This is a genomic window from Pseudomonas sp. LBUM1678 (assembly GCF_059695575.1).
Genome location: NZ_CP166775.1, coordinates 6627689 through 6684743, shown reverse-complemented (window position 1 = coordinate 6684743; position 57055 = coordinate 6627689). Strand labels below are relative to the sequence as shown.

Here is a 57055-nt window from a genome sequence, read left to right as displayed (position 1 = left end):
GGATGACCGGTGGATATATTGATGATCAGATTAAATCACTACGTATGGCGGGTATCAGTGGTGCAGTAGTAGGGCGTAACACGGAAGGCCAATATGCTGATGCCGTTGCTGGCGTCAATAAACACCGTTACAGGCTTAAGAAGATTAACGGCATGTCGGACACCGGGCCGTATAGTGTTGAGGCGGACTGGAGTTTGAAGTCGTTAGGCGTAAGTCGATCTATTCCAGTCGGTGGACATTTCAACCTTATTGGTTATTCCTTTGGATCGTTAGTGGCCGCCCAATCTGCTCTTTATTACGCCGATAAAGGGCAGGAAGTTGATTATCTTGTACTGATAGGTTCGCCAATTTCTGAAGAAATGCTTGGGGAAGTCAGGCAACAATCTCTTATCAAGCATGTAGTCGTGCTTGATTTGAAGGAGCATGGCGACCCAATCCACGCAGGCATGTCATTTTTTGACTTGGCTGAGCACGCTCCTCTGCTTGGCTCGCAGATGACGGAGTCCAGCGAACGTAAGGAAGGTGTCGGACACTTTTACTACGGTATTGACGGCCCTTCAGGCGAGCAGCGCCGCCTAGAGTTGGCAAAGTCCCTCTATGCACAGGGATTGCGTTGATGAGTAGCGCAAAAACAGTCAGAGCAATCATCATCATCGCAATCGCTTTGATCGCACCGTTTGCCTTGTCCGGAATTTATGCAGTTGTCCGGTCTGGATTTGCTGAGCCTTATAGCTATTTGCTATCCGTTCCGTTGGGGATTATCTCGTTCTTACTGTTGCAGTTCGCTATTGGTTATGGGGTGGTCAAAGGTTGGGCAGACTGCAGAATGCCTAGTAACTACTATTTATTTGTTCTTTGGATAATCAGCTTGTTGGTGCTCTTTGTGCTTCCTTTGTTTTTTTCAGGTGGGCCAATGTCGTGATTAGCTATTTATATTTTTTTGTCTCTGCGATTTTGCTGCTCATGTCATTCACTGACCCAAAAACTGCATGGTCAGTGAAGGGTGTCGATGTTTACGGCAGTTTGTTTATTTTTTGTATTGTGCTTTATATTCTGATGATGGCGTTTGCTTTTTATTATTTTGTAAAGTTCGTGGTGGTTGTTGTTAGGTCGAAACGCTTGCAAGGTGGATTTAATTCCTTGGTTGTCACTGCTGTAGGTGTTGTTGCTCTTTATAGTTTCAATCAATGGGTGTTCAGTGAAATTTACTGATGATTCGGCGCAGAGCATTCAAAAAAGCGAATGCTGCCCTAATCAAAATTTTTTCAGAGTAGCGCTCTGGTCTCCGCTCCTGGTGATGTTGGCTTTGGCACTGGTCGAGCAGGGTACCGGATACGCGGCGGTTCTGGACTGGCAGCAAATGATGTTGATCTACGTTCTCTCATTCGGAATCCCGGCCTATATCGCCTTTGCCCTGTGGGCAACGCGAGTACTGAATGGAAAAACCGAACAGCAAATTTTAAGAAGTGTGTGGCGCGCACCGCTGACGTTCATCCCTTTTTACGCCGCTCCTTGGATGATTTGTGGGTTGGCCTTTGTTCTTCTGGGGAGCGTTGCCGGGCTCCCGATGATGTTTGGCTGGCTGGCTTTTCTACCGTACCTGCTCATCGCCGGTTACGTAGTTGCCGGTCTTACAGTCGCGCTCTACAGGACGTTTTTTTCATGAGTTCCACCACCAGGAAGGTACCCCGTGTCCTTTAACCACTACTACCAAAGCGAACTCACCGCACTTCGCCAGTTAGGTCGTCGATTCGCCGAGCGTAGCCCGGCGTTGGCGCCTTTCCTCGGTCAGGCCGGGCGGGATCCGGACGTGGAGCGGTTGCTGGAAGGTTTTGCATTCCTGACTGGTCGCCTGCGTCAGAAGCTCGATGACGAACTGCCGGAGCTCAGCCATTCCCTGATGCACCTGCTGTGGCCCAACTACATGCGGCCGCTGCCGGCGTTCAGCATTTTGCAGTTCGATCCGTTGAAGCGTTCGGGGCCTGCGTTGATGGTCGAACGCGACACGCCGATTGAAAGTGTGCCGATCGATGACGTGCGTTGCCGCTTCCGCACCTGCTACCCGACCGAAGTCTTGCCGCTGGATCTGGCCGCGCTGAATTATTCGGTGAAGGGCGACGGTTCGCTGTTGAGCCTGCGTCTGGAGATGAGCGCAGACGGTCACTTGGGCGAGCTGGAGTTGAGCCGTCTGCGTCTGCATTTCGCTGGCGAGCGCTACATCAGCCAGATGCTGTACCTCAGCCTGCTACGCAATCTGGAAGGCATTGAGCTGATTCCACTGGACGGCGCGGGCAAGCCCATCAACGGTGTCAACGGCATGCCGATGGCGTTCAAGATGCCCGGCGACCGTGTGCAGCCGGTGGGTTTTGCTGAAGAAGAAGCGTTGATCCCGTATCCGCTGAACACCTTCCGTGGCTATCGCTACCTTCAGGAATATTTCGCCTTCCAGGACAAATTCTTGTTCGTCGACGTCAACGGCCTGGACATGCTCAAGGCATTGCCGGAAGACACGCTCAAGCAAATGCGCGGTCTCGAATTGCGTTTCGACATTCGCAAGAGCGGCATCATGCGGATGCGTCCGACGCTGGACAACGTGAAGCTCTACTGCACGCCGATTGTGAACCTGTTCAAGCACGACGCACTGCCGATCCGCCTCGACGGCAAGCAAGACGAATACCTGCTGCTGCCCGCCGAATTCGATCTGCAAAACTGCGGCGTGTTCTCGGTGGAAACCGTGACGGGATGGAAACCCGGCGGCCTCGGTTATCAGGAATACGTGCCGTTCGAATCCTTCGAGCACGACCCGAGTTTCGACGTGCCCAACAGCCGTCCGCATTACAGCATCCGCCAGCGTTCGTCGCTGTTGCACGACGGCCTCGACACCTACCTGAGCTTCGGCATCCGCCACACCGAAGCCCACGAAACCCTGTCGATCGAGCTGATGTGCACCAACCAGAACCTGCCCAAAAAGCTCAAGCTCGGCGACATCAGCCAGGCCTGTGAAGAGACGCCGGAGTTCCTGAGTTTCCGCAACATCACCCCGGCCACGCCGAGTTACGCACCGCCGCTGAACCGCGACTTCCTCTGGAAGCTGATCAGCAACATGTCGCTTAACTATTTGTCGCTGGCCGACGTCAATGCGTTGAAGGTGATTCTGGAAACCTACGACCTGCCGCGCTACTACGACCAACACGCTGAAAAAGTCAGCAAACGCCTGCTGGGCGGGCTCAAGTCGATCAAGCACCAACACGTCGACCGGTTGCACCGAGGGTTGCCGGTACGCGGGTTGCGCACCGAGCTGACCATCGACCCGGAAGGGTATATCGGCGAGGGCGACCTGTTCGTTTTCGCCTCGGTTCTTAACGAGTTTTTCGCGCTTTACGCCAGTCTCAATTCGTACCACGAGCTGCGGGTAAAAAGCACACAGGGAGAGGTGTACCAATGGACACCACGTATGGGCCTTCAGCCGCTGCTTTAAGTGGACTGACCCGAGGAATACGCGAGTACTCGCTGTTTCAGGCCGTGCTGCTGGTGGTTGACCGGCTGCGCGAGGCCCACCCGCACCTGAGCCAGGACGATCTGTACGACCAGCTGGAATTCCAGGCCAACCCGAGCCTGGGTTTCCCGGGCAGTGACGTCGATCGTGTGGAGTTTTTCCACGAGCACGGACAAATGCGCGCGCGCCTGCGTTTCAACCTGATCGGCCTGGTCGGTTCCGGTTCGCCGCTGCCGGCGTTCTACGGTGAGCAGGCCCTGGGCGACAGCGAAGACGGCAACCCGACCCGCAACTTCCTCGACCTGTTTCACCATCGCCTGCAACGGCTGATGCTGCCGATCTGGCGCAAGTACCGCTACCGCGCCAGTTTTGAGAGCGGTGCCCTCGACCCATTCTCGGCGCAGCTGTTTGCCTTGATCGGCCTGGGCGGCGAAGAGATCCGCAAGGCCCAGGAACTGAACTGGAAACGCCTGCTGCCGTACCTCGGTTTGCTCAGCTTGCGGGCGCACTCGGCGGCGCTGATCGAAGCTGTGCTGCGTTACTACTTCAAGCACGCCGAACTGACCATCGAGCAGTGCATCGAACGCCGCGTGGAAATTCTCGACGAGCAGCGCAATCGTTTGGGTCGCGCCAACAGCCTGCTGGGTGAAGACCTGGTGCTGGGCGAACACGTGCGCGACCGCAGCGGCAAATTCCGCATCCACATTCGCGAGCTCGACTGGCAACGCTTTCACGAATTCCTGCCGATCGGTTTCGGCTACCAGCCGCTGTGCGCGCTGGTGCGGTTCACCCTGCGTGACCCGCTCGATTACGACATTCGCCTGGTGTTGCGCCAGGAAGAAATCCGCGAACTGCGCATCGGTGAGCAAAACGCCTGTCGCCTGGGATGGACCAGTTGGCTGGGCCGCGAGAAAGCGGACGGCGTGGTGACCCTGGGCAGCAAAATTCATTAAGGACAGATGACCAATGATCAACGTAGACCTGCAACAACTTATCCAGGCGCTGGACGCCGAAACCCGTCGTGATCTGGAAAGTTCGGCCGAGCGTTGCGTCGCCCGTGGCGGCAGCAAAATCCTCGTCGAAGACTTGCTGCTCGGCCTGCTGGAGCGCCCGCAAGGCTTGCTCGCACGCGCGCTGCAAGACGCCGAAGTGGATGCCGGTGAGCTGAGCGCCGCGTTGCAATCGCGGGTCGAGCACAGCGCGTCGCGCAACCCGGTGTTCGCCCCGGAACTGGTGCAGTGGCTGCAAGACGCGTTGCTGGTGGCCAACCTTGAACTGGGCCAGAGTCAGGTCGAGCAAGCCGCGTTGATCCTCGCGCTGCTGCGCAACCCGATGCGCTACGCCGGAAGCCGCTACCAGTCGTTGCTGGCCAAGCTGAACATCGAGCGCCTGAAAGAATTTGCCCTGTCGCAGAAAGAGCAACCGGCCACTGGCAAACCGGCTGTACCGGGTGAATCGCTGCTGGAGCGCTTCACGCATAACCTCACTCAACAGGCCCGCGACGGCAAACTCGACCCGGTGCTGTGCCGTGATGGCGCGATCCGTCAAATGGTCGACATCCTCGCCCGTCGCCGCAAAAACAACCCGATCGTGGTCGGTGAAGCCGGCGTCGGTAAAACCGCGATCGTCGAAGGTCTGGCTTCGCGCATTGCCGCCGGTGAAGTGCCGCAAGTCTTGAAAGGCGTCGAGCTGCTGTCGCTGGACATGGGCCTGTTGCAGGCCGGCGCCAGCGTCAAAGGTGAATTCGAACGTCGCCTGAAAGGCGTGATCGACGAAGTCAAAGCCTCGCCGAAACCGATCATCCTGTTCATCGACGAAGCCCATACGCTGATCGGCGCAGGAGGCAATGCCGGCGGTTCCGACGCGGCCAACCTGCTCAAGCCAGCCCTGGCCCGTGGCGAGTTGCGCACCATCGCCGCCACCACGTGGGCGGAGTACAAAAAATACTTCGAAAAAGACCCGGCCCTGGCCCGTCGCTTCCAGCCGGTGCAACTGCACGAACCGACCGTCAGCGAAGCGGTGACCATCCTCCGTGGTCTGGCTCAGGTGTACGAGAAGAGTCACGGCATCTATCTGCGCGATGACGCAGTGGTCGCGGCGGCCGAGTTGTCCGCACGCTACCTCGCGGGCCGTCAGCTGCCGGACAAAGCTGTCGACGTACTCGACACCGCCTGCGCCCGCGTTCGCATCAGCCTCGCCGCCGCCCCGGAAAGCCTTGAGCGCCTGCGTGGCGAATTGGCTGAAGGTGGCCGTCAGCGTCAGGCCCTGCGCCGTGATGCTGAAGCAGGCTTGCTGATCGATCACGAAGCGCTGAATGCTTTGGAAGATCGCCTGGCGACCGCCGAAGAGGAAAGGGTCGCACTGGAAACCCTGTGGACCGAACAGAAAGAACTGGCTGAACGTCTGCTGGACTTGCGTCAGCAACTGGCCAAGGCTCGCGAAGCGGCTGCCGTCGAGCCGACCGTCATGGTTGAGGAAGACGCCGAAGGCACCGTGATCGAAACGCTGCCGGTGGACGAAGCGCAAAGCGTCGAAACCCTGGAAGCCGCGCTCAACGAAACGCACAAAGCGCTGACCGAACTTCAGGTCAAAGAACGTCTGGTGAGCTTCGAAGTGTGCCCGCGTCTGGTCGCCGAAGTGATCAGCGCCTGGACCGGCGTGCCATTGGCGCAACTGGCCCGCGAACACAATGCCAAGGTCGCCAGCTTCGCCACCGACCTGCGTACGCGCATTCGTGGTCAGGAGCAAGCTGTCCACGCCCTGGACCGCTCGATGCGCGCCACCGCTGCCGGCCTGAACAAACCTGACGCACCGGTCGGCGTGTTCCTGCTGGTCGGCCCGAGCGGCGTCGGCAAGACCGAAACCGCGCTGGCCCTGGCGGACTTGCTGTATGGCGGTGACCGTTTCATCACCACCATCAACATGTCCGAGTTCCAGGAGAAGCACACCGTCTCGCGCCTGATCGGTGCGCCGCCGGGCTACGTGGGTTACGGCGAGGGCGGCATGCTCACCGAAGCCGTGCGCCAGAAGCCGTACTCGGTTGTGTTGCTCGATGAAGTCGAGAAAGCCGACCCGGACGTGCTGAACCTGTTCTACCAAATCTTCGACAAAGGCGTGGCCAATGACGGCGAAGGGCGCGAGATCGACTTCCGCAATACGTTGATCCTGATGACCTCGAACCTGGGCAGCGACCGCATCAGCGAACTCTGCGAAAACGGCGCGCGCCCATCAGCCGAAGTGCTTGAAGAAACCATTCGCCCGGTCCTCAGCAAGCACTTCAAACCGGCGCTGCTGGCACGGATGCGCGTGGTGCCTTACTACCCGGTGGGCGGCCCGGTGCTGCGCGAGCTGATCGAGATCAAACTCGGTCGTCTGGGCGAGCGCCTGAACCGTCGTCAGCTGGATTTCACTTATTCGCAAGACCTCGTCGATCACCTGGCCGAACGCTGCACCCAAAGCGACAGCGGCGCGCGTTTGATCGACCACTTGCTTGACCTGCACGTGCTGCCACTGGTGGCCGACCGCTTGCTCGACGCGATGGCCACCGGTGAAAACCTCAAGCGTGTCCACGCGACGCTCGACGGCGGCGCCAGTGTGACTTGCGAGTTCGCCTGAGGTGGGTGTGATGTTCACTCAAGTGCCGCAACCGCTGGTCTATGCCGAAGCCTTGCTGGCGCAGTTCGCCAGCCTGTCGCGCGCGGCGGACGGTGCTGCGCTGCTGGGTGACTTCGTGCGCGGGTTGTCCGAGCTCAGTGGTTGCGAATTGACGCAGCTGTACCTGCTGGACGCGACTCACACGTGCCTGGGGATGAACGCCGAGTGCCTCAACGGCATCCTGCAACCCCGGGAAGCGGCGAGCCTGCCGGCGGATTACAACGGCGAACAGCTGCTGCAATTCGCCCTGTGCCAGAACCGCGTAGTGAGCCTCAGCGAGTTGAGCGGCAGCCTTCACGAAACCAGCTTCTTGCCGCCGCAGGCCACGCCTTGGCAGTCGCTGTTGTGCGTGCCGCTGGTCAATCAGCAGAAGGCGGTTGAAGGCTTGCTGCTGTGCGCCAGTCGCCGGCACATCGACCTGCAAGGCTTCGCCGATTCCCTCGGGCAACTGGGTTCGTTCGTGCTCGGCCAACTGCATTTGCTACAACGTCTGCGTCAGCCAACCGGTGACGTACGCCCCGTGAAGGTCAGTGTCCCAAGCGCCAGCGGTTACGGCCTGATCGGCAAGAGCAAGGCCATGCGCCAGACCTACTCCCTGATCAGCAAAGTCCTGCACAGCCCGTACACCGTGCTGCTGCGCGGCGAAACCGGCACAGGCAAGGAAGTGGTCGCACGCGCCATTCACGACTGCGGCCCGCGCCGTTCCCAGGCGTTCATCGTGCAGAACTGCGCGGCGTTCCCCGAGAACCTGCTGGAAAGCGAACTGTTCGGCTACCGCAAAGGCGCGTTCACCGGTGCTGATCGCGACCGTGCCGGGCTGTTCGACGCGGCCAATGGCGGCACCCTGCTGCTGGATGAAATCGGCGACATGCCGTTGTCCCTGCAAGCCAAGCTGTTGCGCGTGTTGCAGGAAGGCGAGATCCGTCCGCTGGGGTCCAACGACACCCACAAGATCGACGTGCGCATCATCGCCGCGACCCACCGGGATTTGTCGGTGCTGGTCAGCGAAGGCAAATTTCGCGAGGACTTGTACTACCGCCTCGCGCAATTCCCGATCGAGTTGCCGGCCCTGCGTCAGCGCGAAGGCGACATCCTCGACCTGGCCCGGCACTTCGCCGACAAGGCTTGCTCGTTCTTGCAGCGTGACGCGGTGCGTTGGTCCGATGCGGCGCTGGATCACCTGTCCGGTTATGCCTTCCCCGGCAACGTGCGCGAACTCAAAGGCCTGGTCGAACGTGCGGTGCTGCTGTGCGAGGGCGGCGAGTTGCTGGCCGAGCATTTTTCCCTGCGCATGGAAGCCATGCCGGAAGACAACAGCCTGAACCTGCGCGAACGCCTGGAGCAGGTCGAACGCAGTCTGCTGCTCGATTGCCTGCGCAAAAACGACGGCAACCAGACCCTCGCCGCCCGCGAACTCGGCCTGCCACGCCGCACGCTGCTTTATCGCCTTGGGCGCCTGAATATCAATTTGGGTGACTTTGATGGTTAACGTTTTTCTCGGCCAACCACTACCTGTGGCGAGGGAGCTTGCTCCCGCTGGGCTGCGCAGCAGCCCCAAACTCATGCGCCGCGGTGCATCAGTTAAGCCGCATCTGCTGATCTACGACTGCTGCGCAGTCGAGCGGGAGCAAGCTCCCTCGCCACAAAGGCGACGTGCCAGGCCTCAGGCTAGAGCCCTCGGCCTAACCAAATTTGCTTCTAACAGCGCCGCCCAACCGGGTCGGCGCTTTGTGCTTTGTCTACCCATGGAGACCCTCTGATGCCTGTTCGTCACTGGCAAGCCGTCCTGCTGACCCTCGTCGTTCTATGCGGCCTCGGCGGCTGCAGCGGCAATTACAAATTCAACGACAACACCTATCGCCCATTGGGTGATCCGCAGGCGGTCAATCGCGGCAAGTGACCGCAAGGAGTATCACCATGGAACTGGTTTTCGAAATGCTGAACACCAAGCAGTTCGTGCCCACGGATTTGTGCCAGAAGACCTTCAAACAGGCCGGTGGCGTGATTGGCCGGGGCGAGGACTGCGACTGGATCATTCCCGACCGCAAGCGTCATCTGTCCAACCACCACGCGGTGATCAGCTACCGCGAAGGCACGTTTTTCCTGACCGATACCAGCAGCAATGGTATCCAGGACAGCGAAAGCGGCGCGCGCCTGCGCAAGGGCGAAGCGATGCGCATCGAGCACGGCAGCGTGTACGTGCTGGGTGATTTCGAGATCCGTGCACGGCTGGTGCGCGACCCGGCGACCTTCGACGTGGAAGTCGGCCGTCCGCAAGCGGCGGGCAGCATCATTCCGGACGATGCGTTCCTCGACCTAGATCCGCTGAACGCCCTCGATCAGCAAGAGCGCGTTTACTCGGAAATCGACGAACTGATCTCGCCAAACAACGCTCCACAGGACACCCGTCAGCGCGCCGACTACGCCCGCATCGACATGGAAAGCCTGATGGTCCCGGAGCTGATCAACGCTCCGGCAGAACCCGAGCCAGCTCCGGCGCCGAAAGCCGTCGAGCGTCAGAGCGAGGGTTTCTGGGAGCACTTCGGCGCGGCGCTGGGCGTGGACCTCAAAGGTCTCGACCACGACGCTCGCGAAGCGCTGGCGCTGAACGCGGCACGCCTGCTCAAGCAGAGCGTCGGCGGTTTGCAGCAGAGCCTGCGCACCCGCAGCGAACTGAAAAACGAATTGCGCCTGGCCCAGACCCTTGTTCAAGGCACCCACAAAAACCCGCTGAAATTCGCCGTCGATGCCGGTGAAGCGTTGGGCATTCTGTTGCAGCCGAACAAGCCGGGCCAGTTGCCGGCTGAGCAAGCAATCTCTCGCTCGTTCCGTGATTTGCAGGCGCATCAAGTGGCCTTGCTGACCGCCAGCCGCGCCGCCGTTCGCGGCACGCTGGATCACTTCTCGCCAGAGCAATTGATCCTGCGCTTCGAGCGCGACAACAAGCCGATTCTGGCCACGTCCGGCAGCCGCTGGAGAGCGTACGGTCGTTATCACCAGGCCTTGCGACAGGACGATGACTGGAGCGAGCGCCTGTTGGCCCGGGACTTTGCCCAGGCCTACGAAGAACAGATCCGCCTGATTTCCACCCTTCACACCGACCACCAAGGATGATGCGCATGTCTCGCTGCTCGACCGCTTTTTTCAAGACGCTGACGGCGTTCGCGGCCCTGGTGCTGCTGGCCGGCTGCTCGTCGCTTTCACCGTATTCCCACGTCACCAAGCTCAACCTGAAGCTCACCGCCAGCGATCAGCTGAACCCGGACCTCAACGGTCGTCCGTCGCCGATCGTCGTGCGCCTGTTCGAGCTCAAGCACCCGGTGACCTTCGAGAACGCTGACTTCTTCAGCCTGTACGAGCGCGCCAAGGAATCCCTGGCACCGGACCTGGTGGCCAGCGAAGAACTCGAGCTGCGCCCGGGTGAAACCGTCGAACTCAAGCTCAGCGTGGAGGAGGGCAGCCGCTACGTCGGCATCCTCGCCGCCTACCGCGACCTGCCGGAAACCAAATGGCGCTACACGGTGCAAGTCACCCCGGTGGAAGTCACCGACGCAGACCTGACCCTCGATCAGGCCGGTATTCGCAACAGCAACGAAACGCTCGCCAAGGCGGATGACTGAACATGAATTCCCATAAAGTCATTTGGCAGGAAGGCATGCTGCTGCGTCCGCAGCACTTCCAGCATAACGACCGTTATTACGACCACCAGATGAAGACCCGCACCCAGTTGCTGGGCAGCTACACCTGGGGCTTCCTGAACCTGGACATCGACTTGCAGTTCCTTAACATGGGCAAACTGGTGATCAGCCAGGCCTCGGGGATTCTGCCGGACGGCAGCCTGTTCGAACTCGGCGGCAATACCGAGCCGCTGGCCCTCGACGTGCCGCCGAACACCGGCAACACGCCGATTTACCTGGCGCTGCCGCTGGTGACCGGCAACCACATCGAGGCCCGCCGCCCTGAACAATCCGACGTGCTGGCGCGCTACACCGCGTACGAAGCGGAAGTGGCCGACTCCAACGCCGGCGACGATTCCGCCAGCCAGGTCAGCTGCGGTCGCCCGGACTTCAAACTGTTGCTCGGCGAGCAGCAGAGTGACCAGGCCTACGTGAAGCTGAAAATCTGCGACGTGCTCGACACCACGCCCGATGGCGTGATCAGCCTCGATCCGGATTTCGTGCCGACCTACATTCAGGCGCACGCCTCCAGCTACCTGCTGTCGTGCCTGAAAGAAGTGATCAGCATGCTCGGCCACCGTGGCGACACCATCGCTGAGCGCATCCGCTCCAATGGCAAGGTCGGCGGCGCGGAAGTCGGCGACTTCATGATGCTGCAACTGATCAACCGCACCGAACTGCTGCTGCGTCACTACCTCGGCCTGGAGCAGGTTCACCCGGAGGAGTTGTACCGCACGCTGCTGACCATGCTCGGCGACTTGGCGACCTTTTCCAGCGACAGCAAACGCCCGCGTCTGGACAGCCGTTACCAGCACAGCGACCAGGGCGCGAGCTTCCGCAAACTGATGGAAGCGATTCGTCAGGTGCTGTCGATGGTGCTCGAGCAGCACGCCATCGAACTGGTGCTGCAAGCGCGTCAGTACGGGATCATCGTCTCGCCGTTGCACGACCACAAACTGCTGGGCTCGGCGTCGTTCGTGCTCGCGGCCAGTGCCAACTGCGACTCCGAAGAACTGCGCCACCGCTTGCCGGCGCACCTCAAGGTCGGCCCGGTGGAGCGCATCCGCCAACTGGTCAACCTGCATCTGCCGGGCATCAAGGTCAAACCGTTGCCGGTGGCCCCACGGCAGATCGCGTTCCACTCCAACAAAACCTATTTCATTCTCGAACTCAGTTCCGAAGACCTGGCACAACTCGAGCGCTCCGGCGGCTTCGCGTTCCACGTGTCCGGCGAATTCGCCGAGCTTGAACTGAAATTCTGGGCCATCAGGAACTGACCGACATGATCAAGGACATGGAACATAACCAGGACGATAAAACCGTCCTGCTCGACCGCCAGGGCCACGGCCCCGCGCAGAGTCCGCTAACCGATTTCGCTGCACCGCCGCGTTTTGAGCAGCTCGAAGAACGGATGATTTACGCCGCGCGTTTGCGCCCGGCGGAATCCTTCAACATCAGCCTCAATTCGCTGGTGGCCGCCGCGTCCGATCTGTTATCGGAAGTGGTGCGCCTCAAGCACAGCGACACCCGCGAAGACATGTATGCGCTCAACGAGCGACTGACCGCCGGGCTGAAACTGTTTGAAGTGCGTGCGCTGCACAACGGCGCCGAAAGCAGCCAGGTGATGGCCGCGCGGTACGTGCTCTGCACCGTGGTCGATGAAGCTGTCGTCACCACGCCGTGGGGCAACGAAAGCGAGTGGTCGCAGATGAGCCTGCTCAGCAGCTTCCACAACGAAACCTTCGGCGGCGAGAAGTTCTTCCAGCTGCTGGATCGCCTGTCGAAAAACCCGGTCAAGCACCTGCCGATGCTGGAGCTGATGTACCTGTGCCTGTCCCTCGGTTTTGAAGGCAAGTACCGCGTGCAAGCGCGTGGCATGCTCGAACTCGAAGGCATCCGCGACGCCTTGTATCGCCAGATTCGTCAGTTGCGCGGCGACGTGCCACGCGAGCTTTCGCCGCACTGGGAAGGCTTGAACGATCAGCGCCGCAGCCTGGTGCGCATCGTGCCGGCGTGGATGGTGGTGCTGTTCACCGTGGTCTGCCTGGTGGTGATGTATTCGGGTTTCGCCTGGGTCTTGGGCGAGCAACGCGAAACCGTTCTGCAACCTTTTCAGCAGCTAGATCCGGCCGCGGTCCAGCCGCAGTCGCAGCCGTAAACAGGGACGTGTGATGAAAAAGTTTTTCAAGAAAGTCGGCGCATTCTTGCGCAAGACCTGGGTCTGGACCTTGCTGGTGGTGCTGTTTGTCGCGCTGCTGGTGTGGTTCGCCGGGCCGCTGCTGGCCGTTGATGACTACAAGTTCTGGGAAGGTTCGACCTCCCGCTTGCTGACCATCAGTGTGCTGTTCCTGATCTGGGGCCTGACCATGGTCTTCGTCAGCTGGCGCGCCGGTGTGCGTAAAAAAGCTGTCGAAGACACCGAAGACGGCCAGGACCGCATCCGCCGTGACGAGCTGATCGACGAGGAACAAAAAGAACTTCGCGTACGCTTCAAGGATGCGTTGAAAACCCTGAAGACCTCGAGCCTCTATCGCGGTCGCAGCGAACGCTGGCGCAGTGACTTGCCGTGGTATTTGCTGATCGGCCCGCAGGGCAGCGGCAAGACCAGCCTGCTGGACTTCTCGGGCCTTGAGTTTCCGATCAACAAGATCGACCGCAAGCTGACCCGCGACACCCTCGGCACCCGGCATTGCGACTGGTATTTCGCCGACCACGGTGTGTTGATCGACACCGCCGGGCGTTACCTGACCCAGCCGGATGCCGAAGTCGATGGCAGCGCCTGGAGCACCTTGCTCGACCTGCTGCGCAAGCGTCGTCGCAACCGTCCGTTGAACGGCGTGCTGGTGACTATCCCGGTTGAATTGCTGCTGGGCAACACCGAGCAAGACCTCGACACTTTGGCTCGCCAAGTGCGTGCGCGTCTGCAAGACGTGCATCAGAAGCTGCATGTCGATGTGCCGGTTTATCTGGTGCTGAGCAAGGCTGACAAACTGCTCGGTTTCGACGAGTTCTTCGATCAACTGACCCGCGAAGAAAGCGATCAGGTGCTCGGCACCAGCTTCCGCAAAGACCAGAGCGGCACCGACGTTGCCGTGCTGCGCGCCGAGTTTGAAGAGCTGCTGCGTCGCCTGAACAGCCAAGTGATCATGCGCATGCACCAGGAGCGCGACACCCAGCGCCGTGGCCGCATCCTCGATTTCCCGCATCAACTGGGGCAGATCGGCGAGCGCTTGTGCCTGTTCGTCGACATGGCGTTCACTGGCAACCGTTACCAGCGCGTCAGCCAGTTGCGCGGTTTCTACCTGACCAGCGCTCCGCACCTGACTCAGGAAATGGACCAGACCACCGCCGGCATCGGCGCCAGTCTGGGCATGAGCGCCGGCATGCTGCCGACCTTGCGCAGTGGCCGCTCGCGGTTCATTCACCACTTGCTCAGCCGGGTGATTTTTCCCGAGGCCGACCTGGCCGGTCTGGACAAGCGCGAGCGCAGCCGCATCCATTGGGGCCAACGTGCGCTGTACGTGGGCGCATTGGCGGCACTGGCGCTGTTCGGCATGCTCTGGGCCGGCGGTTTCTCCGCCAACTACGAGCGTCTGGAAAACCTGCGCAACCTGGCCACCAACTGGACTCAACAACGCTCGGCCCTGACCGCGCGTGATGATTCCATGGCGGTGCTCAAGACCCTCGACACCAGCTACGCAGCGACCCAGGTCTTCCCGAAAAAAGGTGACGTGTCGTACCACGAGCGTGGCGGCCTGTACCAAGGTGAAGAGGTCAACCCGGTGGTCAAGGACGCGTACGAGCGTGAGCTCGAAGCGCAATTGCTGCCGAAAGTCGCGACCCTGCTGGAAGGGCAGATCCGCGCCAACATGAAGGACCGCGAACGCCTGCTCAACAGCCTGCGTGCGTACCTGATGTTGAACATGAAGGATCGTCGCGATGCGGCATGGCTCAAGGATTGGGTCGCCACTGACTGGTCCCAGCGTTACGCCGGCAACACCGCGGTGCAGAACGGTTTGAACACGCACTTCGAGCGTTTGCTCAAGCAGCCGTTTATCTACCCGCTGAACGATCAACTGGTGGCGCAAGCGCGTCAGGTGCTGCGCAGCGAGTCGCTGGCCAACGTGGTTTACCGGATGCTGCGCGAGCAGGCCCGCAACCTGCCGGAATACCGCTTGAGCCAACACATGGGCCCGCAAGCTTCACTGTTTGTCGGCACCGATTACGTGATCCCGGGCTTCTACACCCAACAGGGTTATCAGCAGTATTTCTCGGTCCAGGGCAGTGCGCTGGTGACCGACATCCTGCGTGACAACTGGGTGCTGGGCGAAGGCGCGGGCATCAGCGGCATGGACTTGCGTCGCTTGATGGTCGAGTTGGAGCAACTGTACTTCCGCGACTACGCCAACTTCTGGAGTGAAGCGGTCGGCCAGGTTGCCTTGCCACCGATCAACGATGCTGGCGAGGGCGCCGAGCAACTGGCGGGCCTGACTTCCGCCAATTCCCCGGTGCTGCAACTGCTGGTGGAAGTGCGCGAGAACACCCGGTTCCCGGCAGAAGCCGAACCGGTTGATCAAGCCGCTGATGCCGCTGCAGCGCTGGGCGAGCAGAAAGGCAAGTTGGGCAAGCTGGGCAAACTGGCGTCTGCCGCAGCGGACCAGGCCGCGGACATGGCGGCGATGAAAAACCTGCCGGACACCGCGAAGAAATCCCTGCAACGTCGCTTCGAACCGCTGCACCGTCTGCTGGATGACAACAACGGCCCGGCCGCTGATTTGACCCCGGCACTCGCGGCGCTCAACGACCTGCAACTGCAACTGGCGAGCCTGGCGCGTGCCAGTTCCCCGGATCAGGCCGCGTTCGAAATGGCCAAGACCCGCATGAGCGGCCAGCGTGATGCGCTGAGCGCCCTGCGCAATGCCTCCAACCGTCTGCCGCGTCCGGTCAGCGTGTGGTTCAACGTGTTGGCCGAAGACACCTGGCGTCTGGTGCTGAACGATTCCTACCAGTACCTGAACCAGCGTTATCAGAGCGAGCTGTACAGCTTCTACGGCAAGGCGATCAACAAGCGTTATCCGTTCAGCGCCCACAGCACCAGCGACGTCGCGATCAGCGACTTCCGCGAGTTCTTCAAGGCGCAGGGCATCAATGACCGCTTCTTCGAGACCTACATGCGTCCGTTCGTCAGTGGCGACCCAGGCAACTACCGCCTGCGCACCATCGACGGTCACAGCATGCCGATCTCCAAGGTCTACCTTGACCAGATGGCCGCGGCCCAAGTGATCCGCCAGAGCTTCTTCTCGGTCAACCCGGCCGAGCCGCAAGTGCAGTTCAAACTGGAGCCGTACACCCTCGACCCGGCCGTCAGCCGTTCCGAGTTCAAGTTTGGCGACAAGACCATCGAATACCGTCACGGCCCAATCGTGCCGGTGTCGTTTAAATGGCCGACCGACGCTGAAGACGGTCGCACCAGCCTGGTCCTCGACAAAATGGCCGGCCGCCCGATCGGCATCGAAAAGAACACCGGCCCATGGTCGCTGTTCCGTCTGTTCGACCTGATGCAGACCGAGTACCTGAGCGGTCGCGACGTGATGGTGCTCAAGGCTGACGTAGGCGGCCTGCGCGCCAATTACCTGCTCAGCAGCCAGCGCACGCCGAACCCGTTCGACATGGGCGTGCTGCGCACCTTCCGTATGCCGGTGCAGCTCTGATGCTGGTTGCCAGTCCCTGGCGCAGCGCTGCGCGTACCGATCCGGGCAAGGTTCGGGCGCGCAACGAAGATGCTTTTCTCGACTGTCCACAGCAGGGGCTGTGGGTGGTCGCGGACGGCATGGGCGGTCATCAGGGTGGCGACATCGCCAGCCAGTTGATCGTCGCCAGCCTGGCGGAATTGCCGGTGCAGGACGACTTCGACGAACGACTCAAAGGCATTCGCCAGTGCCTGCACTGGTTGAATCGCCGCTTGGGTCAGGAGTTGACCGTCACCGCCGGGCGCCATGACAGCATCATGGGCAGCACCGTGGTGGCGCTGCTGGTGGAAGGTAATCGCGCGGCCTGCATCTGGGCCGGCGACAGCCGTTGCTACCTGTGGCGCGGCCAGCGTTTGTATCAGCTGTCCAAGGACCATTCGCTGCAACAGCAACTGATCGACGAGCAAAACATGAGCGTCGAAGACGCCCGTGCGCATCCGTCGGCCCATGCCCTGACCCGAGCGGTCGGGGCCGCCGATGTGCTGACGCTGGACGTGCTCGAACTCGAGGTTTACCCCGGCGATACGTTTCTGTTGTGCAGCGACGGTTTGTACCAAGGGCTCAGCAGCGATGCCTTGGGCAATGCCCTGAGCCTGACCGCGCCGCACGTTGCGCTGGAGCGTCTGTTCGATGGCGCCCTGCGTGGCTCGGCCCGGGACAACCTGACTGCCGTGGTGATCCGACAATGACCCAACTCATGCCGCCGCTCGACGACCTGCTGGTGAACGACGAAGAGGCCAGTAACCTGACTTACTTTGCGTTTTCCAAGTCGCATAAGGCAGAACCCGCGCTGGCGCCAACCAAGGCCAGCGTCGGCGAAATGCCCGACGTGCTCGCAGGCCGTTACCGCATCGAGCGTCTGCTCGGTGCCGGCGGCATGGGCGCGGTTTACCGCGCACGGGACTTGCTGAGCGAACAGTTCGGCGATCCCGACCCTTACATCGCGCTGAAAATCCTCAGCGAAGAATTTGCCGAATCGCCGGACGCCAGCGCCTTGCTCTACAGCGAGTTCGCCCTGACCCGACGCCTGCGCCACGACAACGTGCTGCGTTTGCACACCTTTGAAGTGGACACCGACTGCCAGCGCGCCTTCATCACCATGGAACTCATGCGTGGGCTGACCCTGGACAAACTGCTCTGCGAGCGGCCCCTGGGCCTGCCGTGGAAAGAATTGCGCGACATCGCGCTGCCGCTGCTCGACGCGCTGGCCTACGCCCACGCTCGCGGCGTGCTGCACGGTGACATGAAGCCGAGCAACGTGATGCTCAGCGAAGAAGGGGTGCGCCTGTTCGACTTCGGCCTCGGCCAGGCCGAAGAGGGCATCTTGCCCGGCCTGCCACACCTGAGCCGCGATCGCTTCAACGCCTGGACCCCGGGCTACGCCGCCCCGGAACTGCTCGAAGGCCAGCCGTTGTCGGCCAGCGCCGATGTGTACGGTGTGGCCTGCGTGCTCTACGAACTGGCGGGCGGCAAACATCCGTTCCGCCGCTTATCGTCGATCGAGGCCCGCGACGCGCACCTCGACCGCGAGCTCCACGCTCCACGGAACCTACCAAAACACTGCTGGCCAGCCCTGCGAACGGCGCTGGCTTTCGATGCGGCCAAGCGCACCATCACCGCCGCCCAATTGCGTGACGCCCTGGGCGCCACTTCGTCTTTGCTGCAACGCCTGCGACTGCGGGCGTAACGGATGACTACCGAACAGGGAGCAAGCAATGTTCAACCCGTCTAACGAAACGCATTTCAGCCTGACCGTCGAAGACTACGTAGGCGACCTGCAAGTGCTGTCGTTCACCGGCACCGAAGGCATCAGCCAGCCGTATCGCTTCGACCTCGAACTGGTCAGCGAAAACCCCGATCTGGACCTGGAAAAACTCCTGCACAAACAGGCGTTCCTGGCATTCGATCCGCAAGGCTCCGGCATTCACGGCCAGATCTACCGCGTCGCCCAAGGCGATGCCGGCAAGCGCCTGACCCGCTACAAAGTCTCCTTGGTGCCGCAACTGCAATACCTGCATCACCGCACCAACCAGCGCATCTACCAGCAGATGTCCGCGCCGAAAATCATCGCGCTGATCCTCGACGAGCACGGCATCAAGGGCAACGCCTACCGCTTCCAGCTCAGCCAGCCCTGCCCGGACCGCGACTACTGCGTGCAGTACGACGAAACCGACCTGCACTTCGTCCAGCGCCTGTGCGAAGAGGAAGGCATTCACTACCACTTCCAGCACAGCGAGAAAGGTCATCTGCTGGTGTTCGGCGACGACCAGACCGTGTTCCCGAAACTCGGCCAGCCAACGGCCTACGTGCAAGGCAGCGGCATGGTCGCCGACGAACCGGTGATCAAAGGCTTCAAACTGCGCCTCGAAACCCGCACCGGCCGCGTCACCCGCCGCGACTACGACTTCGAAAAACCACGCCTGCAACTCGAAGCCGCTTACAAACCCGACGGCGAAAGCACCGAACCGGATCTGGAAGATTACGACTACCCAGGCCGCTTCCTCGACCGCGCGCGCGGCAAATTCCTCAGCCAACGCGCCCTCGAACGCCACCGCGCCGACTACCAGCAAGCCGAAGGCCACGGCGACCAGACCAAACTCATCAGCGGCCACTTCCTGGAAATGTCCGACCACCCGCGCACCGAGTGGAACGACCTCTGGCTGCTCACCGAAATCGTCCACGAAGGCAAACAACCGCAAGTCCTCGAAGAGTCCGTGACCAGCGACACCACCGACAACAAAGACGACTTCCACCAGGGCTACCGCAACCGCTTCCTCGCCACCCCGTGGACCGTGTTCTACCGCCCCGCGCTGCAACACCCCAAACCCCGCGTCCTCGGCAGCCAGACCGCCATGGTCACCGGGCCCAAAGGCGAAGAAATCCACTGCGACCAATACGGCCGCATCAAAGTGCAATTCCACTGGGACCGCGAAGGCTTGGCGGATGACAAAACCAGCTGCTGGATGCGCGTTTCTTCGAGTTGGGCAGGGGATCGGTATGGCGCCATCGTCATTCCGCGCATTGGCATGGAAGTGCTGGTGACGTTCCTTGAAGGCGATCCCGATCAGCCGTTGGTGACGGGGTGCCTGTATCACAAGGAAAACCAGGTTCCCTACGAGTTGCCGGCTAACAAGACTCGCACCGTGTTCAAAACCCTCAGCTCACCGGGGGGCGGTGGGTTTAATGAATTGCGGATTGAAGACAAGAAGGGTGCGGAGCAGATCTTTATTCATGCCCAGCGGGATTGGGATGAAAACATTGAGCATGATCAGAAGATTCGCGTGGGTAACGAACGCCACGATACGGTGGTCAAGAACACCTACACCGAGCTTAAGGCTGAAGAGCATCGCACGACGATTGCCGACCGCAAGGTTGAAACGCGGCTGGATGATCACCTGACGATTGGGCAGAACCAACATGTGAAGCTGGGGACTGCGCAGCTGACGAGTGTCGGGAAAGAGATTCATCTGAAGGCTGGGGCGAAGATTGTTATTGAGGCTGGCAGCGAGCTGACCATTTTGGGTGGTGGGAGTTTCATCAAGCTGGATGCGGGTGGGATTACGGTGGTTGGGCCGGTGGTGAAGATTAATGCCGGTGGGTCTGCTGGGAGTGGGACCGGGATTGGCATTTTGGCACCAGGTTTGCCGTTGATTGCGGATCAGGCTCGGGCGGGGAACACGCTTAAATCAGGCACAGCAAACAGTGAGAAATTTGACGAGCAAATTCGTTTTGTGACCGGGACCGGTAAACCAATCAGGTCTGTGAAAGCAGCAATTATTGTGCCTTCCTCGGCCGCACCAAAAATTTCCAGAAGTAATGCAGACGGCCTTCACCCGCGGATCGAAACCGACGTTGAAGAAACGGCTGAAGTCCACCTTATGTGGGACGAACTGATTGTTCCGCCAGGCTCTGACGATTACGAAGCGAGTAGAAATAAATGAGCGCACCCGTAGCTACTTTTCAGACCAATAACCAGAGCTGCTCAGTAAAAGAGATTCCCCTTAAGTGCGGAACGTTGTGGGCGATGGGGCAGCAAGAAGCTATTCAGCGATTGAGTGTCTCTAAGACACGTTTATTTTCTAAAACGGCAAAAATGGAGTTGGTTTCAGATTTTAGTGCTCGCGCCGCGCGCATCGCGGCGGCGTATGCCGAATTCTATTTGGAACTGGGTGAGGGCGGGCAGCCTGATAAGAAAGGGCGCTTTTATTGGATGGGTTTGGCTGCATTTGCAAGTAAGCAGGTTAAGTGCGGTCTGGACTATATTCCTTCAGAGCCCTACCTGACCGCTCTAGTACCATTGCCGTTTCAGGTTCCCTACAAAATAGGAAAGAACGGCCTGGGGATGGGTAACTTCTGGTTGTTTCAAGATATATTTGTTTGGCACTGGTTCTATAAAAAATACCCTTGTCAGTTCATCGAGTGCTCTCCAACGCGGAATGCGCAAAGCGCAGAAGCACAAGTGTTAATAAACATAAATAGTTTGCCTTGGGCAGATGAGGCGTTGCCTGTATTAAAGAATTTGGCTCTGACGCCCTATGTGGAGAAAGGGTTCAATCGAATTAAGGAGTGTGAGGATGCGACGGATCCCGTTATAAAAAGGGACCTTCAAATGTCCTCGCTTCTTGCAATCGCTGACCACGAGCAACGAAAAATACTACAGCCTTTAATTTATGAAGGTTATCTGTTTAAAAAGGTGCTAACAACTCAAGCGGCACTTGAGGGTGCTCCCTTGGTGCCGTTGCGTGTGGCTTCATTTAGCTCCGCTTGCGACGTAAAGGATGAGGCATTAAGGGTTCAAATGACCAAGGGTGATCTATTCAGTGAATCAGATCGAATGGAATTTATTAAAAAAATTGCCGACCAATACCATAAGTTAATGGGCGATAAAAAGGATTATATGGAGCAGGAAATCGAAACCATCTCTACATGGAAAAACACCCAATGAAGTATTGTTTTTTTGTGTTGTTTTTTCTGTTGGCTGCTTGCGGTGATCCAGACAATATAGGGAGTAAAACGATGGCTGATAATCAACCATTGATTCAGATTCAGCTACGTCAAAATATCAAGGATCTGATTTCAAATAGTCCCTTGAAGTTTGAAGAAGAGTGTATGGCACAAGTGAATATGTGCTGGTACAAGATTGGCGCGTCTTTTAATAGCGAAAATCTGCCTTCAGTAGTTGTAGACAAAGATCTGAAACTTGATCACGTGGCCAGTGTCTCTATTGCAATTGATAAAGATGTTGGGCATGACATAGAAAACCTTGAATTGTCGATTAGGAGCTTGCCCGATAACAGCAAGCATGAAGCCTATCAGGGTTTTTTGTATGACTTGATAAAGGAAATTAAATCGGCAGGTTGGAAGCATTATTATTCCCCCTCAGATCCCAGGATTTCAGGCTCGCAAATAGATAAAGTTGCTACACCCAATAAAGTTTTGGGTGAGTATGTATTAAGTCATCCATGGCTGGATCCGGACTATAAGATTGATCTTGAACAGTGGTTGAAGGTAGACGATTTTTATAATTGGCATTTTTATAAAGATGGTAACCACCTAAAATTGCAGGCATGGAGACATGATTCTGACGATCAGCCAAAAGAACGCGGGACGTATCTAGTCAGTTTGAGCTTTACGACAGAACGTGAGTATTGGGTTGCTTCGTTTAGTGAGACTAAAGATAAGGCTCGATGGAAGGAACTATTGCCTGGACGTCTCGAGGAATTTAAGGAAATCAGAAATGTACGTGAAAAAAAGGCAATCGATGCTGGCATCGAGATAGATACGAGCTATCAAGATCCACCGATAAAGGAATTGGATTAAAAGGTAACCAAATTCATAAGTAAGAGGTGTTTTGTTGTAGGGCCGTCGGTGTTCATGCCGCGTCGGCCTTGCACGCTCTCTATATCAAATTTAAATAATAAAGCAGAGCAAAAGTGGCAAAAGCGGACGGATTTATTTAATTGACCGTGTTGTGTTGTGGTGCTCATCAGTAAATAAATCCGTCTACTTTTTAGTCGGGGTGGAGAAATAGAACTTGAAGTGGTACTGGATATTGCCGGTCTTATATCTCGTTGGATGCGATAGCGCCAAAAATGAAGGTGTGGGTAAAACTAATACTGAAACAGTAAGGATGAATGTTGAACTAGGCACTCCGGTTGAGGTTTTGTTGGCGAAAAGCCCTTTGAAGTTTTCTACTGATTGTTTAAGTGTCGTCAATATGTGCTGGTACGAAATCACGCACGGAGGTAAGGATCAGGCATTAATGAATGTGACTGTAGTTCAGCCTGAGAGTATGTTTAAAATAGACAAAGTTGTAGGTCTTGCTGTTGTTGTGGATAGCGAGGTTACTACGAATGTCGAAGAACTTGTCGTGACTCTTCGTGGATTGCCAGACAACAGCTCCCATGAGGATAACAAAAAGCTTATCTATAAACTGATTGCTGATCTTAAAGCGTCGGGCTGGAAAAAATACTATTTCCTTCTGATCCGAGGATTTCCGGTTCGGAGCTGGATAATTTTGACTGGAAGAGCAGCGTATTTGGAGAAACGCCACTCAGTCATCCGCGGTTTGATCCTGATCACGTAATGAGTTTGCCTGACTGGTTGGCAGGTGATGGGTTTTATGACTGGTATATGTATAGCGGTCAATACGTTACTCATGTGAAAGTGCAGAGAAGAAACTCAGCTGATGATCCGTCTCGGACGGGTGTCTATCTTATTAAGATAGAGTTCAAATCTCTGGATAACTTTTGGAGGACGGACTTCGAAGAGGATGTTAGAGCAAGATGGAAAGAATTATTTCCTGCTCATTTACAGCAGCTTCTCAAGCGTCGTTCGGAAACAGAGATTCGAGCTGAAGCCGCTGGGGTGAAAATTGATGAAAGCTACAAAGCTCCGGATATGGAGCGGATTCACTAAACGATGAACATGAGGGCGGATTTATTTCTATGCTACAGATATAAATTCATCCGTCTACTTTTTCCTTCTTAAGAGCAAAAATAGTGATTAAGGTCGGGACAAAAAGGGGGCGGATTTATTTGTAAAGTAGGTTTAGCTTTCGATAAATAAATCTGTCCCCATTTTTTTCCAGATTAGGTTGCTTAGATTTCATCTGAATAGATCAAGGATAGAAGACAGTGAAACGCTTTTTTTTAGGAGCTCTTTGTGCACTGACATGCCAGGCCGTTCTACCGGTTTCAGTCGCACTTGCTCAGGATGAGTGCACCGGCAACACCACAAGCCAACAAGTTGATAAGTGCTCTGACGTATCGAAGGTTGCTGCTGATTCACAGTTGAATACGAGTTATCACCAGCTGATGGCTCGACTCGAAACACAGTATCGAGCCGATCCGGACACGGGGAAGGGGTATACAGCGAAGGTCAAAGAAGCACAGCGCGCGTGGATAAAGTTGCGTGATGCGAACTGCCCACTCGAAGCGTTTGAGATTAAGCCGGGTACTTCTGCTTACGTGACGACCGTGAACAACTGCATCGCAAGAATGAGCCGCGAGCGTTCAGTTTTTCTAGACGACATTGCGCCCGACATCGTGAGTGGTTCGGCTGTTGGGCGCGAGTCAGATGTCTCGTGTCCATCTGAGAATTTTGTTCAATTTCTACCTGCGTTCTCCGCTAATGCTGAGTCGCAGAGGCGCCTCACTGCGGCGGCAGTGAAGATGCTGGTGTTAAAACGTACAGAAGACCCGGGCCGATTCGAACCGTCCATTACTGCGGTAACAGGCTCCAGTTTGGCGTTTCCGTTGATGGCCGCGATGGAAGGAAAAACTGAAGGGGTTGAGATCGAAACAGTCGATGATGCTCACGTGAACGTTGTGGATAAACGGGCCGGTAACAGCAACATCAAGATTTTTAACTTTGCTAAAAAGTCGTGCTGGTCGCTGGTGGGGATTGAGGATTGGTCGATCAGTGAGAAGGAGCTTGTCGCATCCGGTAGACCTGGAATGAACCGTGCTGAGAACCTTTGTTTTCAGCGTGCTGAGGGTTTGGGTGGGTTAGGGCTTCTTGAGCAATATCGTCTGACTAAGGAGTTGATTGAAGCGTCCTTGGAAAACTATGTCTGTGCTGCGGAGTCGGGTGATCCACAGGCGAGTTTGTCGGCGGCAAGATTGAGTCTTTCGCAGATGGCTCCTCAGCTAGATACCAGCAAGGTTGAGGCGTTGTTTAAAGCGGCAGCGACGACGCTGCCGGACGGGGCGCTGGGTTATGCCACTTATTACTGTAATGGTAACTCCACCGACTATGACGGCCCTTGCTTGCATCCCGAGCAGGCGGAAAGGGAAGTTTTTCGTGCGGTTTCCATGGGTTCCACAGATGCGATGAACTATATGGGTTTTTCTTTTGAGAGTGGCCAGTTGGGAACGAAGGATATGTCCCGGGCGTTGGCCTGTTATCAGCTGTCAGCTGACAAAGGTAGCCCGCAGGGTAGCGAAGGTGTGAAGCGTTTGGTTTCGCAAGGCTCAGACATAAAGGCCAGCCACTGCCTGTGAATTTCGCTGTGCAGATATAAACGTTGAAGAAGGGGGGCGCGAAGCCCCCGTTCTCTATTTGCGAAGTTGCTACACCTTCCCCCGATGCTCCACCGGATTCGGCGAATCAATGTGATCCAGCGCTCGCTCCACCAACAACCGAACCCCATCCGCCAATCTGCTTAGCGCCAAGGCTAAGGAGCGTCGTGCACCGTCCACGTCGTCGGCCAGGTTGGCGGCGATGGCGCTGATGGACAGCAGGTCTTCCGAGGCGTTGGCCAGGAGAGCTTCGGTGTCGATGTCGGGGGAGACGGCGAAGAGGTTGCCTTTGCGAGGCTTGGGTTTATCGCCGGGTGGTGGGGCGAAATGGTGGTCGAGCGCGCGTTCGGCGGCTTCGTGGAGTTTCTTCGAATCGAGGGATTCGTAGGGGGATGTGGCTTCGTTTTGTGGTGGATTGGGTGTTGGCTTGATCATAGATGTATCTCCTGGAATTAAGAGACCGACACCGTTTCGCTTTGCACTTCGAAAGTGGCGGCAGCTGTGCGTTGGTGTGCAAGACCGATCCAGGAACCGGCAGACCCGAAGGTCTCCGACGCACAGCTGCCATAACGATCCGCGAGCATAGGAAAACGCTCGACGAATAGCCATAAGCAATTGCGCACCTGGATTCGGACTTGCACGTCCGTGTCACCGATTTTGCGGCGACGAACAAAGCGTATCGATGAAGCCGAGGGCTGCCTAGTTCACGAACAGCACCACGTGTTGAAGGAAATATCCGAGGGAGTCGAGCGTAGAAAGCTTAAAATTTCCACGCTTTTAAACACCCTCGTTTCGTCAATGACTTGGTAGTCATCAGCGTCAAAAAGCACGGCATCTTCTTCTATCGCTGCACAACAGTAGCGTTCTCGCTTGAAGCCGCTACACTGCGCCGGCCGTTCACTTTTCTCTTGAGGCTGTGCGCATGAAATTTCGTTTTCTTCTGTGGATGCTGGGTTTGTTGATGGGTAAGGCCAGTCGGACTAATCCTGCGTTTCAGCAGCAGTTGGGTGACAAGGAATTGGTGTTCCAGCTACAGACCCTGGACGGGAAAGTGGCGCGGCATTTCTTTGTGAAGGATCAGCGCATTACCAGTAAGTCGGGCATGTATGCCGAGCCGGCGTTTGCGATTGCGTTCAAGGATGCGGCTTATGGCTTTGCCACGATGCAGGCGAAGAACAAGCAGTTGGCGTTTATGACGGGGATTCAGGACAAGTCGATTCAGATCAAGGGGAATCCGGCTTTGGTGATCTGGTTTCAGGGGTTGACCAAGTATTTGAAGCCGCGGAAGGCGAAGGCTAAAGCCAAGGCTTGAGGTTGATGATCAATCCTGTGGCGAGGGGACTTGTCCCCGTTGGGCTGCGAAGCGGCCCTAAAGCTTGAGACCTCGGTTGCATCTGATACATCGCGTTGGCTGGATTGCGACTGCTGCGCAGTCGAGCGGGAGCAAGCTCCCTCGCCACAGAGGTGTGGTGATTCAGAGATACCGCGTTGGATTCATCGCGAGCAGGCTCGCTCCCACAAGGGGTTGTGGTGATTCTGGTGGATCGGCGGGGGATTCTTCGCGGGCAAGCCTCGCTCCTACAGGGTTTTGGTGATCCCTTGTAGGAGCGAGGCTTGCCCGCGAAGCTTTTAGGCCTGGCTGAATTGTGAGGCGAGTTCGCGCAGCAGCACTTCAGCCTCAAGCACTTTGCTGACGACGTCGTTGGCTTTGTCGCGAGTCAGGCCTACGCGTTCCAGCAGCGCATCCGGGATGTCTTCATCCGGCCCTGAGCCGATGCCGCGGCTGCGCAGCAGGCGTACGGCCAGGCAGACGAGGTTCGGGTATTCGGCGTAGTCGCCGTCGTAGCTTGGGTCGTGCTGGAAGCGTAGCGCGGTGGCGAGTTCGTCGGGCATGTCCCAGTAGCGCATCAGCCAGGAGCCGATCTGTTCTCGACTGATGCCGAGCAGGTGTTGCTCGACGTAGCTGTGGCACAGGTGCGGGTTGACTTCGAGGTGACGGCAGATCAGCGAGAAGTGCGGCGGGAAGACGTGGGCCAGCAGCAGGTAGCCGAAGTTGTGCAGCAGGCCGGCGAGGTAGGTCAGGCCGGCTTCCGGGCGCTGGGCGCGGGGCATGGCGCGGGTCAGGCCTTCGATGACGGCGGCGGTGTAGATCGATTGCTGCCAGTACGGCGTGGTGTGTTGCGGGTGGTCTTTGGGCAGGCTCAGGGTTTTGCCCAGGGCCAGGCCCAGCGCGAGGTTGATCACCAGGTCGAAACCCAGCACGCGCACGATCGCATCTTCCACTGAGCGAATTTTGCCCGGCGACGCGTAGTACGGCGACGCGGCCCAGCTGACGACTTGGGCGGCCAGCGCCGGGTCGGTTTCAACCACGCCGGTGATGTCGTCGATGGTGGCGTTGGGGTCCACGCGCAACTTGATGATTTTCTGCGCGGTCTCGGCCAGCGGCGGAATTTCGATGGTGGCTTCCAGGCGTTGCTGGATGCGTCGCGCGGTGAACGCCTGGACGGCCTGGGTGATTTCCTCGCGGTCATCGTCGGGGCGGTCGAGGTTCGGGCGGATGCTGGTCAGGTTCTCGCCGAAGTTGGCGGCGCTGGCCTTGGTCAGCATGGTCTTGAAGTCTTCGCTGGTGATTTCCAGCAGCAGGCCCGGCTCGCCCGAGTTGATCAGCAACTTCGGTACGCGCAGCAGGCTTTCCTCATACAGGCACGGCGAACTGGTCAGCGCAGGCAGGCCGGGCAGCAGGCTCAGGTTGTGCTTGCCGAGCATTTTGACCAGGCGTTCGGTGGGCACCGCGGTGAGGCGGCGGCCGGTCAGTTCGGCGAGGCGATTGAGGTCCAGCAACTGGCTTTGCGGGAACAGCACCATCAAGGCGCCGACCGCGTCGTCCACCAGCACAGCCTGCACTTTGCGCGAGGCGTTGAGGCCGTGGTGGTCGAGCACTTCTTCGTAGGCAATGCCCAATTTGCCCAGCAGCAGCCGAATAACAGACGGAGCGTGCAGGGTGTCGGGGGCGAGGGCAGCTTCTGTCATGGTCTGTATCCGTATTCAAACAATTGCAGGAGTATAACCAGCTTGTTTAAAAGCATCGTCTACAAACTGCGACGGTGCTCACACTTGGCCGTATTGCTGCCCATGGCGCAGCCAGCGGTCTAGCAATGGGCTGACGTGGTCCGGCCAGCGCTCAAGCAAAGCCTGGGCGGCGTCGCGCACGGCGGGTAACAAATCGGCATCACGCATCAGGTCGGCAACCTTGAATTGCAGCAGGCCGGTCTGGCGGGTGCCGAGCATTTCGCCGGGGCCGCGCAGTTCGAGGTCTTTTTCGGCGATGACAAAACCGTCGTTGGTTTCACGCATGATGCCCAGGCGCTGACGGCCGATCTGTGACAGCGGCGGATGGTAAAGCAGCACGCAATGGCTGGCGGCGCTGCCTCGACCCACACGGCCACGCAGCTGGTGCAGCTGCGCGAGGCCGAGGCGCTCGGGGTTTTCGATGATCATCAGGCTGGCGTTCGGGACGTCGACGCCGACTTCGATCACGGTGGTGGCGACCAGCAGTTGCAGGTTGCCCGCTTTGAATTCGGCCATCACGGCGGCTTTCTCAGCGGGCTTCATGCGACCGTGGATCAAGCCGACCTTCAACTCGCCGAGGGCTGCGGTGAGGTCTTCGTAAGTGGTTTCGGCGGCCTGACAGGTCAGCTCTTCCGATTCTTCAATCAGCGTGCACACCCAATAGGCCTGCCGCCCTTCGGCACAGGCGCCGCGTACGCGCTCGATGACTTCGACACGCCGTGTATCGGTGACCAATACAGTGTTCACCGGGGTTCGGCCGGGTGGCAATTCGTCGAGGATCGAGGTGTCGAGGTCGGCGTAGGCGCTCATGGCCAGCGTCCGCGGAATCGGCGTGGCGGTCATGATCAGCTGATGCGGACACATTCGCCCGCCAACACCTTTCTGGCGCAAGGCCAGGCGTTGCTGCACGCCGAAACGGTGCTGTTCGTCGATGATCGCCAGCGCGAGGTTCTTGAACTGCACTTCGTCCTGGAACAGCGCGTGCGTGCCGACCACCATCGGTGCGCCGTTGGCGATCTGTTCCAGCGCGGCCACGCGGTTCTTGCCCTTGAGCTTGCCGGCCAGCCACGCGACTTCAATGCCCAGCGGCTCGAGCCAGCGCTTGAAAGTGATGAAGTGCTGTTCGGCGAGGATTTCGGTGGGCGCCATCAGCGCAACCTGGTAACCGGCCTCCAACGCCTGAAGCGCGGCGAGGGCGGCGACCACAGTTTTACCCGCGCCGACGTCGCCCTGAATCAGCCGCAGCATCGGTTCGTGCTGGCTCAGGTCGTAGGCGATTTCGTTGCCGACCCGTTGCTGTGCGCCGGTTGGCGTAAAGCCCAGGTTGGCCAGGTATTGCGCTGGCAACTTGGTGGCTTTCGGCATGGCGGGTGCGCGCAGGGAGCGCATGCTTTCGCGCAGGCGTTGCTGGGACAGCTGATGGGTCAGCAGTTCTTCGAAGGCCAAACGGTGCTGCGCCCAGTGATGGCCGAGGGCGAGTTCGTCGACGTCGGCGTCGGCGGGCGGGTGATGCAGGTAGCGGATCGCATCGGCCAGCGGCGCCAGTTGATAGTCCCGGGCCAGTTCGGTCGGCAGCCAATCGGGCAGGCTGGTGGGGCCGAGCATGGTCAGGGTTTGCATGCACAGTTGGCGCAAACGCTGCTGGGTCAGGCCTTCGGTGAGCGGGTAGACCGGGGTCAGGGTTTCATCCACTGGCGGCGGCTCGTCACCGGTAATTGCGCGATATTCCGGGTGATAGATTTCCAGCCCCGACGCACCGGGCCGCGCTTCGCCGTAGCAGCGAATCCGCGTGCCGCGTTTGAGGCCTTCTTTCTGGGCGTTGCTGAAGTGATAGAAGCGCAGACTGAGGCCGCCGGTGCCGTCTTGCAGACGCACGACGAGGCTGCGACGGCGACCCATGACCACGTCGGCGCCGCTGACGGTGCCTTCGATCACGGCGTCTTGCCCCGGTCGCAAATGGCCGATCGGGACCACGCGAGTGCGGTCCTGATAGCGCAGCGGCAGGTGGAACAGCACGTCCTGGAGATTCTCCAGGCCGACCTTGGCCAATTTCTCGGCCATGGCCTCGCCGACACCTTTGAGTGCCGTTACCGACACTTGCGACAACTCGGTCATGACAGCGACTTAAGCCGCAGCCACCGGCGCGGGCGGCTTGGCCACCGAGCACAGGCGAATGGAGTCAGCGAGGATTTCAATCGCTTTCGGCCGCGGGAAGCTCGCACGCCACGCAATAGCCACGGTGCGGAACGGCACCGGCGGCGACAGCGGACGCACTTCGATCACGCCGGGGGCGTAGTGATGGCTGTCGACTGCCGACAGCGGCAGGATCGAAATGCCGAGGCCGGACGCGACCATGTGGCGGATGGTTTCCAGGGAGCTGGATTCCACCGTGGTGTGCTTGGCGCCGTCGTTGCCTTTGGCCAGGGTCGGGCAGGCTTCCAGCACTTGATCGCGGAAGCAGTGGCCTTCGCCGAGCAGCAGCAGGCTCTTGTCGTTGAGCAGGCTGGCGTCGATGGATTCTTTTTGCGTCCACGGGTGCTGGGCTGGCATCAGGACATAGAACGGCTCGTCGTAGAGCTGCAAGGTCAGGACGTCGGCTTCGTTGAACGGCAGGGCGATGATGATCGCGTCGAGCTCGCCGTTGCGCAGTTTGTCGCGCAGCACGTGGGTGAAGTTTTCTTCGATGTACAACGGCATCTGCGGGGCGACCCGGTGCAGTTGCGGGATCAGGTGCGGGAACAGGTACGGGCCGACGGTGTAGATCGCGCCGACTTTCAGCGGGGCGGTCAGCTGGTTTTTGCCAGCCTGGGCCAGTTCGCGGATGCCTTGGGCCTGTTCCAGGACTTTCTGTGCCTGGGCAACGATGCCTTCACCGACCGGGGTCAGGCGCACGGCACTCTTGCTGCGCTCGAAAATCAGCACACCGAGTTCGTCTTCAAGCTTTTTCACGCCCACCGACAGGGTCGGCTGGCTGACATGGCAACGCTCGGCCGCGTGGCCGAAATGCTGCTCTTGGGCGAGGGTAACGATGTAGCGTAATTCTGTGAGAGTCATAGCAAGCGTCCATGAAGTTGCGAGCCAAGCATACCGGCTGCAATCGATAGACGCACGTTATCAGACTGAGTGTGTTGAGTGACACCGGGTAATGCCGGTTTGCCGCAGGCAGATACGTAAAAGGCACCTTTCGGTGCCTTTCTGGCTTTGCACATACCCTGTGGGAGCGAGCCTGCTCGCGATGAGGCCATCACATTCAACATCATCGTTGACTGTTAAACCGCTATCGCGAGCAGGCTCGCTCCCACATTGGGTCGGTGTTGTGTTTAGCGGCGGCGTTTTTCCAGGGAGTAGAGGAACGGCGCCGTGATTTCGATGGTGCCATTGGTCAGCATGTCGGCCGGCGGCTTGGGCAGCGGTTGGGCGCGGCGGATCATTTCCAGGGTGGCCCGGTCCAGATCGGCAGTGCCGGAGCGGCCCACCAGTTCGAACGACAACACATTACCTTCGCCATCAACGACGAAGCGCAGACGGTTGGTGCCTTCCTTGCCCCGATTCTGCGCACTCGCCGGGTACTTTTTATACTTGCCCAAGTGCGCGAGCAAGGTGCCTTCCCAACTGGCTTTGGCAGCCTGTTGCGCTGGCGATGGACCCGGTGCCGGTTGTGCGGATTTCTCCGTCGGTGCCTGAGTCGGTTGCGCGTCGCTCGGTTTCTCCTCGGACGGCTTCTCCTTCGGCGGTTCCGGCTTTTTCTCCACAGGCTTCGGCGGTTGCGGCTTCGGCTTGGGCTTGACCGGTTTCGGCACGGCGATCTCGGCCTTCGGCACTTCAGCCAGTTTCGGGATCGGCAGCTCTTCCACCGGGGCCGGTGGCTGTGGCGGCGTTATGACCTTTGGCGGTGCCGGTGGTGGCGGGGCCGGAACCGGTGCCAACTCGACCATCATCGCCTGTGGAGGCAGCTCGACGGGTGGGCGCGCGTTCCAGTTCATCGCCAGCGCAATGGCCAGGGCATGGACGCCCAGCACCACGGCCAGGCTCCCGCTGTAACGCGTCAGCTTATGGCGCGTCGTGATCATTTCTGGACTGCCGTCTCGAGCCCGACCAGACCGACTTTCAGGTAACCGGCGGAGCGCAGGTTGTCCATCACGCTCATCAGGTCGCCGTAATCCACGCCTTTATCGGCCTGGAAGAAGATCGTCGTGTCTTTCTTGCCTTTGGTTTTGGCGTCGAGGGTGGCGCCGAGTGATGCGGCCGTCACTTCGTCTTCGCCGAGGAACAGGCGTTGGTCAGCTTTTACGCTGAGGAACACTGGCTTCTCTGGCCGTGGCGCCGGTTTGGCGCTGGAAGCGGGCAGGTCGACCTTGATGTCCACAGTGGCCAACGGAGCGGCCACCATGAAGATGATCAACAGCACCAGCATCACGTCGATAAACGGCGTGACGTTGATTTCGTGGTTCTCGGCCAGATCGTCGTCTGCGCCTTCTTTCAAATGCAAGCCCATGGCTGATTACCCTACTTTGACCATGTGGGGTTGCGCGGAGCGCTCGGTGGTCGGCAGGTGATCGAGGTCGCGGCTGACCAGCAGCAGGACTTCAGCCGAGGCATCGGACACTTGCGCTTTGTAACCGGCGATGGAGCGAGCGAAGACGTTGTAGATCACCACCGCAGGAATCGCGGCAACCAGACCCAGCGCGGTGGCCAGCAAGGCTTCGGCGATGCCGGGCGCCACGACGGCGAGGTTGGTGGTCTGGGTTTTGGCGATGCCGATGAAGCTGTTCATGATGCCCCACACGGTGCCGAACAGGCCCACGAATGGCGCGGTGGAGCCGATGGTGGCGAGCACGCCGGTGCCGCTGCTCATGTTGCGACCGCAGGCAGCCACCAAGCGCTCGAGACGGAAGGCAACACGTTCCTTGATGCCTTCTTTCTCGCGGCTGTTGACCGACAGACGCATCTCTTCCAGGGCGTCATGGACCAGCAGATTGGCGAGGGTGCCTTGCTTGGTGGCGGAGGCGCTGGCTTCTTTAAGGGTGGTGGCTTTTTTCAGGTGGACGATTTCGGTGCGCAGACGACGCTTGGCGCCCATCAGCTCGAAGCCCTTGGCGATCCAGATGGTCCAGGTGATGATCGAGGCGATGGCCAGGCCGATCATCACGATTTTCACGATAATATCGGCGTTTTGGTACATGCCCCATGGCGACAGGTCGTGTGCCATGCCCAGGGTGTTGTCGGCTTCGAGGACTTCAGGAACGTCTTCGGCGTCTACTGCCTGGGCCGGGTCGGTTGCGGCTGGCGCTACGGCAGGGGCGGCATGATCAGCCGGGGCTGGAGCAACGGCGGCTGCCGGAGTGGCGGGCGTTTGTGCGTCAGCGAAAGAGGCGGTCGGCGCCAGCATCAGGCTGAGCAGCAGGGCGGCCACTGCGCTCCAGGCGCGAGGTCGTTTGGTTGGCGAAGCGGGGAATTGATTGCGTGTCATGCTGGCCGGACCTGAGAGAAAAATAGGGTAAATGTTCTTCCAGGCCTCGTAAGGCCGAGAACAAAAGTGGCGTGCATTATTGCAAGTAATTCTTGTTAACAGAAGTAATAGAGTATCTTTTTTTCCTTCATTGCTAGCCGCTCGTCCTGTGCCGGCGCTAGTCTGTGCCTTTCTGATGGGAGATTTCTGATGTCTGCGCCTTCTGTTTTGATCGCCGGCTGTGGTGATGTCGGCAGTCGTCTGGCCACGCAATTGGTGGCTTCCGGGTGGGAGGTTCATGGCCTGAGGCGTGACGTCTCGCGTCTGCCCGAGGGGGTCATTGGCGTTGCCGGCGACTTGTTCAATGAAGACTGCCCGCAGACCTGGCCGGTCGGAGCAGTGGATTACCTGGTTTATTGCGCGGCTGCCACCGATCACGATGAGGCCGGTTACCGCGCGGCTTATGTGCAGGGCTTGAAGCATGTGCTTGAGTGGCTGGGCGACTACGGGCAGGTGCCCGAGCGCCTGCTGTTTGTTTCGAGCAGCAGTGTGTATGGCCAGCAGAATGGCGAGTGGGTCGACGAGACTTCGCCGACCATTGCAGAAGGCTATTCGGGTCGATTGATGCTAGAGGCTGAGCAAGTGGCACTGCAAAGCGGCATCCCGGCGAGCATCGTGCGCCTGACCGGCATTTACGGCCCCGGCCGCGAATGGCTGCTGACTCAGGTGCGTCGAGGTTATCGTGTGGCCGTTGACCCGCCGCTGTATGGCAACCGCATTCACGCAGACGATGCAGCGGGGCTTATGGCGTATCTGCTTGAAGCGGATCGACGCGGTGTGGCGTTGGATGACGTCTATATCGGTGTGGACGACGCGCCGGCGCCGCTGGCCGAGGTGGTCGGCTGGTTGCGTGAGTATCTGGGTGTGACTGAATGGGCTGATGACGCGAGCGTGCGGCGTACGGGCAGCAAGCAGTGCAGTAATGCTCGGGCGAAGGCATTGGGCTGGACGCCAAAGTACCCAAGCTATCGCGAAGGCTACGCCGCGATCCTCGAAGGTCGCTGCTGACTTTCATGCGCCCAAAACAACAGTAGGAGCGAGCGGTGCGGCGATCCGACTTGCCCGCGAAGGCGTCATAACTTCCAACATCTATATTGGCTGTTACATCGCCTTCGCGGGCAAGCCTCGCTCCTACAATTGGTGATGTGTTGGGCTTTAGGGCCGGGTTACTGCTTTTCCAGCAACCACTTGCGCTCACCCGGCGTGAACTGAGGCATTTCATCCGCCTGCGCCGTGTTTACCGCCTGCACAATCTCCAGTTCCTTGCCCTTGCGCGCAAAGATCCAGGTATTGCCCTGGCCGTTCACTTGCAGCCACATGTTGTCATTGCCGCCGCTCATCGACGCGCAATCGCCCGCCAGGCACAGGGCATAACGATCGGCACCCGGCAGGCCGGCCACCTGGCCATCGGCCTGGAACTGCACGTTATTGCCTTCGCCCGGACCGTTGACGATTTTCCAACTGCCGCCCATGTAGGCGGTGTACAGCGCGCGTTCGAAGCTCGCGCCAATCGGTGCGCCATCTGGCACCGGAATCAGCGCACGGTCAAAGACCTGCTCCGGCTCGTTTTCGCTGGCGGCCTGGCTCAGTTGCTTGCCGTCACGCTTCAGTTCGCTGGCGGAGCTCCCATAAAAGTCGACTTTCCGGGCACCGGACTCTTCGCCCAGCAGCTTGCCTTCGACGTTTTCAAAGCCGTTGGTGTAGCGGGCCTGAGCGGCCTTGGTGTTGACGTCCCATTCCAGGTTCGGGCCATAAGCCTGGAGCGCTTCACGCAGGGGGCCGCCTTTGGACGCAGCGTCGATCGCCACCTGATTGATCCAGGTGCCACTGATGTCACGATCGGCAGGGTTGCTGGCACAACCGCCCAAGAGAAGGGCGACCAGCGAGAGAGCTAGCGCATGGCGCATGGTGAAATCCTTTCAAGACGAAATCGGCGCAACCCTTGGGGCTGCGCCGGATGTATTACTCGATGACCAGAATGGCATCCATTTCAACCTGCGAACCCTTTGGCAGGGCAGCTACGCCGATGGCGGCGCGGGCAGGGTATGGCTGGTCAAAGTACTTGCCCATGATCTCGTTGACCTTGGCGAAGTGGCTCAGGTCGGTGAGGAAGATGTTCAGTTTGACGATGTCCTTGAACGAGCCGCCAGCCGCTTCGGCTACGGCTTTGAGGTTCTCGAACACCTGGACGGTCTGGGCTTCGAAGCCTTCAACCAGTTCCATGGTTTTTGGGTCCAGAGGAATTTGACCCGACATGTAAACGGTGTTGCCAGCCTTGATCGCCTGGGAGTAAGTACCGATGGCGGCCGGGGCCTTGTCGCTGGTGATAACAGTCTTGGTCATGAATGACTCCTGGTAATAGGTGGCTTAGGCACGCATGCGGGTGATGCGAATCACCCCGGTCAGTGCGCGTAGTTTCTTGATCACGCGGGCCAGATGCACGCGGTCGTGCACGCTGACCACCAGTTGGACCACGCTGATGCGACCATCGCGTTCATCCATGCTGATTTTTTCGATATTGCCGTCGGCCGCGTTGACGCTGCTGGCCAGCAGGGCGATCAGGCCACGCTGGTGTTCCAGCTCGACGCGCAGCTCGACGTTGAATTCGCCGGTGACATCCTTGGCCCACGAGAGCTGGATGCATTTTTCCGGGTTGTGGCGGATTTCGCTGATGTTGCGGCAGTTGTCCAGGTGCACCACCATGCCTTTGCCGGCAGACAAGTGACCGACAATCGGGTCGCCCGGGATCGGTGTGCAGCACTTGGCGTAGCTGAGCACCAGGCCTTCGGTGCCGCGAATCGCCAGTGGGCCTTCCGGACTTGGCAACTGTTCGCCTTCGCCGAGCAGGCGTCGTGCGACCACGTAGGCCATGCGATTGCCCAGGCCGATGTCTTCCAGCAAGTCTTCGATCAGTTCGAGACGGTATTCGGCCAGCATCGCCTTGACGCGGTCGGCCGCTACTTTTTCCAGCGAGCTGTCGAAACCGTTGAGCACTTTGTTCAGCAGTCGTTCGCCGAGGCTGATGGATTCGGAACGGCGCTGCAGTTTCAGCGCGTGGCGGATGTGGGTCCGCGCCTTGCCGGTGACTACGAAGTTGAGCCACGCCGGGTTTGGCCGCGCGCCGGGAGCGCTGACGATCTCGACCGTGGAGCCGCTTTGCAGCGGTTCGGACAGCGGTGCGAGACGACGATTGATCCGGCAGGCGATGCAACTGTTGCCCACGTCGGTGTGTACCGCGTAAGCGAAGTCGACCGCTGTGGAGCCCTTGGGCAGCTCCATGATCCGGCCTTTGGGCGTGAACACGTAGACCTCGTCCGGGAACAGGTCGATCTTCACGCTCTCGATGAATTCCAACGAATTGCCGGCCCGTTGCTGCATTTCCAGCACGCCTTTGACCCACTGACGGGCACGGGCGTGAGTGCCTTTTGGCTGTTCGTCACCGCTGGATTTGTACAGCCAATGGGCAGCGATGCCATTGTTGGCCATCTCTTCCATTTCACGGGTGCGGATCTGGATCTCGATCGGAACACCGTGCATGCCGAACAGCGTGGTGTGCAGCGACTGGTAGCCGTTGGCCTTGGGGATCGCGATGTAATCCTTGAAGCGACCCGGCAACGGTTTGTACAAATTATGCACAGCACCTAGCACGCGGTAGCAGGTATCGACCTTGTCGACGATGATCCGGAACGCATAGACGTCCATGATCTCGTTGAAGGCCCGACGCTTGCCGCGCATTTTCTTGTAGATGCCGTAGAGGTGTTTCTGGCGACCGCTGACCTCGCCCTGGATGCCATCGATGGCCAGGCAGTGGCTGAGGGATTCTTCGATCTTGTTGACGATTTCCTTGCGGTTGCCCCGGGCGCGTTTGACCGCCTGGTTGATCCGCGCGGAACGCATCGGGTGCATGGCTTTGAAGCCGAGGTCTTCGAATTCTATGCGAATGGCGTGCATGCCCAGCCGGTTGGCGATGGGCGCATAGATTTCCAGGGTTTCCTTGGCGATCCGCCGGCGTTTTTCACCGGACAGGACTTCCAGCGTGCGCATGTTGTGCAGGCGGTCGGCCAGTTTCACCAGGATCACGCGAATGTCGCGCGCCATGGCCATGGCCATTTTCTGGAAGTTTTCGGCCTGGGCTTCGGCTTTGGTCTCGAAGTTCATCTGGGTCAGTTTGCTGACCCCGTCGACCAGTTCAGCCACGGTTTCGCCGAACTGCGCTTGCAGCGCTTCCTTGGCGATACCGGTGTCTTCGATCACGTCATGCAGCATCGCAGCCATCAGGCTCTGATGGTCCATGTGCATGTCGGCAAGAATATTCGCCACCGCAAGAGGATGCGTGACGTACGCCTCACCGCTGCGGCGGCGTTGGCCGTCGTGGGCTTGTTCGGCGTAGAAGTACGCTCGGCGGACCAGGTTGACCTGGTCCTTGCCGAGGTAGGTCGATAAGCGATCGGCGAGGGCGTCTATGCTCGGCATGATAACTCCTGCCGTTCGCTGTGACCCCGCGCCGTGCTACGTCGACCAGGCATAGGCTTAGACGGCCTCGTTGGACTCGTCCTCGAACGCTGCGAACAGCGGTTCGTCTTCGACGATTTCAGCATTGGCGATGAACTCGTAGCTCATCAGGCCTTCAGCGATTTCACGCAAGGCTACAACGGTAGGCTTGTCGTTTTCCCACTGAACCAGTGGCTCTTTGCCGCCGGTGGCCAGTTGACGGGCACGCTTGGTGGACAGCATGACCAGTTCAAAACGGTTTTCCACGTGGTTCAGGCAGTCTTCAACGGTTACGCGGGCCATGGTATTCCTCGGAGCGAATGCAATATGCGCGCTGCCCGGGTGGGCGAGCGGACTCAACAGTTTAAAAAAACACCAGCGATTAGGGAAGCGCTGATTTTTTGACCAAGCCCTTCAACGCGCTGCAAGTGCCAATGTAAAGCCCTTGCAGCGGTTTTGGGAAGGGCTGTTTAGCCGAGCAATTCAGCCAAAAGTTTTCCGTTACGCTGCTGCTGACGCTTCTGATGCAGCTGATTGGCACGGAAAATCGCCTGTATATCCTTCAGGGCGTGGGCGAAATCGTCGTTGATGATCAGGTAGTCGTAGTCGACGTAGTGGCTCATTTCGCTGACTGCTTCGCGCATCCGGCCTTCAATGACCTCGTCACTGTCCTGGCCGCGATTGTTCAGGCGCTGGTGCAAGGCTTGCAGCGATGGCGGCAGAATGAAGATCGAGCGGGCCTGGGGCATCAATTTGCGCACTTGCTCGGCGCCTTGCCAGTCGATTTCCAGAATCAGGTCGTGGCCTTCGTCCAAGGTCTGCTGCAGGTGGCTTTGCGAAGTGCCGTAGAGGTTGCCGAACACTTCGGCGCGCTCGAGGAAATCCCCGTGTTCGATCATCTTCACGAACTCTTCGCGCGACACGAAGTTGTAGTTCACGCCGTTCACTTCACCGGGGCGCATGGCGCGGGTGGTGTGGGAGACAGAGACGCGGATCTCCTGATCAGCGTCGGTCAAGGCCTTGACCAGACTGCTCTTGCCCGCGCCCGAAGGGGCGGAAATGATGTACAGGGTGCCGGTGCTGTGGGTCATGTCGGGTTTGCCTTACTCAATATTCTGCACTTGTTCGCGCATCTGCTCGATCAACACTTTGAGGTTGACCGCAGCCTGGGTGCTGCGCGGGTCGAAGGCTTTGGAGCCCAGTGTGTTGGCTTCGCGGTTGAGTTCCTGCATCAGGAAGTCCAGGCGCCGACCGGCAGCGCCACCGGATTTGAGCACCCGGCGAACTTCAATGATGTGAGTGCTCAGGCGATCCAGTTCTTCGGCGACGTCGCTTTTTTGCGCGAGCATGACCATTTCCTGCTCCAGCCGCTGCGGGTCCATCTCGGCTTTCATGTCGGCAAAGCGGTCGAGGACTTTCTGGCGCTGAGTGGCAAGCATCTGCGGGACCAGTTCACGCAGGGTCACCACGTCTTCTTCAATGGAGGTCAGGCGATCATTGATCAACCGGGCCAGCTCCGCGCCTTCGCGCTCGCGGCCGGCCTTGAGTTCTTTCAGGCCTTCATTGAACAGCGCCAGTGCTTCGGCATTCAGGGCTTGCGGATCTGTGGCGTCGCCGACCAAAACACCGGGCCAGGCCAACACCTCAAGCGGGTTCAGCGCAGCCGGATTCTTGATCAGGCCGGCGATGGTCTCGGCGGCAGCGACCAATTGCGCGGCGCGCTCGCGGTCCACTTGCAGGGGTTTGTCGGTGTTTTCTTCGGTGAAGCGCAGGGTGCATTCGAGCTTGCCCCGGGAGATGCCCTGGCGCAGCGCTTCGCGGACAGCACCTTCGAGGTCGCGAAACGACTCCGGCAGGCGCAGGTGGGGTTCCAGGTAGCGGCTGTTGACCGAGCGCAATTCCCAGCTCAGGGTGCCTTGGGCGCCGGCTTTCTCGACGCGGGCGAAGGCGGTCATGCTGTGCACCATGGAGGTACCTCGCAATTCAGGTTTGCGTTACCAAAGGTTTCGCGAGACCCGATATCTGTGAATTAAAGCCGACAGGCAGCAAAGGCGCAGGATTGTAGCGCAGTGGGGCGGATGCGCCCAAACACACGGTGTGACAAAGGGCTGCAGGCCGTCGGTAAAGCGCTGTTCTAAGCTCTAGTCAGCGCTTTCAATCGTCGGGCGGATTTTTTAGAAGTGCCCAGTCTTGGCGCGCGGCTCTATAATGCTCGGCAGTTTTCCGTCCCCCGTACAGGTATTCCCTATGAAACGTCCAAGTGGTCGCGCTGCCGATCAGCTCCGCTCGATCCGCATTACCCGCAACTACACCAAACACGCCGAGGGATCTGTACTGGTCGAGTTCGGTGATACCAAAGTCATCTGCACGGTCAGCGTCGAGAACGGCGTGCCACGCTTCCTGAAGGGTCAGGGCCAGGGCTGGTTGACCGCCGAATACGGCATGCTGCCGCGCGCCACCGGCGAGCGTAACCAGCGTGAAGCGAGCCGTGGCAAACAAGGCGGTCGCACCCTGGAAATCCAGCGTCTGATCGGTCGTTCCCTGCGTGCTTCGCTGGACATGTCCAAGCTGGGCGACGTCACCCTGTACGTCGACTGCGACGTGATCCAGGCTGACGGTGGCACCCGCACCGCGTCCATCACCGGCGCCATGGTTGCACTGGTCGATGCCTTGAAAGTGATCAAGAAGCGCGGCGGCCTGAAAGGCGGCGACCCGCTCAAGCAAATGATCGCTGCCGTTTCGGTGGGCATGTACCAGGGCGAGCCTGTGCTCGACCTCGACTACCTGGAAGACTCGGCTGCCGAGACTGACCTGAACGTGGTAATGACTAGCACTGGCGGCTTCATTGAAGTCCAGGGCACTGCTGAAGGCGCACCGTTCCAGCCGGAAGAGCTGAACGCTATGCTGGAGCTGGCGAAGAAAGGCATGACCGAGATCTTCGAACTGCAAAAGGCCGCACTGGCCGACTGATCGGATGTTCCACGCAAGGAGGACACCATGAGTGACGAGCAGCAGCTACTTCCCATCCCGAGCAAAGACGTTCGGCAGTGGGCAATGTTTTGTCACTTATCCGCCTTGCTGGGGATCTGGATTCCGTTCGGTACGCTGATCGGCCCGCTGATCCTCTGGCAGATGAAGCGCGAGATGGACCCGTTTGTGGATGCCCAGGGCAAGGAGGCGCTGAACTTTCAGATCACCGTCGCCATTGCTTCTGCCATCTGCTTCCTGCTGATGGTGGTGATCATCGGGTTCTTCATGTTTGGTCTGGTGGCGATTGGTGCGCTGGTGTTGACGATCATTGCCGGCGTCAAAGCCAATGAAGGGGTGCCTTATCGGTATCCGTTCACCTGGCGGTTGATCAAATAATCACCGAATTCCTGTAGGAGCGAGGCTTGCCCGCGAATTTAGGTGCCTCGGTCCGTCAGGAAAACCGCGTTATCGTTCTTCGCGGGCAAGCCTCGCTCCTACAGGTGTCGAGACATTGCACAAAAAAGCCGACAGCGATGTCGGCTTTTTTGTGTCTGCGAAAAAACGCTTATTAGATGGTCAGCGTCCAGTCGTAGTCCACGATCAGCGGTGCGTGCTGCGAGAACCGTGGCTGGCGTGGCAGGCGTGCGCTGCGAACAAAACGGCGCAGGCCAGGGGTCAGCAACTGGTAGTCGAAACGCCAACCGAGGTTGAGCATTTCTGCCTGTTCGTTGTCCGGCCACCAGCTGTACTGGTCGCCCTCACGGCTGACTTCACGCAGGGCATCGACATAGCCCATGTTGCCGACAATCTCGTCCATCCAGGCACGTTCAGGTGCCAGGAAACCCGGGGATTGCTGGCTGTCGCGCCAGTTCTTGATATCCAGCTTCTGTTGCGCCACGTACAGCGAGCCACAGTAAATGTACTCGCGACGTTTGCGTCGCTGTTTATCCAGATAACGGGCGAAGTCGTCCATTAGCTTGAACTTCTGGTTCAAGTCTTCATCGCCGTTCTGCCCCGAAGGGAGCAGCAAGGTCGCGATGCTGACCTTGTCGAAATCGGCTTGCAGGTAGCGCCCGTAGCGGTCGGCCGTCTCGAAGCCGAGACCGCTGATGACTGCCTTCGGTTGCAACCGCGAATACAAAGCCACGCCACCCTGGGCGGGAACTTCGGCTTCGCAGGCATAAAGGAAGTAGCCATCCAGTTGGAAGGCTGGATCGTCCAGTTCAAAGGCGGAGGCGCGGGTGTCCTGCAGGCAGATGACGTCGGCATTCTGTGCTTGCAGCCAACTGAGCAAACCTCGCTCCACTGCAGCCTGAATACCATTGACGTTCACACTGATGATCCGCATAAATGGCCCCAAAAATCGCGTGCGTGTATGATACACGGCGTCAACCTAATTAGCTAAATCCGTGGTATTTGGGGTTTTTTTCATGCAAACGTATCAGCGCGATTTCATTCGTTTTGCCATTGATCGCGGCGTTTTGCGCTTCGGCGAGTTCACCCTGAAGTCCGGGCGCACCAGTCCTTACTTCTTCAATGCCGGCCTGTTTAACTCGGGTTCGGCCCTTGCGCAGCTGGGGCGTTTCTACGCGGCAGCCATCGTCGAGAGCGGTATTTCGTTCGACGTACTGTTTGGCCCTGCGTACAAAGGCATCCCTTTGGCGGCGACCACTGCAGTGGCCCTGGCCGAACATCACGACCGTGACCTGCCATGGTGCTTCAACCGCAAAGAGGCTAAGGCCCACGGCGAAGGCGGCAGTCTCGTTGGCGCGCCGTTGACCGGCGATGTGCTGATCATCGACGACGTGATCACCGCCGGCACCGCTATCCGCGAAGTGATGCAGATCATCGCTTCCCAGGACGGCGCCAAGGCAGCGGGCGTGCTGATTGCCCTGAACCGACAGGAACGTGGCAACGGCGAGTTGTCGGCAATCCAGGAAGTGGAGCGTGACTTCGGTATTCCGGTAATCAGCATTGTTTCGTTGAACCAGGTGCTGGAGTTCCTGGCGGATGATCTGCAGCTCAAGCAGCATTTGCCGGCGGTTGAAGCCTATCGGGCCCAATTCGGCGTCTGACCACATATCCCTGTGGTATCGGGCTTGTGTGGCGAGGGAGCTTGCTCCCGCTGGGCTGCGTAGCAGACCCAAGGATTTTGTGAGTGCTGCGCACTCAAGCGGGAGCAAGCTCCCTCGCCACAAAAGTTAGATTGTCACAGGGATCGCAGGCAAAAAAGACCCCGCTCAGCTTGGCTGAGCGGGGTCTTTTTGTCTGTTCTGCTTAGTGACGCTTGCGATTACTGATTAAAGTACCCACACCCGTATCGGTGAAGATCTCAAGCAGAATCGCATTCGGAACCCGACCATCGATGATCAACGAACTGCCGACGCCGCCCTGAACCGCTTCCAGCGCGCAACGGATCTTCGGCAGCATGCCGCCGTAGATGGTGCCGTCAGCGATCAGATCGTCGACTTGCTGGGTGGTCAGGCCGGTGAGGACAGTGCCCGACTTATCCATCAGGCCGGCGATGTTGGTCAGCAGCATCAGCTTTTCAGCTTTCAGTGCTTCAGCCACTTTGCCGGCCACCAGGTCAGCGTTGATGTTGTACGACTCGCCGTTGGCGCCGACGCCGATCGGCGCGATCACCGGGATGAAGTCGCCTTTGACCAGCAGGTTCAGCAGGTCGGTGTTGATGCCGACCACTTCACCGACCTGGCCGATGTCGATGATTTCCGGTTGGGTCATCTCCGGCGTCTGACGGGTCACGGTAAGTTTCTTCGCACGAATCAGCTCGGCATCTTTACCGGTCAGGCCGATGGCGCTGCCGCCATGACGGTTGATCAGGTTGACGATGTCCTTGTTGACCTGGCCGCCGAGGACCATTTCCACCACGTCCATAGTTTGCGCGTCAGTCACGCGCATGCCATCGATGAAGTGGCTTTCGATCGACAGACGCTTGAGCAGGTCGCCGATTTGCGGGCCGCCGCCGTGTACCACCACCGGGTTGATGCCGACAGCTTTCATCAGCACGATGTCGCGGGCGAAGCCGGTTTTCAGCTCCTCGCTTTCCATCGCGTTGCCGCCGTATTTGATCACCAGCGTCTTGCCGACATAGCGGCGAATGTAAGGCAACGCTTCGGACAGGACCTTGGCGGTGTTGGCGGCGGCTTCGCGTTCGAGGGTCATTCAGGGCTCCGGCACTTCGATAAAAGGCGCTTCAATAAATCAAAACGGTAGTTGGAGATCAGGTGCAACACGCTTCAACTGGACTTTGAAAACGTCCTTGATGCGCTGCAATTCCGCCTCGTCATCAGCCTCGAAGCGCAGCACCAGCACCGGTGTGGTGTTGGACGCGCGCACCAGGCCCCAGCCTTTGGCGTAGTCGACTCGCACGCCGTCAATGGTGGTCAGGTCGGCGCCTTCGCCCCACTTCGCGTCGTGCAATGCATCAATGATGCTGAATTTGCTCTCTTCGGTCACATGGATATTGATTTCCGGCGTAGAAATATCGTTCGGGAAGGTCGCAAACAGCTCTTCCGCGGTGGATTTTTCCTTGCTGAGGATCTCCAGCAGGCGAGCAGCGCTGTAAATGCCGTCGTCAAAACCGAACCAGCGCTCCTTGAAGAAGATGTGCCCGCTCATTTCGCCGGCCAACAGGGCGCCGGTTTGTTTCATTTTCTTTTTGATCAACGAATGACCGGTCTTCCACATTAGCGGTCGACCGCCGTATTCCTTGATCAGCGGCGTCAGGCGACGGGTGCATTTGACGTCGAAGATGATTTCCGCGTTAGCGTTGCGCGCCAGCACGTCACGGGCGAACAGCATCAGCAAACGGTCGGGGTAAACGATGCTGCCGGTGTTCGTCACCACGCCGACGCGGTCGCCGTCACCGTCGAAGGCCAGGCCGAGGTCAGCGTTGGTTTCCTTGACCTTGGCGATCAGGTCGACGAGGTTTTCAGGCTTGCCCGGATCCGGGTGGTGGTTCGGGAAGTTGCCGTCGACGTCGCAGAACAGCGGGATGACCTCGCAGTTCAGAGCTTCGATCAATTGCGGGGCGATCACGCCGGCCGCGCCGTTACCGCAGTCGACCACGACTTTCAGGCGACGAGCCAGTTTGATGTCCTGGACGATTTCGGTGTTGTAGCGGTCGAGGATCTCGACCTGGGTGACGCTGCCCTTGCCGCTGCTCAGGTTGTTGGTCTTGAGGCGGTCGTGCAGGGCCTGGATCTGTTCGTTGGCCAGGGTGTCGCCAGCGATGACGATTTTGAAACCGTTGTAATTCGACGGGTTATGGCTGCCGGTCAGCATGACGCCGGATTTGCCGGCCAGTACGTTGGCGGCGTAGTACAGCGCCGGTGTTGGCACCAGGCCGACGTCGCTGACGTGGCAACCGCTGTCGGCCAGGCCCTTGATCAATTGCTCGACCAGTTCCGGGCCGGAGAGTCGACCGTCGCGGCCAACGGAAACGTTCGGTTCGTCCTGGGCCAGGCTCTGGGCACCGATGGCGCGACCGAGCCAATAAGCGGTCTCAGCGTTCAGGAATTCCGGGACGGTGCCGCGAATGTCATAGGCGCGGAAGATGCTGTCGGGGAACTTGGGTGCGACTTGGGCTGGGCTGCTCATTACTGGAAATGCTCCATCTCGAAGGTGGCTGGACCTGTCTGCGAAGAACTCGCCGGCAGGCGCAAACTGAAGGGTATGACGGCGATTTCCACTGAGAGTTCGTGGTGTGTAAAGGCCATGCCACCTGCGTTTGCGGGGTAATGACCGGTCAATGCCTTGATTTTCGGCGGTAAAACTTCCAGATGAGCTTTATGCAAATTTCAGCAGGCCCCGTACCTGTGGCGAGGGAGCTTGCTCCCGCTTGGGTGCGCAGCGCCCACAAAATCTTTGGGCCGCTTCGCAGCCCAGCGGGACGGTGCGACGATTCGACAAGCTCCCTCGCCACAGGGTTCTTTATCGGATCAATGGCTGCCGGAATGCCCAAAGCCGCCGGCGCCGCGCTCGGTTTCAACGAACTCTTCGACCATTTCGAAGTGCGCTTGAACCACCGGCACCAGGACCAGCTGCGCCAGACGCTCACCGACCACCATGTTGAAATCAGTTTGGCCACGGTTCCAGCACGAAACCATCAGCGGACCCTGGTAATCGGAGTCGATCAAACCGACCAGATTGCCCAGCACGATGCCGTGTTTATGGCCCAGGCCGGAGCGCGGCAGGATCAGCGCCGCCAGGCCTGGATCGCCAATGTAGACGGACAGGCCGGTAGGGATCAGCACGGTTTCACCCGGCTTGATCACGGTGTCTTTTTCCAGCATGGCGCGCAGGTCGAGGCCGGCGGAGCCTGGCGTGGCGTACTGCGGCAGCGGGAAGTCGGTACCGATGCGGGGGTCGAGGATCTTGGCTTGCAAAGCGTGCATGTAAATTAAACCTGGTTCAGACGTTCGGCGATAAAAGTGATCAGCTGGCGAGCGATTTTGCTCTTGCTGGTCTGGGCGAAAAGTGTGGCGTGTAGCTGGCGGTCGATCACGCTGCAGGCGTTTTCTTCGCTGTTGAAGCCAATGCTCGGGTTCGCAACGTCGTTGGCGACGATCAAATCGAGGTTCTTGTCTTTCAACTTGCGCGCAGCGTAATCGAGCAGGTGTTCGGTTTCAGCGGCGAAACCGACACTGAACGGACGGTCGGGGCGCGTGGCGATGGTGGCCAGGATGTCCGGGTTACGCACCATCTGTAGCAACAAGCCGTCGCCGTTCGTGGGATCTTTCTTGAGTTTCTGTGGGGCGACGACTTCCGGGCGGTAATCCGCAACCGCTGCCGAGGCGATAAACAGGTCGCAGGGAATCGCGGCTTCGCAGGCCGCGAGCATGTCGCGGGCGCTGACCACGTCGATGCGGGTAACGCGATCTGGCGTTGGCAGATGCACCGGGCCGGTGATCAGCGTCACGCGGGCGCCGGCTTCTACCGCCGCTTCGGCCAGGGCAAAACCCATTTTCCCGGAGCTGTGGTTGGTGATGTAGCGCACCGGGTCGATGTTTTCCTGGGTCGGGCCAGCGGTGATCAGCACGTGTTTGCCGGTCAGCGCCTGGCGCTCGAAGCAGTCCGCCGCGCATTGGGCGAGTTCGACGGCTTCGAGCATGCGGCCCAGGCCGACGTCCCCGCAGGCCTGGCTGCCGGAGGCAGGGCCGAAGGCTTTGATGTCGCGGTTTGCGAGGGTTTGCAGGTTGGCCTGGGTCGCCGGGTCGCGCCACATGGCCTGGTTCATCGCCGGGGCAACGGCGACCACCGCGTCGGTGGCCAGCACCAGCGTGGTCAGCAGGTCGTCGGCAATGCCTTGGGCCAGACGGGCGATCAGGTCCGCAGTCGCCGGGGCGATCAGCACCATGTCAGCCCACTTGGCGAGCTCGATGTGGCCCATGGCAGCTTCAGCCGCCGGGTCCAGCAGGTCCAGATGAACCGGGTGGCCGGACAAGGCTTGCATGGTCAGCGGTGTGATGAACTCGCTGCCGCCACGGGTCATGACCACGCGCACTTCAGCGCCTTGGTCGATCAGGCGGCGAACCAGGTCGGCGCTCTTGTAGGCAGCAATACCGCCGCCGACGCCCAGAACGATGCGTTTCCGATACAGCCGCTGCATAGGTCTGCCTTTCATTTCGTTGATGACTGCGTGGCGATACCCCCTCCCCAGGAGTGAAATCGCTCGCAAAAAAGATGGGCTACGATATCACAGCGACCGCTATGGAACAGCGGCGCCCAAACACACATGGAGGTGCTATGAGCATTCGCGATTGGCCGGCGGCGGAGCGGCCGCGGGAGAAGTTATTGGAGCAGGGCTCGGCGAGTCTTTCGGATGCCGAGTTACTGGCCATCTTTCTACGAACCGGGGTATCCGGCAAAAGCGCGGTGGATCTGGCGCGACACCTGTTGCAGCAATTTGGCAGCCTGCGCACGTTGCTTGAGGCCGACCTCCGGACCTTCAGCGGTGAACTCGGGCTTGGGCCGGCAAAGTTTGCGCAGTTGCAGGCGGTGCTGGAAATGGCCCGGCGGCATCTGGCAGAACGGTTACGGCGTGATTCGGTGATGGAGAGCCCGCTGGCGGTGCGCGACTATCTCAAGTCGATGCTGCGTCACGAGCCGCACGAGGTATTCGGCTGCCTGTTTCTGGATTCCAAGCACCGGGTGCTGGCGTTTGAAGTGCTGTTTCGCGGCTCCATCGACAACACCAGCGTGTATCCGCGGCAGGTGGTCAAGCGCGCATTGGCCCACAACGCCGCCGCATTGATCCTCTGCCATAACCACCCGTCGGGCAATCCCGATCCCAGTCAGGCGGATCGAATGCTGACCAAGCGCCTGCAAGAGGCACTGGACCTGGTTGATGTGCGGGTGCTCGACCATTTCATCGTCGGCGACGGCGATCCGCTGTCGATGGCTGAGTATGGGTGGATGTGAGCGGGGCATTCGGAGCCAAGTGAGTCCCTGTGGGAGCGAGCCTGCTCGCGATAGCGTCCTTTCAGCCACTGAATAGGGTGACTGATACGACGTCATCGCGAGCAGGCTCGCTCCCACAGGTTTTGTGGTGACGCTGATCACTTGAGGTTGACCTTCGAGTAATCCTGGCGGCCGAACGGGCTGACCGAATAACCCTCGACGTCTTTACGCGTCAGCGCGAAAGCAGTCGGATGAGCCAGCGGCAGCCACAGCGCCTGCTGCTGGATCTGCGCCTGGGCCTGCTCGTAAAGCTTGGTGCGCACCCCTTGCTCGCCGGTGGTCTTGCCGGCGCTGATCAGCTTGTCCAGTTCCTGGTTGCAGTAACGGGCGAAGTTGGTGCCGGATTTGACCGCGGCGCAGGAAAACTGCGGGGTGAGGAAGTTGTCCGGGTCGCCGTTGTCGCCGGCCCAGCCCATGAACAGCAGGTCGTGCTCACCGGCCTTGGCGCGACGAATCAGTTCGCCCCATTCGATCACCCGGATTTCAGCCTGGATGCCGATTTCCGCGAGGTCGGATTGTAGCATTTGCGCACTGAGGCTTGGGTTCGGGTTAAGCAGACTGCCGGAAGGTCGGGTCCAGATAGTGGTCTGGAAACCGTCCTTGAGCCCGGCCTTGGCCATTAAGGCCTTGGCCTTCTCGACGTCATGCGGGTAGCCCGGCAAGCCTTTGGCGTAGCTCCAGGTGTTCGGCGGGTACGGGCCGTTGGCGGGCTCGGCGGTGTCTTCGAACACGGCTTTAACGTAGTTGGCCTTGTCGAACGCGAGGTTGATCGCCTGGCGCACTTCAGGCTTGTCCAGCGGTGGGTGCTGGCTGTTGATGCCGACGAACGCGGTCATGAAGGCGTCAGTCTTTTCGACTTTCAGGGTCGGCTCTTTCAGCGCGGCCTGTACGTCCAGCGGTTTGGGCGACAGGGCGATCTGGCACTCGTTACGGCGCAGTTTCTGCAATCGCACGTTGGCATCCGGGGTGATGGCGAAGATCAGCGGGTCCACCGATGGCTTGCCACGGAAATAGTCCGGGTTGGCTTTGTAGCGAATCGAGGCATCTTTCTGGAAGCGCGTGAAGACGAATGGGCCGCTGCCGATCGGCTGGCTGTTGAGCTTCTCGGGCGTGCCGGCCTTCAGCAGTTTGTCGGCGTATTCGGCGGAATAGATCGAGGCGAAGCCCATGCTCAGCGTCGCGAGGAAGGTCGAGTCCGGGTGATCAAGGGTGAAACGCACGGTCAGCGGGTCCAGTGCGTCGATCTTCTTGATCAGCGCCGGCAACTGCATCGACTGGGCGTGCGGGAAGCCGCTCTGGGCGACCTTGTGCCAAGGGTTTGCCGGGTCGAGCATGCGGTCGAAGCTGAACTTCACGTCTTCGGCGGTCAGCTCGCGTGTCGGGCTGAAGTATTCGGTGCGGTGGAACTTCACCTGCGGGTGCAATTTGAAGACGTAGGTCAGACCGTCTGGCGTGACTTCCCAGCTGTCCGCGAGGCTGGCGACCACTTTGCCGCTGGCGGTATCGAAGTCCACCAGGCGGTTCATCAGCACGTCGGCCGAGGCATTGGTGGTGGTCAGCGAGTTGTATTGCACCACGTCGAACCCTTCGGGACTTGCTTCGGTGCAGACGCTCAGCGCGGCAGCATGGGCTAATGGGCTCAGCAGAAGAGGGGCGAGCAGCAGCGGTAGGGCAGCGAGGCGCATGGTCGGATTCCTTTACAGATCGAAGGCCCATCTGCAAGTGCAGTCTGGAAAAGGCTTACCCTAGTGGGCTCTTTTGCAAATGACTATCCCCTTTTTCATTTTAAGGGGACTATGTGCGCTTGTTTTCGGTGATGCGGGCCGAGGAAACCCCGGAATCGGTCGGTTGGCCGATTCTCTGCGACGAGCGGTCTCTATCCATGACAGCCTTTATCCAAGGCGCTCGCAGCCCGAAAAACGGTGTTTTTATAAAGTCCGTGCACACGGAATGTTGTTGCTCTTCAGTCTTTCTGGTATAAAGCAGCGCTCTTTTCTAGGGGCCCGGTTCCTTCACTGTAGGTGTAGCCGGTAAGACCTCTAAAGAAACGCGGCGCCTGGCGCCAAATGACTGAGAGATTAAGCGGCCAACCCATGCCGGGTTGGGCATGTGGTTTTAGAGGGCTGAGGCATGTCGAGAGTATGTCAAGTTACCGGTAAGGGTCCGGTGACTGGGAATAACATTTCCCACGCAAACAACAAAACCCGTCGTCGTTTCCTGCCGAACCTGCAGCATCACCGCTTCTGGGTTGAAGAAGAGAAACGTTTCGTGCGTCTGCGCGTATCTGCCAAAGGCATGCGTATCATCGACAAGCGCGGCATCACTGTCGTGCTGGCCGAAATCCGCAAAGCCGGCAAGATCTAAGGGAGCTAATCATGCGTGAATTGATTCGTTTGATTTCGAGCGCCGGTACTGGTCACTTCTACACTACCGACAAGAACAAGCGTACTACTCCGGACAAAATCGAGATCAAGAAATTTGATCCGGTTGTTCGCAAGCACGTGATCTACAAAGAAGGCAAAATCAAGTAATTGATTTTTCCCTCTTACGAAAAAGGCCCGTATCGCGAGATACGGGCCTTTTTTGTTGCCTGCGGATTATGCGTTGCCTGTCAGGGCCCCTTCGCGAGCAAGCCCAGACAGTAAAAATCTTCAGGCCTTCTGTTCAAACGCCACATAGATTTTGCGGCACGGTTCCAGCACCTCCCAGGTGCCGCGGAACCCGGCCGGGATCACGAAGCGATCCCCCGCGCGCAGGGTCTTGCCGTTGCCGTCGTTGTCGCGCAGCACTGAAACGCCCTGAATGATTTCGCAGTACTCATGCTCGGTGAAGTTCACATGCCATTGGCCGACTGCGCCTTCCCAAACCCCCGCATTCAACTGGCCGCAAGGGCTGTTGTAGTGGTTGTAGACCACTTGTTCGGGATCGCCCTTCAGGATTTTTGCCTGGTCCGGTTTGTAGCGCTCGGGCTCGGTAGTGGCGAGGCTGAAGTCGACGACATCCTGGATATTCATTGTTGTAATTCCCCGTGATTGCGGCGCGATGGCTGAAAAGACCCAAAGTCTATGTTTATTAAAATGAACATCGCAAGGCCGTTTGCCGGCCTTATGTCAAATATATTGAAACTTCACCTGCCGCTGGTTTAGGGTGGCGGTTGCCTTGGGCCGAAAAATCAGGCTGGCGAGGCAGAATTCCTGAGAACGCCCGCGAAGAACGCGGGGCGCTCGTATTCAATAAGAGGAGGACACTCGAATGACCACCCTGACTCGTGCCGATTGGGAACAGCGGGCTCGCGATCTGAAGATCGAAGGCCGCGCCTACATCAATGGTGAATACACCGATGCCGTCTCCGCCGAGACCTTCGAGTGCATCAGCCCAGTCGATGGCCGTCTGCTGGGCAAGATTGCCAGCTGTGACGCCGCCGACGCCCAACGTGCCGTTGAAAACGCCCGCGCTACGTTCAATTCGGGTGTCTGGTCGCGCCTGGCACCGACCAAACGCAAAGCCACCATGATTCGTTTTGCCGGCCTGCTGAAGCAGCACGCCGAAGAGCTGGCTCTGCTTGAAACCCTGGACATGGGCAAGCCTATCAGCGATTCCCTGTACATCGACGTTCCCGGTGCGGCGCAAGCCTTGAGCTGGAGCGGTGAGGCCATCGACAAGATTTACGACGAAGTCGCCGCGACCCCCCATGACCAACTGGGTCTGGTGACCCGCGAGCCAGTCGGCGTTGTCGGCGCAATCGTGCCGTGGAACTTCCCGTTGATGATGGCCTGCTGGAAACTCGGCCCGGCGCTGTCCACCGGTAACTCGGTGATCCTCAAGCCATCCGAAAAATCCCCGCTGACCGCCATCCGCATCGCTGCGTTGGCCGTCGAAGCCGGTATTCCGAAAGGCGTGCTCAACGTGCTGCCGGGCTACGGTCACACCGTCGGCAAGGCCTTGGCCCTGCACAACGACGTAGACACCTTGGTGTTCACCGGCTCGACCAAGATCGCCAAGCAACTGCTGATCTACTCCGGCGAATCGAACATGAAGCGCGTCTGGCTTGAAGCCGGCGGCAAGAGCCCGAACATCGTGTTCGCCGATGCCCCGGACCTGCAAGCTGCAGCTGAAGCGGCGGCCGGTGCCATCGCCTTCAATCAGGGCGAAGTCTGCACCGCCGGCTCGCGTCTGCTGGTCGAGCGTTCGATCAAAGACACTTTCCTGCCGCTGGTGATCGAAGCGCTGAAAACCTGGAAGCCGGGCAACCCATTGGACCCGGCGACCAACGTCGGCGCTCTGGTGGATACCCAACAGATGAACACCGTGCTGTCCTACATCGAATCCGGCCACGCTGACGGTGCCAAACTGGTGGCTGGCGGCAAGCGCACGCTTCAGGAAAGCGGTGGCACTTACGTCGAACCAACAATTTTCGACGGCGTGACCAACGCGATGAAAATCGCTCAGGAAGAAATCTTTGGCCCAGTGCTGTCGGTGATCACTTTCGACACCGCCGAAGAAGCCGTTGCGATTGCCAACGACACCCCTTACGGCCTGGCCGCTGCGGTGTGGACCAAGGACATCTCCAAGGCACACCTGACCGCCAAAGCACTGCGCGCCGGCAGCGTGTGGGTCAACCAGTACGACGGCGGCGACATGACTGCCCCGTTCGGTGGCTTCAAGCAGTCCGGCAACGGTCGCGACAAGTCTTTGCACGCGTTCGACAAGTACACCGAGCTGAAGGCGACCTGGATCAAGTTGTAAGCCAGTGAAGGGGGCCTGCCAAATCAGGCTCCCGAATACAGAAATCCCTGTGGGAGCAAGCCTTTGTGGTGAGGGGATTTATCCCCGTTCGGCTGCGAAGCAGTCGCAGAACCCATGCACGCGGTGTATCTGATACTCCGTTATTGCAGGTTTTGGGGCCGCTGCGCGACCCAACGGGGCGGTGCGACGTTTCGCTAAATCCCCTCGCCACAAGGCTCGCTCCCACATTGTTTTGTGTGGTGCCAAAAAATATCCACAGGAGCGTGGAAAATGCGTTGGGCGACGTATTTCGCCGTGTTGGCGTCTGTCTTGAGTGTCGGCCTGGCCTTGGGTGTCAGCATGCCGCTGGTGTCGTTTCGCCTGGAGAGCTGGGGCTACGGCTCGTTCGCTATCGGCGTGATGGCCGCGATGCCGGCCATTGGCGTGCTGCTGGGGGCGAAGATCTCCAGCCATCTGGCCTCGCGGCTTGGCACGGCCAATCTGATGCGCCTGTGCCTGTGGGCCGGGGCGGTGTCCATCGGCTTGCTGGCGCTGTTGCCGAGTTACCCGATCTGGCTGGTATTGCGCCTGATGATCGGGGTGATTCTGACCCTGGTCTTCATCCTCGGTGAAAGCTGGATCAATCAGCTGGTGGTCGAGCAATGGCGCGGGCGATTGGTGGCGCTGTATGGCAGCAGCTATGCGCTGAGTCAGTTGGCCGGGCCGTTGCTGCTGGGCGTTGTGGGCACCGAACACGATTACGGCTTCTGGGTCGGCGTCGGGTTGCTCACGGCGGCGCCGTTTCTGCTGCTGGGTCGTAGCGGCGCACCGACCAGCGAAGCCTGCAGCGTGACCTTCAGCGACTTGTGGGGCTTCTGCCGGGGGCTGCCGGCGATTGCCTGGGGAGTGGCGCTGTTCGCCGCGTTCGAAGCAATGATCCTGACCTTGCTGCCGGTTTATTGCCTGCGCCAGGGCTTCACCACGGAAATCGCGCTGGCGATGGTCAGCACCGTGGTGGTGGGTGATGCCTTGCTGCAACTGCCGATTGGCGCATTGGCGGATCGCTTGTCGCGACGCACGCTGTTCATCGGTTGCGCTGTGGTGCTGATGCTTTCGAGCCTGGCGATCCCGTTGCTCATCGACACGTTACTGATCTGGCCGTTGTGGGTGCTGTTTGGCGCCAGCGCCGGGGGATTGTTCACCTTGTCGCTGATCCTGATCGGCGAACGGTATCGCGACGATGCGCTGGTGCGAGCCAATGCGCATATTGCGCAGCTGTGGGGCATTGGTTGTCTGATCGGACCCTTGGCCGCCGGTGCCGGCAGCCAGTGGATCAGCGGGCATGCGTTGCCGCTGCTGATGGCGGCGGGGGCGTTCGGGTTGGTGATTCTGTTGAGGCGCCAAGGCGCGTTTGGGGCAGTGCAGCCAGCATGATTTTGTAGCAGCTGGCGAAGCCTGCGTTCGGCTGCGCAGCAGTCGTAAAATCAGACAGCTCGGTCTTTCAGATAAACCGTGCCAGTCGGGTTTACGACTGCTGCGCAGCCGAACGCAGGCTTCGCCAGCTGCTACAGGTTGCGTTATGGCGTCACAACATCCGCTCCAGGCCGACCGCTGTGCTGAACCAGGAATTGAACCGGCGCCACAAGCTGCCCGGTTCCTTGGTCAGCACGTGCATTTTGCCGTCGTCTTCGGTCTCCCAGACGATCCGGTCGTTCTCCAGTTTGACCTGATAACTCAGCGGCGGTGCCATACCCTCCATGGCCGCTTTGCGCACATGCGCGGCGAGTTCGGGGCTGTCCACCAACACACCGACTTCGGTGTTCCACAGCACCGAGCGCGGGTCGAAGTTGAACGAGCCGATGAAGGATTTCTGCCGGTCGAAGATCATCGCCTTGCTGTGCAAACTGGAATCGGAACCCCGGTAGGACTTGCTGTAGAAAATATGCGGCCCGCTGCCGCCACCTTCGCCAGGTTGGCGGCGCAATTCGTACAGCTTCACGCCATGTTCCAGCAGCGCCCGGCGATAAGGCGCGTAACCGCCGTGTACTGCCGGCACGTCCGTGGCTTCCAGCGAGTTGGTCAGCAGGCTGACGGAGACCCCGGCGTCTGCCCGGCCGGTGAGGTAAACCAGCCCCGGCTGCCCCGGTACGAAGTAGGCAGAGATCATGATCAGTTCTTTGCTGACCCCCCTGAGTTCGGGTGCCAATTGCGTGGTCAGCAGCAAGTGCGGGTCAGGCTCGCCGTCTGACAAGACTTTGCTCGGTGCATCCCACAACGCCTGGTTCCAGGCCCAGATCAGCTCCCGGCGCCAGATGTCCATGCGTGGGTGTGTGGTGTAAGTCATCAGCTGCTGATACAGCGCGTGATTCTGCTTGCGGGTCTCTTCCAGCGATTCTCCCAGACGCGTGCGAGTATTTTGCAGGTCCTTTTGCGTCGGTCTGCTCGACAGGAATTGGTCGATCGGCTTGCTCAGCGCGCTGTTCCAGTACTGGTCGAAGCTGTGGCCAAGCTGCTCGGCCACTGGTCCGACGCCGAGCATGTCGATGTCGGTGAAATTCAGGTTGGGCTCGGCATCGAAGTATTCGTCTCCAAGGTTGCGGCCGCCGACGATGGCCGCGCTGTTGTCCGCCAGCCACAGCTTGTTGTGCATGCGCCGGTGTTGCAGCGACAGGTTGAACAAGCGGCCCATGGCGCGCGTCACGCCCGTGGCGCGGCCCAGGTGCAGCGGGTTGAACAGACGAATCTGGATCTGCGGGTGCGCGGCGAGGGTCGCAATGATCCAGTCCAGGCCATCGCTGGTGGTGTCATCGAGCAGGATTCTGACCCGCACGCCGCGGTCGGCGGCCCTGAGCAACTCGTCCACCAGCATCCGCGTGCTGATGCCGTCATGCACGATGTAGTACTGCAAATCGAGGCTGTTTTGGGCGTTGCGGATCAGCTCGGCGCGGGCCATGAAGGCTTCGCTGCTGTTGGACAGCAAACGAAAACCGGACTTGCCCTCATGGGGCGCGGCCTGGGCCTGAATTGAACGGCCGAATGCCGAATCGCTGGCGGGCAGGGCCTGGCTCGGTTCGCGTTGAACGTCGAAGCTGGCGCAACCGCCCAGGAACGAGGCGAGTAACAGAAGAGCGAGCAGGGGCTGTCTGACTCTCACGTGGGATCGTTCCGATTGGCGGCAAATGTCGTCATATGGACGCTGGATTCCTGAGAAAGGTCAGTCAGTGATGTAATCCACTTCCGCCAGCAGTTTTATCGCCGCCGCGCCGACCTTGCGCACGGCCTCTTCAATCAGCGCTGTTGGCTTGGCAGCGTAGTTCATCCGCAAGCAGTTGCGGTGCTTGCCCGAGGCGGAAAAGATGCTGCCGACGGCAATCTGTACACCCTGATCGTGCAGGGCTCGATTCAGTTTCAGGGTGTCGAAGCCGTCCGGCAGTTCAACCCACAACATGAAGCTGCCTTGCGGGCGACTGGCGCGGGTGCCGGCGGGGAAGTAGCGTGTGACCCAGTCGATCATCAGGTCGCGATTGCGCTGGTACTGCGTGCGCATCCGCCGCAAATGCGGTTCGAAATGTCCGGCCTTGAGGAATTCGGCAATCGCAATCTGCGGTTGTGGCGCGGTGGAACCGGTGCTGATGTATTTCATGTGCAGCACCCGCTCCAGATACCGTCCCGGCGCGACCCAGCCGATGCGAAGACCGGGCGCGAGGGTC

General features: G+C 59.3%; 53 protein-coding genes and 1 pseudogene (2 of these 54 cut by a window edge). 32 read left to right on the top strand and 22 right to left on the bottom strand.

Going from position 1 to position 57055, the window contains the following annotated elements; genetic code table 11:
• From ACA070_RS30515 to ACA070_RS30410, 22 genes are all read left to right on the top strand, one after another.
• Positions 1-617: the 3' portion of a hypothetical protein gene (locus ACA070_RS30515; RefSeq protein WP_497449487.1), read on the top strand. It extends 136 nt beyond the left edge of the window; the window shows 617 of its 753 coding nt (coding positions 137-753); its start codon lies off the left edge, out of view; it ends in the stop codon at positions 615-617.
• Positions 617-922, top strand: coding sequence for a hypothetical protein (locus ACA070_RS30510; RefSeq protein WP_497449486.1), 306 nt, complete (start codon positions 617-619; stop codon positions 920-922). The genes ACA070_RS30515 and ACA070_RS30510 overlap by 1 nt, the downstream gene beginning before the upstream one ends.
• Positions 919-1212, top strand: a complete 294-nt coding sequence (locus ACA070_RS30505; protein ID WP_497449485.1) for a hypothetical protein — start codon at positions 919-921, stop codon at positions 1210-1212. The genes ACA070_RS30510 and ACA070_RS30505 overlap by 4 nt, the downstream gene beginning before the upstream one ends.
• Positions 1199-1666 (top strand): hypothetical protein, encoded by a 468-nt coding sequence (locus tag ACA070_RS30500; RefSeq protein WP_497449484.1) that lies wholly within the window; start codon positions 1199-1201, stop codon positions 1664-1666. The genes ACA070_RS30505 and ACA070_RS30500 overlap by 14 nt, the downstream gene beginning before the upstream one ends.
• A 24-nt stretch (positions 1667-1690) precedes the next feature.
• Positions 1691-3478, top strand: a complete 1788-nt coding sequence (gene tssF, locus ACA070_RS30495) for a type VI secretion system baseplate subunit TssF (protein WP_403099863.1) — start codon at positions 1691-1693, stop codon at positions 3476-3478.
• Positions 3442-4449 (top strand): type VI secretion system baseplate subunit TssG, encoded by a 1008-nt coding sequence (gene tssG / locus ACA070_RS30490; protein ID WP_497449483.1) that lies wholly within the window; start codon positions 3442-3444, stop codon positions 4447-4449. Before tssF ends, tssG begins: the two co-directional genes overlap by 37 nt.
• A 13-nt stretch (positions 4450-4462) precedes the next feature.
• Positions 4463-7111 carry a type VI secretion system ATPase TssH gene (gene tssH / locus ACA070_RS30485; RefSeq protein ID WP_497449482.1) on the top strand — a complete coding sequence of 883 codons (2649 nt, stop codon included), beginning with the start codon at positions 4463-4465 and terminating at the stop codon, positions 7109-7111.
• A 10-nt stretch (positions 7112-7121) separates the two neighbouring features.
• Complete coding sequence (locus tag ACA070_RS30480) at positions 7122-8639, top strand: sigma-54 interaction domain-containing protein (protein WP_497449481.1); 1518 nt, start codon at positions 7122-7124, stop codon at positions 8637-8639.
• A gap of 270 nt (positions 8640-8909) precedes the next feature.
• Positions 8910-9050, top strand: coding sequence for a type VI secretion protein (locus ACA070_RS30475; RefSeq protein ID WP_092276060.1), 141 nt, complete (start codon positions 8910-8912; stop codon positions 9048-9050).
• Positions 9051-9067: 17 nt separating this feature from the next.
• Positions 9068-10264, top strand: coding sequence for a type VI secretion system-associated FHA domain protein TagH (gene tagH, locus ACA070_RS30470; protein ID WP_497449480.1), 1197 nt, complete (start codon positions 9068-9070; stop codon positions 10262-10264).
• Positions 10265-10269: 5 nt separating this feature from the next.
• Positions 10270-10770 carry a type VI secretion system lipoprotein TssJ gene (gene tssJ, locus ACA070_RS30465; RefSeq protein ID WP_094469961.1) on the top strand — a complete coding sequence of 167 codons (501 nt, stop codon included), beginning with the start codon at positions 10270-10272 and terminating at the stop codon, positions 10768-10770.
• 2 nt (positions 10771-10772) lie between these two features.
• Complete coding sequence (tssK, locus tag ACA070_RS30460; protein WP_462029267.1) at positions 10773-12104, top strand: type VI secretion system baseplate subunit TssK; 1332 nt, start codon at positions 10773-10775, stop codon at positions 12102-12104.
• Between the two features lie 5 nt (positions 12105-12109).
• Entirely contained in the window at positions 12110-12985 is an 876-nt protein-coding gene (gene icmH / locus ACA070_RS30455; RefSeq protein WP_461977899.1) for a type IVB secretion system protein IcmH/DotU, read from the top strand.
• Positions 12986-12998: 13 nt separating this feature from the next.
• Complete coding sequence (tssM, locus tag ACA070_RS30450) at positions 12999-16538, top strand: type VI secretion system membrane subunit TssM (RefSeq protein WP_497449479.1); 3540 nt, start codon at positions 12999-13001, stop codon at positions 16536-16538.
• The gene (locus ACA070_RS30445) at positions 16538-17266 is read left to right on the top strand and encodes a PP2C family protein-serine/threonine phosphatase (RefSeq protein WP_010465258.1); all 729 of its coding nucleotides are present in this window, start codon (positions 16538-16540) and stop codon (positions 17264-17266) included. Before tssM ends, ACA070_RS30445 begins: the two co-directional genes overlap by 1 nt.
• Entirely contained in the window at positions 17263-18264 is a 1002-nt protein-coding gene (locus ACA070_RS30440) for a serine/threonine-protein kinase (protein ID WP_497449478.1), read from the top strand. Before ACA070_RS30445 ends, ACA070_RS30440 begins: the two co-directional genes overlap by 4 nt.
• 28 nt (positions 18265-18292) lie before the next feature.
• Positions 18293-20518, top strand: coding sequence for a type VI secretion system Vgr family protein (locus ACA070_RS30435; RefSeq protein ID WP_497449477.1), 2226 nt, complete (start codon positions 18293-18295; stop codon positions 20516-20518).
• Positions 20515-21522, top strand: a complete 1008-nt coding sequence (locus tag ACA070_RS30430; RefSeq protein WP_497449476.1) for a DUF2515 family protein — start codon at positions 20515-20517, stop codon at positions 21520-21522. Before ACA070_RS30435 ends, ACA070_RS30430 begins: the two co-directional genes overlap by 4 nt.
• 71 nt (positions 21523-21593) lie before the next feature.
• Positions 21594-22397 carry a hypothetical protein gene (locus ACA070_RS30425; protein ID WP_497449475.1) on the top strand — a complete coding sequence of 268 codons (804 nt, stop codon included), beginning with the start codon at positions 21594-21596 and terminating at the stop codon, positions 22395-22397.
• A 214-nt stretch (positions 22398-22611) separates the two neighbouring features.
• The gene (locus tag ACA070_RS30420) at positions 22612-23163 is read left to right on the top strand and encodes a hypothetical protein (protein ID WP_497449474.1); all 552 of its coding nucleotides are present in this window, start codon (positions 22612-22614) and stop codon (positions 23161-23163) included.
• Positions 23163-23495 carry a hypothetical protein gene (locus ACA070_RS30415; protein ID WP_497449473.1) on the top strand — a complete coding sequence of 111 codons (333 nt, stop codon included), beginning with the start codon at positions 23163-23165 and terminating at the stop codon, positions 23493-23495. The genes ACA070_RS30420 and ACA070_RS30415 overlap by 1 nt, the downstream gene beginning before the upstream one ends.
• 218 nt (positions 23496-23713) lie before the next feature.
• Positions 23714-25081 carry a lysozyme inhibitor LprI family protein gene (locus ACA070_RS30410; protein ID WP_497449472.1) on the top strand — a complete coding sequence of 456 codons (1368 nt, stop codon included), beginning with the start codon at positions 23714-23716 and terminating at the stop codon, positions 25079-25081.
• Positions 25082-25150: 69 nt separating this feature from the next.
• Here the strand turns inward: ACA070_RS30410 and ACA070_RS30405 are convergent, their stop codons facing one another.
• Complete coding sequence (locus tag ACA070_RS30405; protein ID WP_497449471.1) at positions 25151-25534, bottom strand: DUF6124 family protein; 384 nt, start codon at positions 25532-25534, stop codon at positions 25151-25153.
• Positions 25535-26021: 487 nt separating this feature from the next.
• On the opposite strand from ACA070_RS30405, the gene ACA070_RS30400 reads away from it, so the two are divergent.
• Positions 26022-26411, top strand: coding sequence for a helicase (locus ACA070_RS30400; protein WP_497449470.1), 390 nt, complete (start codon positions 26022-26024; stop codon positions 26409-26411).
• Between the two features lie 317 nt (positions 26412-26728).
• On the opposite strand, the gene ACA070_RS30395 is transcribed toward ACA070_RS30400, so the two are convergent.
• From ACA070_RS30395 to exbB, 6 genes are all read right to left on the bottom strand, one after another.
• Entirely contained in the window at positions 26729-28129 is a 1401-nt protein-coding gene (locus tag ACA070_RS30395; RefSeq protein ID WP_497449469.1) for an aminoacyl-tRNA deacylase and HDOD domain-containing protein, read from the bottom strand.
• Between the two features lie 78 nt (positions 28130-28207).
• On the bottom strand, positions 28208-30283 hold the full coding sequence (gene recG, locus ACA070_RS30390; RefSeq protein WP_403099836.1) for an ATP-dependent DNA helicase RecG: 2076 nt from the start codon (positions 30281-30283) through the stop codon (positions 28208-28210).
• Between the two features lie 9 nt (positions 30284-30292).
• Positions 30293-31222 (bottom strand): hydrogen peroxide-inducible genes activator, encoded by a 930-nt coding sequence (locus tag ACA070_RS30385; RefSeq protein WP_497394197.1) that lies wholly within the window; start codon positions 31220-31222, stop codon positions 30293-30295.
• Positions 31223-31488: 266 nt separating this feature from the next.
• On the bottom strand, positions 31489-32238 hold the full coding sequence (locus tag ACA070_RS30380; protein WP_497449468.1) for an energy transducer TonB family protein: 750 nt from the start codon (positions 32236-32238) through the stop codon (positions 31489-31491).
• Entirely contained in the window at positions 32235-32663 is a 429-nt protein-coding gene (gene exbD, locus ACA070_RS30375; RefSeq protein ID WP_497449467.1) for a TonB system transport protein ExbD, read from the bottom strand. Before exbD ends, ACA070_RS30380 begins: the two co-directional genes overlap by 4 nt.
• Before the next feature lie 6 nt (positions 32664-32669).
• The gene (gene exbB / locus ACA070_RS30370; RefSeq protein ID WP_497449466.1) at positions 32670-33638 is read right to left on the bottom strand and encodes a tonB-system energizer ExbB; all 969 of its coding nucleotides are present in this window, start codon (positions 33636-33638) and stop codon (positions 32670-32672) included.
• 189 nt (positions 33639-33827) lie between these two features.
• Here exbB and ACA070_RS30365 point away from each other — a divergent pair, with 189 nt between their 5' ends.
• Positions 33828-34685, top strand: coding sequence for an SDR family oxidoreductase (locus ACA070_RS30365; RefSeq protein ID WP_497449465.1), 858 nt, complete (start codon positions 33828-33830; stop codon positions 34683-34685).
• Between the two features lie 158 nt (positions 34686-34843).
• Here the strand turns inward: ACA070_RS30365 and ACA070_RS30360 are convergent, their stop codons facing one another.
• The 6 genes from ACA070_RS30360 to ACA070_RS30335 all read right to left on the bottom strand — a co-directional run bounded on the left by ACA070_RS30360 (position 34844) and on the right by ACA070_RS30335 (position 40135).
• Positions 34844-35584 carry a hypothetical protein gene (locus ACA070_RS30360; protein ID WP_497449464.1) on the bottom strand — a complete coding sequence of 247 codons (741 nt, stop codon included), beginning with the start codon at positions 35582-35584 and terminating at the stop codon, positions 34844-34846.
• Between the two features lie 55 nt (positions 35585-35639).
• Positions 35640-36020 (bottom strand): RidA family protein, encoded by a 381-nt coding sequence (locus ACA070_RS30355; protein ID WP_003229509.1) that lies wholly within the window; start codon positions 36018-36020, stop codon positions 35640-35642.
• Positions 36021-36044: 24 nt separating this feature from the next.
• The gene (gene spoT / locus ACA070_RS30350; protein WP_403099825.1) at positions 36045-38150 is read right to left on the bottom strand and encodes a bifunctional GTP diphosphokinase/guanosine-3',5'-bis pyrophosphate 3'-pyrophosphohydrolase; all 2106 of its coding nucleotides are present in this window, start codon (positions 38148-38150) and stop codon (positions 36045-36047) included.
• 57 nt (positions 38151-38207) lie between these two features.
• Positions 38208-38471, bottom strand: a complete 264-nt coding sequence (gene rpoZ / locus ACA070_RS30345; RefSeq protein WP_007894670.1) for a DNA-directed RNA polymerase subunit omega — start codon at positions 38469-38471, stop codon at positions 38208-38210.
• Positions 38472-38638: 167 nt separating this feature from the next.
• Complete coding sequence (gmk, locus tag ACA070_RS30340; protein ID WP_497449463.1) at positions 38639-39259, bottom strand: guanylate kinase; 621 nt, start codon at positions 39257-39259, stop codon at positions 38639-38641.
• A 12-nt stretch (positions 39260-39271) separates the two neighbouring features.
• Positions 39272-40135, bottom strand: a complete 864-nt coding sequence (locus ACA070_RS30335) for a YicC/YloC family endoribonuclease (protein ID WP_008150145.1) — start codon at positions 40133-40135, stop codon at positions 39272-39274.
• A 280-nt stretch (positions 40136-40415) separates the two neighbouring features.
• On the opposite strand from ACA070_RS30335, the gene rph reads away from it, so the two are divergent.
• Positions 40416-41138 carry a ribonuclease PH gene (gene rph, locus ACA070_RS30330; protein ID WP_010465211.1) on the top strand — a complete coding sequence of 241 codons (723 nt, stop codon included), beginning with the start codon at positions 40416-40418 and terminating at the stop codon, positions 41136-41138.
• 27 nt (positions 41139-41165) lie between these two features.
• The gene (locus tag ACA070_RS30325) at positions 41166-41534 is read left to right on the top strand and encodes a DUF4870 domain-containing protein (protein WP_462029244.1); all 369 of its coding nucleotides are present in this window, start codon (positions 41166-41168) and stop codon (positions 41532-41534) included.
• A 172-nt stretch (positions 41535-41706) separates the two neighbouring features.
• Here ACA070_RS30325 and crc read toward each other — a convergent pair whose 3' ends face one another.
• Positions 41707-42486, bottom strand: a complete 780-nt coding sequence (crc, locus tag ACA070_RS30320) for a catabolite repression control protein Crc (protein ID WP_007934608.1) — start codon at positions 42484-42486, stop codon at positions 41707-41709.
• A gap of 82 nt (positions 42487-42568) precedes the next feature.
• Here crc and pyrE point away from each other — a divergent pair, with 82 nt between their 5' ends.
• Positions 42569-43213, top strand: coding sequence for an orotate phosphoribosyltransferase (pyrE, locus tag ACA070_RS30315; protein WP_497449462.1), 645 nt, complete (start codon positions 42569-42571; stop codon positions 43211-43213).
• A 202-nt stretch (positions 43214-43415) separates the two neighbouring features.
• Here the strand turns inward: pyrE and argB are convergent, their stop codons facing one another.
• The 4 genes and pseudogenes from argB to coaBC form a co-directional block, all read right to left on the bottom strand.
• Positions 43416-44321 carry an acetylglutamate kinase gene (gene argB, locus ACA070_RS30310; protein WP_008007602.1) on the bottom strand — a complete coding sequence of 302 codons (906 nt, stop codon included), beginning with the start codon at positions 44319-44321 and terminating at the stop codon, positions 43416-43418.
• 39 nt (positions 44322-44360) lie between these two features.
• Positions 44361-45764, bottom strand: a pseudogene (locus tag ACA070_RS30305) (phosphomannomutase/phosphoglucomutase); the annotation flags it as partial.
• A gap of 335 nt (positions 45765-46099) precedes the next feature.
• Positions 46100-46555 (bottom strand): dUTP diphosphatase, encoded by a 456-nt coding sequence (gene dut, locus ACA070_RS30300; protein ID WP_462029242.1) that lies wholly within the window; start codon positions 46553-46555, stop codon positions 46100-46102.
• Positions 46556-46560: 5 nt separating this feature from the next.
• The gene (coaBC, locus tag ACA070_RS30295; protein ID WP_497449461.1) at positions 46561-47769 is read right to left on the bottom strand and encodes a bifunctional phosphopantothenoylcysteine decarboxylase/phosphopantothenate--cysteine ligase CoaBC; all 1209 of its coding nucleotides are present in this window, start codon (positions 47767-47769) and stop codon (positions 46561-46563) included.
• A gap of 137 nt (positions 47770-47906) precedes the next feature.
• On the opposite strand from coaBC, the gene radC reads away from it, so the two are divergent.
• Entirely contained in the window at positions 47907-48581 is a 675-nt protein-coding gene (radC, locus tag ACA070_RS30290) for a RadC family protein (RefSeq protein ID WP_497449460.1), read from the top strand.
• A gap of 137 nt (positions 48582-48718) precedes the next feature.
• Here radC and ACA070_RS30285 read toward each other — a convergent pair whose 3' ends face one another.
• Complete coding sequence (locus tag ACA070_RS30285) at positions 48719-50305, bottom strand: ABC transporter substrate-binding protein (RefSeq protein WP_497449459.1); 1587 nt, start codon at positions 50303-50305, stop codon at positions 48719-48721.
• Between the two features lie 445 nt (positions 50306-50750).
• Here ACA070_RS30285 and rpmB point away from each other — a divergent pair, with 445 nt between their 5' ends.
• Together rpmB and rpmG are read left to right on the top strand one after the other, a co-directional pair.
• The gene (gene rpmB / locus ACA070_RS30280) at positions 50751-50984 is read left to right on the top strand and encodes a 50S ribosomal protein L28 (protein ID WP_007894701.1); all 234 of its coding nucleotides are present in this window, start codon (positions 50751-50753) and stop codon (positions 50982-50984) included.
• An 11-nt stretch (positions 50985-50995) separates the two neighbouring features.
• Complete coding sequence (gene rpmG, locus ACA070_RS30275) at positions 50996-51151, top strand: 50S ribosomal protein L33 (protein ID WP_007894709.1); 156 nt, start codon at positions 50996-50998, stop codon at positions 51149-51151.
• Between the two features lie 120 nt (positions 51152-51271).
• On the opposite strand, the gene ACA070_RS30270 is transcribed toward rpmG, so the two are convergent.
• Positions 51272-51634 carry a cupin domain-containing protein gene (locus tag ACA070_RS30270; RefSeq protein ID WP_497449458.1) on the bottom strand — a complete coding sequence of 121 codons (363 nt, stop codon included), beginning with the start codon at positions 51632-51634 and terminating at the stop codon, positions 51272-51274.
• Positions 51635-51872: 238 nt separating this feature from the next.
• Here ACA070_RS30270 and ACA070_RS30265 point away from each other — a divergent pair, with 238 nt between their 5' ends.
• Complete coding sequence (locus ACA070_RS30265; RefSeq protein ID WP_497449457.1) at positions 51873-53366, top strand: aldehyde dehydrogenase; 1494 nt, start codon at positions 51873-51875, stop codon at positions 53364-53366.
• 270 nt (positions 53367-53636) lie between these two features.
• Positions 53637-54779 carry an MFS transporter gene (locus tag ACA070_RS30260; RefSeq protein ID WP_497449456.1) on the top strand — a complete coding sequence of 381 codons (1143 nt, stop codon included), beginning with the start codon at positions 53637-53639 and terminating at the stop codon, positions 54777-54779.
• A 151-nt stretch (positions 54780-54930) separates the two neighbouring features.
• On the opposite strand, the gene ACA070_RS30255 is transcribed toward ACA070_RS30260, so the two are convergent.
• Together ACA070_RS30255 and ACA070_RS30250 are read right to left on the bottom strand one after the other, a co-directional pair.
• Positions 54931-56499 carry a phospholipase D family protein gene (locus ACA070_RS30255; protein ID WP_497449455.1) on the bottom strand — a complete coding sequence of 523 codons (1569 nt, stop codon included), beginning with the start codon at positions 56497-56499 and terminating at the stop codon, positions 54931-54933.
• A 60-nt stretch (positions 56500-56559) separates the two neighbouring features.
• On the bottom strand, positions 56560-57055 hold the final stretch of the coding sequence (locus ACA070_RS30250; RefSeq protein ID WP_497449454.1) for an aminotransferase-like domain-containing protein. It continues 938 nt past the right edge of the window; 496 of the gene's 1434 nt are visible here — the last part of the coding sequence; the start codon falls outside the window, past its right edge; it ends in the stop codon at positions 56560-56562.

Excerpts from the sequence above, each read along its gene's own strand:
- ACA070_RS30510 (WP_497449486.1), top strand. The coding sequence starts at position 617 with ATGAGTAGCGCAAAAACAGTCAGAGCAATCATCATCATCGCAATCGCT.
- tssG (WP_497449483.1), top strand. The coding sequence starts at position 3,442 with ATGGACACCACGTATGGGCCTTCAGCCGCTGCTTTAAGTGGACTGACC.
- tssH (WP_497449482.1), top strand. The coding sequence starts at position 4,463 with ATGATCAACGTAGACCTGCAACAACTTATCCAGGCGCTGGACGCCGAA.
- ACA070_RS30480 (WP_497449481.1), top strand. The coding sequence starts at position 7,122 with ATGTTCACTCAAGTGCCGCAACCGCTGGTCTATGCCGAAGCCTTGCTG.
- ACA070_RS30475 (WP_092276060.1), top strand. The coding sequence starts at position 8,910 with ATGCCTGTTCGTCACTGGCAAGCCGTCCTGCTGACCCTCGTCGTTCTA.
- tagH (WP_497449480.1), top strand. The coding sequence starts at position 9,068 with ATGGAACTGGTTTTCGAAATGCTGAACACCAAGCAGTTCGTGCCCACG.
- tssJ (WP_094469961.1), top strand. The coding sequence starts at position 10,270 with ATGTCTCGCTGCTCGACCGCTTTTTTCAAGACGCTGACGGCGTTCGCG.
- tssK (WP_462029267.1), top strand. The coding sequence starts at position 10,773 with ATGAATTCCCATAAAGTCATTTGGCAGGAAGGCATGCTGCTGCGTCCG.
- icmH (WP_461977899.1), top strand. The coding sequence starts at position 12,110 with ATGATCAAGGACATGGAACATAACCAGGACGATAAAACCGTCCTGCTC.
- tssM (WP_497449479.1), top strand. The coding sequence starts at position 12,999 with ATGAAAAAGTTTTTCAAGAAAGTCGGCGCATTCTTGCGCAAGACCTGG.
- ACA070_RS30445 (WP_010465258.1), top strand. The coding sequence starts at position 16,538 with ATGCTGGTTGCCAGTCCCTGGCGCAGCGCTGCGCGTACCGATCCGGGC.
- ACA070_RS30440 (WP_497449478.1), top strand. The coding sequence starts at position 17,263 with ATGACCCAACTCATGCCGCCGCTCGACGACCTGCTGGTGAACGACGAA.
- ACA070_RS30435 (WP_497449477.1), top strand. The coding sequence starts at position 18,293 with ATGTTCAACCCGTCTAACGAAACGCATTTCAGCCTGACCGTCGAAGAC.
- ACA070_RS30430 (WP_497449476.1), top strand. The coding sequence starts at position 20,515 with ATGAGCGCACCCGTAGCTACTTTTCAGACCAATAACCAGAGCTGCTCA.
- ACA070_RS30425 (WP_497449475.1), top strand. The coding sequence starts at position 21,594 with ATGGCTGATAATCAACCATTGATTCAGATTCAGCTACGTCAAAATATC.
- ACA070_RS30415 (WP_497449473.1), top strand. The coding sequence starts at position 23,163 with ATGAGTTTGCCTGACTGGTTGGCAGGTGATGGGTTTTATGACTGGTAT.
- ACA070_RS30405 (WP_497449471.1), bottom strand. The coding sequence starts at position 25,534 with ATGATCAAGCCAACACCCAATCCACCACAAAACGAAGCCACATCCCCC.
- ACA070_RS30400 (WP_497449470.1), top strand. The coding sequence starts at position 26,022 with ATGAAATTTCGTTTTCTTCTGTGGATGCTGGGTTTGTTGATGGGTAAG.
- ACA070_RS30395 (WP_497449469.1), bottom strand. The coding sequence starts at position 28,129 with ATGACAGAAGCTGCCCTCGCCCCCGACACCCTGCACGCTCCGTCTGTT.
- recG (WP_403099836.1), bottom strand. The coding sequence starts at position 30,283 with ATGACCGAGTTGTCGCAAGTGTCGGTAACGGCACTCAAAGGTGTCGGC.
- ACA070_RS30385 (WP_497394197.1), bottom strand. The coding sequence starts at position 31,222 with ATGACTCTCACAGAATTACGCTACATCGTTACCCTCGCCCAAGAGCAG.
- ACA070_RS30380 (WP_497449468.1), bottom strand. The coding sequence starts at position 32,238 with ATGATCACGACGCGCCATAAGCTGACGCGTTACAGCGGGAGCCTGGCC.
- exbD (WP_497449467.1), bottom strand. The coding sequence starts at position 32,663 with ATGGGCTTGCATTTGAAAGAAGGCGCAGACGACGATCTGGCCGAGAAC.
- exbB (WP_497449466.1), bottom strand. The coding sequence starts at position 33,638 with ATGACACGCAATCAATTCCCCGCTTCGCCAACCAAACGACCTCGCGCC.
- ACA070_RS30365 (WP_497449465.1), top strand. The coding sequence starts at position 33,828 with ATGTCTGCGCCTTCTGTTTTGATCGCCGGCTGTGGTGATGTCGGCAGT.
- ACA070_RS30360 (WP_497449464.1), bottom strand. The coding sequence starts at position 35,584 with ATGCGCCATGCGCTAGCTCTCTCGCTGGTCGCCCTTCTCTTGGGCGGT.
- ACA070_RS30355 (WP_003229509.1), bottom strand. The coding sequence starts at position 36,020 with ATGACCAAGACTGTTATCACCAGCGACAAGGCCCCGGCCGCCATCGGT.
- spoT (WP_403099825.1), bottom strand. The coding sequence starts at position 38,150 with ATGCCGAGCATAGACGCCCTCGCCGATCGCTTATCGACCTACCTCGGC.
- rpoZ (WP_007894670.1), bottom strand. The coding sequence starts at position 38,471 with ATGGCCCGCGTAACCGTTGAAGACTGCCTGAACCACGTGGAAAACCGT.
- gmk (WP_497449463.1), bottom strand. The coding sequence starts at position 39,259 with ATGACCCACAGCACCGGCACCCTGTACATCATTTCCGCCCCTTCGGGC.
- ACA070_RS30335 (WP_008150145.1), bottom strand. The coding sequence starts at position 40,135 with ATGGTGCACAGCATGACCGCCTTCGCCCGCGTCGAGAAAGCCGGCGCC.
- rph (WP_010465211.1), top strand. The coding sequence starts at position 40,416 with ATGAAACGTCCAAGTGGTCGCGCTGCCGATCAGCTCCGCTCGATCCGC.
- ACA070_RS30325 (WP_462029244.1), top strand. The coding sequence starts at position 41,166 with ATGAGTGACGAGCAGCAGCTACTTCCCATCCCGAGCAAAGACGTTCGG.
- crc (WP_007934608.1), bottom strand. The coding sequence starts at position 42,486 with ATGCGGATCATCAGTGTGAACGTCAATGGTATTCAGGCTGCAGTGGAG.
- pyrE (WP_497449462.1), top strand. The coding sequence starts at position 42,569 with ATGCAAACGTATCAGCGCGATTTCATTCGTTTTGCCATTGATCGCGGC.
- argB (WP_008007602.1), bottom strand. The coding sequence starts at position 44,321 with ATGACCCTCGAACGCGAAGCCGCCGCCAACACCGCCAAGGTCCTGTCC.
- dut (WP_462029242.1), bottom strand. The coding sequence starts at position 46,555 with ATGCACGCTTTGCAAGCCAAGATCCTCGACCCCCGCATCGGTACCGAC.
- coaBC (WP_497449461.1), bottom strand. The coding sequence starts at position 47,769 with ATGCAGCGGCTGTATCGGAAACGCATCGTTCTGGGCGTCGGCGGCGGT.
- radC (WP_497449460.1), top strand. The coding sequence starts at position 47,907 with ATGAGCATTCGCGATTGGCCGGCGGCGGAGCGGCCGCGGGAGAAGTTA.
- ACA070_RS30285 (WP_497449459.1), bottom strand. The coding sequence starts at position 50,305 with ATGCGCCTCGCTGCCCTACCGCTGCTGCTCGCCCCTCTTCTGCTGAGC.
- rpmB (WP_007894701.1), top strand. The coding sequence starts at position 50,751 with ATGTCGAGAGTATGTCAAGTTACCGGTAAGGGTCCGGTGACTGGGAAT.
- rpmG (WP_007894709.1), top strand. The coding sequence starts at position 50,996 with ATGCGTGAATTGATTCGTTTGATTTCGAGCGCCGGTACTGGTCACTTC.
- ACA070_RS30270 (WP_497449458.1), bottom strand. The coding sequence starts at position 51,634 with ATGAATATCCAGGATGTCGTCGACTTCAGCCTCGCCACTACCGAGCCC.
- ACA070_RS30265 (WP_497449457.1), top strand. The coding sequence starts at position 51,873 with ATGACCACCCTGACTCGTGCCGATTGGGAACAGCGGGCTCGCGATCTG.
- ACA070_RS30260 (WP_497449456.1), top strand. The coding sequence starts at position 53,637 with ATGCGTTGGGCGACGTATTTCGCCGTGTTGGCGTCTGTCTTGAGTGTC.